Source organism: Pseudomonadota bacterium, assembly GCA_039028155.1.
In the GTDB taxonomy this organism is placed as follows: domain Bacteria; phylum Pseudomonadota; class Alphaproteobacteria; order SP197; family SP197; genus JANQGO01.
Genome location: JBCCIS010000005.1, coordinates 57672 through 115342, shown reverse-complemented (window position 1 = coordinate 115342; position 57671 = coordinate 57672). Strand labels below are relative to the sequence as shown.

The window sequence follows — 57671 nt, the reverse complement described above, 5'->3', positions numbered from 1 at the left end:
GATGGCCAGCGCACCGCCTGGCCCTGCGATCAGCCACCAGGCGTCCGGCTGATAGGTCAGCGCATCGAAGATCATGGTGCCCCATTCCGGCGTCGGCGGCGCCGCGCCCAGGCCAAGGAAGGCGAGGCCGGCCGCCGAGAGCATGACGAAACCGGCATCCAGCGTCATCTGAACCAGGGTGTAGGGCAGCACGACCGGCAGCAAGGTACGCACCATCATCCGCGTCCGCGTCGCGCCCAACGCTTCGGCCGCCTTAACGAAGTCCAGTTCACGCGCCTCCATCACCACGCCACGCGCCAGCCTGGCGTACCAGGGCCAGAACACGGTAGCGAGCGCGATGGTCGTGGTCGCGATGTTGCCGCCCAAGGCGATCGAGATCGCCGCCGCCAGGATGATGAAGGGAAAGGCGAGGAAGAGGTCGGTCAGCCGCATCAGGATCTCATCGACAAGACCGCCAAAATACCCGGCGACGACACCGGCTGTGAGCCCGACCAGGGATGCGACAGCCAGAACCAGGAGCGCGACTTGCAGGGTGACCCGGCTGCCCTCGACAACCCGTGAAAACGTGTCGCGGCCCAGATGATCGGTGCCCAGGGGATGCAGCAAGCTCGGCGCTTCCATGCGGCTTTGCAGGTTGGGCGCATAGGGATCCCAGGGTGTCACCTGGATATCGAGCTGGTGTCCCAGCGTGGCCACAGCCGCGATCAGGATTGCGGTGACGATAATCACCACGGACGCGAAGTTAAGCGGCGAGCCCTTCATGAAACGCCAGACGCCCGACAACACACTGGCGCCGCGCTTAGGCCGTGCTATCGCGCCGTCGCTCATGTCAGGCGTATCCGGGGATCGAGTTTGGTGTAAAGCAGGTCGATGATCAGGTTGACCATGGTATAGGCGGACGCCGCCAGGATCGTCACGGCCATGATCGCGTTGTAGTCGGAGCTGGCGATCGCCTCGGCGGTGAAACGGCCGATACCCGGCCAAGCGAACACGTACTCGACCAGGACGGCGCCCGACATCATGAAAGCAAGGCTGAGTCCCGTGATCGTCAACGCCGGGATCATCGCGTTGCGCAGCGCATGGTGCACATAGATACGGCTCGGCGACAGACCTTTCGCGCGCGCCGTGCGGATGAAGTCCTGGGACAACACATTCAGCATGGCCATGCGGACGTAGCGAATCAGAAAACCGACAAGCGGCAGCATCAAGATTGCCGCCGGCATCACCAAGTGCGCGAGCGCGTCGATGAAGACACCGAACTGGCCCGCAATAAGCGCATCGACTGTGTAGAGACCGGTCACCGAGGGTGGCGGCGTCACGCCGAGCGACAAGCGGTCGCCGAAGGGCAGAATGCCCAGCATCGAGAAAAAGACGATCTGGGCCAGAATGCCGAGCCAGAAATCGGGTACCGACAGGCAGCCGCTGGCAAACAGCCGACTGCCGACATCCGTCGCCTTGCCGCGGCGAATGGCCGATATCAGACCGACTGCGATACCGATGATCGCGCCTATGATCAGCGAGGCGAGCACCAGCTCCAAGGTCGCCGGCAACAGGCGCCCCAAGTCGTCAGCGACGGCGCGCTGCGAGACGATGGAGACGCCCAGGTCGCCCTGCAGCAGATTGCCCATGTAGTGGATGTACTGTTCAAAGATGTTGCCGTTAAGACCGTAGAATTCGCGGATGTTCTCGACCGCTTCGTCGCTTGCCCGTTGGCCGGCAATCATGCGCCCGGGATCGCCTGGCAAGACGCGCGCAAGGAAGAACGTCAGGACGGAGATGCCGAAGAGCAGAATGACGGTGAACGTCACCCTGCGAAGGATGTAGCGTCTCACGCCTCGCTATAGCCTTCGCGGTAGGCGCGGTAGTTGTCCCAGGCGGCGTAGTAGACGGGGTTGAGCTCCAGGCCTTTGATATCCTTGCGCACGACGAGGTTCGTGTCGAAGTGGCTGAGTGGCACCCAAGGCGGATCTTCACGCGCAAGAATGTCCTGCAGCCGGTGGGACATCGCCGTCAGCTTTTCACCGAACGGATGTTGGAACATGTCCCAAAGCAGCTGGTCGACTTCGGCATTCGAGTAGAGCCCCGCATTACCAGCACCTTCGACCAGCTCTGTCGTGAAGAACAAGCCGGACGCGTAGTTCTCGGGGTGGTTCCAGCCCGGCCACCATGAGGAATAGTACATGTTGGGCCGCTGCTCCGGCGGCGCGGAGGTGAAGAAATCGGCCAACCATGCACTCAGCGACACCTCTTTCAGCTCGAGAATGATGCCGATCTCCGCAAGCCAGATCTGCAACAGCTCGCCGGCGATATTGCCGCCGCCGGTCCAGAACTCGTAAGTCAGGACGGTGCCTTCCTCGACTCCGGCGGCATCGAAGAGTTCCTTGGCCTTACCCAGGTCGAACTGCAACCCCTCGATATCCGGATTGGCCGTTGCCAGCTCGCTTGGGAAGACGCCGTGCGCGGGCCGCGCCGTGTTAAGCAACGCGTCTTCGATATAGGTCTTCTTGTCGAAGGCATGGTTCATTGCCTGGCGCGCACGCGGATCGGCCAGCGGGCCGTAGCAGCCCAGGCAGATGTAATCGATGACCATGGTCGGCGCATCGGTCACGATGAAACGCGGGTCTTCGCGATAGCTGTAGATGTCGTCGGCCGACCCCGGAAAGATGATGTCGGCGGCACCCTGCTCGATGAGCTGACGGCGCGTGCTGGCAATCGGCACGGTCCGCGTGACGACACGCTCGAAGCCGCCATGATCCCAACCGCGCCAGTACTCGTTGTTGCGCTTGTAAGTCAGGGTCTGGCCGGGATCGTGCGACTCGAAGATGTACGGCCCCGTGCCGACCGGCCGCGCCGCCGGTGGAATGATCTCGGCCGCTGTCGGACTTTGGATCCAAAAGCCGTACTGGCTGGCCAGCTCAAGCGGAAAGAACGGCCGCTGAAAGGTGAACTCGAAACGCAGCCGATAGTCGTCCAGCACGGTGATCTGCTCAGCACCGTTCTCCATCCACCAGACGATGCCCAAGCCGAACGGGTGATCGACCGTGCGCAGAATGGCCTGCTTGACCGATTCGGCGTTGCATGCGGTGCCGTCATGAAAGTTGACACCCTCGCGAAGTGTCATCTCCCAGATCTGATACTCGTAGCCGCGCTTCTGGTGCGGCCACACGGCGGTCGCCAGGGCCGGCTCCACCTCGCTCGGCGATGTCCCCTTCAGACGCATCAGGGTCTCGTAGACCGGCGCCAGGCCATAGGCCCACTCGACATTCGTCGCGGGATCGAGATTGGGCACTTCCGTGTCGATCGCGATCACCAGGGTCCTGGGGTCGCGGCCGCTGATGGCTGGCAGGTCGACACTGGCCTGGGTCGCGCGCCACGGCATCAGGGCGACGCCGGCCGCCGCGGCGCTGGTCATCAACTGGCGCCGATCCAGCGAGAACGGGGGGTTTTTCTGCGACGGTCGGATCATGGCCAGAGTTCCTTAATGCCCTAAGGAAGACAAAAGTATCTCATTATGGGCAGAAATGTCTAAGATAAGCGCATGGCGATGACGAATCTGTGCGATGAGCCGGCTGGGGCTTGACGATCTGCGCATGTCTTACCGCGCGGAGAACGGCGTCGTTCATGCGGTCAACGGCGTTTCGTGCCCGGAGGCGACCTGCCCAGTGCGATCAAGTCGCTGTCGGATTGCCGCTTTCGCGCGCTGCTGGCCCAAGGAGAGGATCGGCAACTCCGCCCGTTGCGGCGTTGAGGATCGCGCCCTGAAACCTGTTCGTGACAAGCACCGCAGCGCTTGTCATTTTCTCGGTGATTTCGACGCGAACGTCGAGAGGAAAGAGGCCTGACATGTGGCTCGGTATCGTGATCGCCGTGATCTTTTTTGCCGCCGGCGTCGTCGTGGCGTTGGCCGGTATCTACCGGATCGTGCGTCGCGACAATTGGCCCGTCGGCGTCACCATGCTGGTGCCCGCCTTGATCTATCTCTACTTCCTCGGCTGGTTCGCCGGGCCGGGACTGCTGGTCGAGTTGTTCGGCGACCCAAGCGTCTCAGAGATTAGCGCCGACGCCCAATTGGTCGAGGGCGACGAGTTGCTGGCCCTGTTCGAAGGTCAGGTGCATGCCGGCAAGTTCTATGACGACACGTCGAACGCCTGGCTGCATTACAAGGAGAACTATCTGGCCAGCGGTGGCATTCGCGGCAAGATGGGACCGGAGAACAATCCAGAGCAGTGGTCCTATTCCGGCGTATGGAAGTTTGAGGACGGCAAGATCTGCACCCGGTACGACGGCGACTACGAATGCTCGGACGTATACGCCACCGGCGACACCTACAGTTATCTCGACGAAGACAACCAAGTGACGTCGTGGTTTGTGCCTTCGGCACCCTCGGCGGAATTGGATCCCACGGCGACGCGCCTGCTTGACGAGCAGTTGCGTCTCGCCATCGACGGCATGGCCCATGCCGGAAAACTTGCCGACACCGACAGCGCGGCGAACTTTCAGATGGTGTTTTTCTCTAACAACCATGCCGTCTACACAAAGCGCGGCGATAGTCCCGATCAACTGGGTGATGTGGAGTACGGCTGGTATCGCTTTGACGACAACCGTGTCTGCCTGACCGGCACGCTTGGCCTTTATCACGACTGCTTCGCCGTCTACGTCAAGGAGGGCACCTTCAGTTTTGTGCGCGAGGGCGTGCAGGTCGACCTGACGACAAACCCAGTCTTCTGATCGACGTTTATCCGCCGCCGGCGAGAACGCCCCACGTTCCAACCGATGAAGATTTCGTTTCATTGCCCAAGCTATCGGCTAATGTCATTTACCCCAAATTGGCGCGCGGGTACGTGCCTCAGCACGGTGGCGCGACCGCAGCGGCGCTGGCGACGGAGAGAACGCTATGATCGAGAACGGCATTACATGGCCGAACGGCGCGCGATGCGCGGTCGCTTTCACCTTCGACATGGATGCCGACAGCATCCTGCACCTTGCCCACCCTAATGACGCGCACCGGCGGGTCTCCGCGCTGTCGCAGTTGCGCTATGGACCGTCGATCGCTGTCCCGCGCATTCTCGATCTCTACCGCCGCCACGACATGAAGCAGACCTTCTATGTGCCCGCATGGTGTATCGAGCGTTATCCCGATGCCGTCGCTGCCATGGTCAAGGACGGTCACGAGGTCGCCCATCACGGTTACATCCACGAACATCCCAACGAGCTGTCGCGCGAGGAAGAACGCCACTGGCTGCGCCGCGGCATCGAGATCATCGAGCGCCACACGGGCCAACGCCCTCGCGGTTTTCGGGCGCCGCTCTACAACTTCTCCGACCACACGCTCGACCTTCTGCTGGAAGAAGGCTTCATGTATGACGCCTCGTTGATGGGCGATGATATTCCCTATCTCATCCAGTCGGACCAAGGCGATCTCGTCGAACTTCCGACCCATTGGGGTCTCGATGACTGGCCGCCTTATGTGCACATGATCGATATTGACTACATGATGTCGATCAAGTCGCCGAGCGAGGCCATCGCCGGCTTTCGCGAAGAGTTTGACGCCGCCTGGGAGTATGGCGGTCTTTGGATCGCGGTATGGCATCCCTTCGTCTCCGGCCGGTTGGCCAGGCTTCGCGCGGTCGAGGGCCTGATCAATTACATGCAGGACAAGGGCGGTGTCTGGTTCGCGCGCATGGAGGACATCGCCGCTCACGTAAGGGCCGAGATCGAGGCCGGCCGCCACACACCGCGGATCGACCGTCTGCCCTATTATGATGGGCCGGTCGCGGTCGAAGCCGCCGCGCAGTAAGGGGAAGAGGCTCTAGCGGCCTCGCAGGACCTCCGCAAAGAAGCGTCTCACCGGTCCCATTACCGCGTCGGGATCATGGGCGGTACCGGGCACGGTATCCAGTCTGACGGCGATGCCCTCGGCCTCGTAGCTCTCGCGCAGTGCGTTGATGCGGTCGATGCGGGTCTCGCCCGCCATGTTGGCATCCTCCATCCACCACGAACTGCCGGGACGGATGGTGATCTCCCAGGTCTCGGTGTCTTCTTCACCGATCACCATCTGAACCGCGACCTCGCGCATGTGCTGGATGTCCAACGCTTTGCCGAACACCGCCTCGATGTTTCTGACGCCGACCCACCAGTCGCGGGTTTGATCCAGAAGTGTCACGACGCCCGGCGCACCGATCGACGCGGCCAGCAGGCGTTCGGGATGGAGGGTGAAGAATCGATGCGTGAAGTGCCCGCCCCCGGAAAAGCCATAAAGCAGAAAACGGTCGGCCTTGACGCGGTACTTTTCCGCGACCTCATCAACCATCGACAAGAGGACGTGGTCGTAACGAATTCCGTGAGAACTGATCAGCTTGTAACCGGACAGATCACCGGGTTTGACAATGCCGGCGGGGAAAAGCGGCGCCAGGATGATGCAGTCGCTGGCATCGGCGAAGTCCGCCAGGTTGTCGCGATAGCCCGTGGCGTTGCGCCCTGTTCCGTGAACGGTAATGGCCAAATGATAGGTCTTGCTGCCGTTCTCTTCGTAGTCGCGCGGCACATAGAGGCAGTACGCAAATCGCTGATCGAACCGTGACGCATAAAACGTCGTGCGACCGAAATCGTAGATTGTCAGCCCGGCTCTAGACACCTGTTGTTTGCTCCTAAATAAACCTGAAACCGGCGACCAATCGGATCACGCCAACCGTGGGGACGGAAGACTACCCTGGTGGTGTCGGCTACGCGACGCGAAGTTCGTCGCCCAGTTGCGAGGCTTCCGTCAGATCCGCCAGGAACGCCTTCAGGATCATCGATCTCCTCGGCGCCTTGCGCGTCACGATCGAGAAGACGGATTTATAGACGTATTCCTGGGGCAGCACTGTCTTCATCTCGTCGCGCGATATCCACAACTGGGCGAGATGACGCGGCAGAAAGCCAATGTGACCGCCGCCCAGGATAAGGATGGCGGCGGCCTCCAGATGCTGCACGACCGCCGACGGCGCCCCTTCGTCTTCGCCCAGCGACGTGATGTCGTGCTTGTCGAGGTAGGAGCGCGTCACCTTGCGCGCCATGCGCACGGCCTCGTGAATCTCGGCGTCGTCGGTCATCGAGAAGATCGGATTCTGGTACCCGCAAAGAAGTGAGTTTTCCTCGATATAGATGTCGCGATAGTCGAGGCCGGGCACGCGATGATGAAACGTGCCGATCGCCACGTCGATATCCAGGTCCAGCACCGCGCGCTCGATGTCGCCTGGCGGCATGATCTCCATGCGCACGCTGACCTCGTGATCGCGGCTGTTGAAGAGATTGAGGGCGCGCACGATCGGGCATTCCGGATCGGTCGCCACGTTGTCGATCAGCGCGATGTTCAGATAGCCGCTCAAGCGGCCTTTCAACTCGGCGGTGATGTTCTGGAAATCTTCATGGGCCCGGAACAGCTTGAGCGTCTCCTCGTAAACCCGCCGCCCCTTGGGCGTCAGTTCGAATCCGGTCCGGCCACGCTCGCACAGGCGGACGCCCAGACGGGTTTCGAGCTGGGCCATCTGGTTGCTGATGGTCGATTGGCCGATGTTCAGCACCGACTGGGCGCTGGTGAAGCCGCGGCACTCGACGACGGCGCAGAACACGTGCAACTGGCGGATATCGACATCGCTGATGCGAATGGTCAAGGCGTCTCTCCTTCGGCTTGTCGCAACGGCATGACACGAACGATCGCGCCGCTTTAGCCCTAATGCCATCAATGCAAATACGTTTTACATTGATACAGTCACAATGATCCAACGCTACAAGCCGGCTTCCGTCAAGGCGCTTGCCGGCCCAACGCAGTCTCTGAGCACCATTTCGTTCGGGTTACCCCGGCTCTGGACCACGGTAGCGATGGTCACGCGCGGACTGGCTGCCGTGCCGATACCGAACCCATACATTCTTCTAGTTCAATGAATAGGTGCGTACTCAGCGATTCGATAGACCTTATCGGCAGTGCAGTCTTACGCCAAGGCATCCCACAAAAAGGAAGGATGCCGGAGCGCAAAGGGGCAAGGGACAGATGGTCGACGCGGCAAAGGTCGCTAAGGCGGAATCCGCCACCAACACACAACCCAAAAACAACGTCGCGGGAGGGCGGCGCCGGCAGGTGCTACGGCTGCTGACGCCGGTCAACTCGCGTCAGACGGCGATCTACGGTCTGACCGGCGGCGTCGCGTTTTTTCTGCTGTGGGAAGCCGGCCATTACCTGACGCCGGAAGAAAGTCGGCGGTTTTTGCCGTCACCGCAGCACGTCATCTCAACGCTCGTCATGCTGGTCACTGAGAAAGACTACATGTCCGATGTTGGCATCTCGGTCGCGCGCGTCTTCGCCAGTTTCTTCGCGGCCTGCCTCATCGCCGTGCCGCTGGGCGTCTTTATGGGCTGCTTCTCGAACATGCGCGCGCTGATCAATCCGATCTTCTCCGGCGCGCGCTATCTGCCGGCGGCTTCGTTCATCCCGCTGCTGCTGGTCTGGTTTGGCCCGACCGACACGCAAAAACTCGCGTTGCTGTTCCTGGGTGTCATCTTCTTCCTGGTCGCGCTGATACTCGACAACACCGAGGCGATCGAGAAAGCCCTGGTTGAAGCGGCGCTGACCATGGGCGCGACGCGGCGTCAGATCGTCATGGGCGTCGTGGTCCGCGCGGCGTCGCCGGCAATCGTCGATTCCATGCGCAACATGATCGCGGTGAGCTGGACCTATCTGGTCATTGCCGAGATCGTCGCTGCCCAGGACGGCATTGGCGCGGTGATGATGCGCGCGGGACGATTCTTGAAAGTCGATATCATCATGGCGGGCATCTTGACCATCGGCATTCTGGGCGTGCTGACGGATATCAGCTTCCGCATCGCCGCCCATTATCTGTTCCCCTGGAACCGCAAGCGGCGGGGTTGAGCGATGGCGCAAACGGCAACCATGACCCAGACGTCGGACAACATCGCCATTCGCGCCGCCGGCGTCACCCGGCGCTATTTGGGCGGCAGCTTCACGGCGGTCGACGACATCACGCTCGATCTGCCGGAGGGCCAGGTGACCGCCTTCATCGGACCGTCGGGCTGCGGCAAGACAACCATGCTGCGCATGATCGCGGGCCTCGAATTGCCGACCGAAGGCACGATCACCGTCTACGACAAGCCGATCGTCGGGCCCGGTCCCGATCGCGGCATGGTGTTCCAGGCCTATACGTCGTTCCCCTGGCTCACCGCGCTCGGCAACATCGAATACGGCATGAAGATCCTGGGCATGCCGAAAAAAGAGCGCGAAGCCAAGGCCACGCAACTCCTTGAAGAGGTGCATCTGAGCCACGCCGCCAAGTCCTATCCCAGCGAACTCTCCGGCGGCATGAAACAGCGCGTGGCGATCGCCCGCACGCTGGCGCAAAACCCCACGGTCCTGCTGATGGACGAACCGTTTGGTGCTCTCGACGCCCAGGTGCGCTGGGAAATGCAGGAGATGATGATCGAGATCATCGAGGCGGAAAAGAAGACCGTCATCGCGGTGACGCACGACATCCAAGAGGCGATCTACCTGGCCGACCGCATCGTCTTCTTCACCCGCAACCCCGGCCGGATCAAGCAGGACATCCTGCTGGAGTTCAAGAACGGACGGCGCTTCGCCAAGAAGGAAGAGCTTCTGGCGGAGCCTGGCTACATCGAGACCGAACGTCAGTTGTTCGCCTGGATGCGCGAAGAAATCCAGGCCCAGTGACGGGCATGCGCCGGCAACGTCTTTGCGTGCCGGCCAACAACAAAGAACGACCACAAGGAGGAGGACCCATGAGAACATTGCTTTCGCTGCCAACCGCAGCGCTTGTGTTTTGCCTTGCCCTTGCAGGCAGCACGATCCCCACGGCGTCACCTCACGCCGAGGAGGACTTCACCGTCTCCATCATCTCCGTCTCGGTCTATGGACCCTGGTTCATCGTCAAGGAGAAGGGTCTGGCCGACGGCATCAATGTCGACGTCAAGATCATCGAGGACACGACCGCGCGTAACGCCGGCCTCTCGAACAATTCCATCCAGTGCATCATGACGACCATGGACAACACGGTCGTCACCGCATCGTCAGCCGTGCCGGTCAAGCATGTCGCGGTGCCGCTGATGTCCTATGGCCTCGACCAGATGGTCGTTTCCAACGACATTCAGACCGAAGCGGATCTGCGCGGCCGCACCTTCGCCGCCGATTACGGTTTCTTGAACCACATGTGGATGCTGCTGACCCTGAAACGGGCGGGTATTCCGTTCGATGAGGTCAACCACACCATCATGCTGCCGCAGGAATCGACGGCGGCGTTCGCCAGCGGTGCGCTGGATGTCGACGTCACGTGGATACCCTTTTCGACCCAGTCCTTGGAGCGCGAGGACTCCCACATGTTGAAGTCCAGCTTCACCGACAAGACCTGGGAACGCGGTCTGATCTCCGATTCGATCGCGTGCAATCAGGAATGGCTGGACGCCAATCCCGACACCGCACGCGAGGTCATCCGAGCGTGGTTCGAAGCGGTCAACTGGTGGAAGGAAAACCCGGACGAAGGCAACGAGATCGTCGCCGCCGGCCTCGACTGGCCGGTCGAGGACGTGAGCCTGACCCAGTACGGCGCGGTGATGCTGAACATCAACCAGAACATGGGCGCCGTCGGCCTTGAAGGCGGTGAGCCGCTTTGCGCGAGCATTCCCGAGGGCGCGCCGGAACCGCCGGCCGCTGCCAGCGGCTGGGGCCAGATGGTCGGCGACAAGGCCGACTGCGAGGCCGGCTATCTCGCCGATACCTGGGAACTGTTCGCCGATGTCTACTCCGAAGCCGGTGTCATGGACGAACGTGTCTCGGCCGCCGATGGTATCGACAACAGCATCATCGAATGGCTGAACGCCGAGGGATACGACCAGGAGTACGGTTCCAACAAGTGGATCGGCCGCGTCGGTCCATGAGTTGATGACCCTGTGCGGGCAAGAGACCCAGCTCTTGTCCGCACCTTTTTTCTCCGTCTCACGCCAGAGGCAAAGTTGGAGAACCGATATGCGATCACAGTTTGACTATTCACGCCCGACCTCGCCGCAAGAGGCCGTCGCCATGCGGGCCAACCTTGGCGACGGCGCGCGCTTCTGGGCGGGCGGCACGGATATGACCCTTATGTGGCAACGCGAGGAGGTGTCGCTTGATCATTGCATCGACCTCACCTACCTCGATGAGCTCCGGTTCATGGACGTCGCCGACGACCGCATTCGTATCGGTGCCATGGCGACGCTGGCGGCGCTGGAACGTTCGGCCGACCGCCACGCGCACCTCAAGACGCTAAGCGACATCACCAAGCTGATGTGCACACCGCAGACCCGGTCCATCGCAACCGTCGGCGGCAACCTGTGCAACGCGTCGCCAGCGGCCGACCTGTCGCCGGCCTTTGTCGCCCTGGACGCCGAAGCCGTTATCCTGCGTCCCGATGGCGAGCGCCGCATCGCCATGGAAGATTTCTTCGAAGGCGTGAACCACACGGTCGTCTCGAACGGCGACCTGTTGTCGGAGATCGACATTCCCCTACCGTCAGACCACCGTGTTGGGGCGTCCTATCGGCGTATCGATCGCACGGTTGTCGATATCGCCCTGGTCAACGCGTCAGTCTCGGTGTCGGTCGATGCGGCCTCGCGCGTTGCCGGCACGCGGATCGCGCTTGGCGCCGTGGCGCCCGTCATCATTCGATCGTCCGCGGCGGAAGCGGTGCTGATCGGCGCTGACCTCAACGGCATCGACGGCGGCTTGCTGGTCAAGGCGGGCGAGTTGGCCGCAGCCGATGCCAGACCAATTTCCGACGTCCGTGCCAGCGCTGACTATCGCCGCGCCATGATCAAGGTGATGGTCAAGCGCGCCCTTAACGACGCAATCACCAAACTTGGAGGGACGGTCACATGACAACGCTCAAGGTCAACGGCCAGACCCATACCCTGGATGTCGCGCCGAACCGCACGCTTGCCGACGTCCTGCGCAACGAACTCGGCCTGATTGGTGTTCGGGTGTCCTGTTCCGAGGGCGAGTGCGGCTCGTGCACGGTCCTGGTCGACGGCGAACCGGTGACCTCGTGCATGATGCTGGTCGACCAGGGTGAACAGCATGAACTTCAGACAATCGAAGGATTGGGCACCTCCGACGATCTGCACCCGATCCAGCAGGCATTCGTCGAGCAACAGGGTTTTCAGTGCGCCTTTTGCACGCCTGGCTTCGTTATGAGCGCCAAGGCGTTCTTGGCCGAGAACCCGAACCCAACACGTGAGGAAACGGCGTTTGCCATGAGCGGCAACATCTGCCGCTGCGGCGCCTACCCCTATATCGTCGACGCGGTCATGAATGCGGCAGAAAAGTTGCGCGCCCGTGACGGCGCCGATCGTCGCGCCGCGGACTAGGAGGAACTGAGATGGGATACGAAGACAGAAACTTCTCCGTCGTCGGCAAGGGCGTTCACGTCAAGGATGCCAGCGAAAAGGTGACGGGCGCGCTCAAATACGCGGTCGATCTTAAGGTCCAGAACATGGCCTATGGCAAGATCCTGCGCTGCCCGCACCCGCACGCGCGCATTACCCGCATCGATACCAGCAAGGCCGAGGCGTTGGCCGGCGTCTATGGCGTCCTGACCCACCTGGACACACCGGGCCTGGACTGGGAAGCCGCCTGGTTCAACTACCGCGGCAAGGTGCTTGATGGCATAGGCCGCTTTGTCGGCGACGACATGGCGGCGGTCGCCGCGGTAAGCGAGGAAATTGCCGAACAGGCGGTGCGCCTGATCGAGGTTGAATACGAAGTCCTGCCCCACGTCTTCGACATGGAAGAAGCGCGAAAGATGGACGCGCCGCAGATCCGCGACGAGGGCAATGAACGCGACCCCTACATCGTCGAGTGGGGCGATGTGGCGGAAGGCGAAAAGGACGCCGAGGTCACCGTCGACTGCGACATCTTCTACGAGAGCCAGCAATACGCGCCGCTTGGTCGCAACGCGGCCATCGCTGAATGGATGGGCGACAAGGTGACCTTGTGGACGTCGTCACAGACGCCGTCGGAATTGCGTGACGGCGTGCACGAAGCGCTCGGCATTCCGCTCAGCAAGATCCGCGTCATGGCGCTTCCGTGCGGCAGTTCCTTCGGCCAGTGGTGGAGCAACAATTTCATGATCATCACTGTGCTGCTGGCCAAGAAGGCCCGCCGGGCGGTGAAGATCGAGCTGACCAATGAGGAGTGCATGGCGACGGTCAAGCGTCGCCACCTGGAACGCACGCGCGGTCGTATGGGCTGCACCAAGGACGGCCAGATCACGCTGGCTCAGTTCGACCATCTCATCGACAACGGCGGCTATGGCTTCAAGGACGACGTCGGCTTCTTCTGCGTCGACATGTGGGGCCGCGCCCGACACGGCCACTATGCCGTTCACGGCATCAACACGAACCTTCTGACCGCCGGCTGCATGCGCGGCGTCGGTGACTGTACGCTTGGCGCCAGCGTCGAGCGGGTCGCCGACCAGCTGGCCGAGAAGGTCGGCATGGATCCCGTCGATTTTCGCATCAAAAACCAGATCAAGCCCGGCGAAGAGCTGCGCATGCAGCACAGCAAGCACAACATGAAGGGCAACATCAAAGAGTACATCGACGGCATTCGCGAGGACCTGAAGGAGGACTGGCCGGAGCTGTTCCACCTCTCCAGCGGCTCGACCGAGGACATCCTGACCATGGGTGCCGACGCGTTCGGCTGGAAGGAGCGATGGAAGGGCTGGGGCAAGCCGCATACGGTTGACGGCCCCCTGCGCCGCGCGGTCGGTGTCGGCACCGGCGCCCATGTTTGCGGCGTCGAGTTCGAGGGCAGCACTTCGGCGGTCGTGCGCATCAACCCCGACGGTAGCCTGAAGGTGCATTGCAGCGTTGGCCGCCAGGGACAAGGCAGTGAAACCACCCAATCACAGGTCGCCGCCGAGGCCATGGGCGTCTCGCTCGATATGGTCGAGATAGAGACCGGCGACACCGATTCCTGTCCCTGGAGCCACGGTTCGCTCGCCAGCAACACCATGTACCGGGTCGGCTGGGCGACCCGCGCGGCAACCATGGATGCGCGCCGCCAGCTTCTGGAGATCGCCGCGCGCGAGCTGTTCGACGGCGCCGACCCCGCCGAACTCGACATCACCGACGGCGTGGTCCATCCCAAAGGACAGCCCGATTCCAACCGGCGCTTTCCCATCACCCAGGTCCTGCACGAGATCCGATCCGATACGCTGGGCCAGACCTCGTCGATCACCGGACGTCCATCGGTGCCGATGCCGCCCGCGACCACGTTCGCGCGTCAGTTCGCCGCCCAGTTCGTCGAGGTCGAGGTCGATATCGAAACCGGCCAGATCAAACTTTTGGACTTTCTGGCGGCTCAGGACAGCGGGACCGTGGTCAACCCCCAAGTCCTGAAGAACCAGGTCATCGGCGGCGCTATCTGCGGCGCCGGCTTCGCCATCTATGAACACTTGGTGTTCGACGAAGAGACCGGTGCCATAAAGAACGCCAATCTCTTGGACTACAAGCTGCTGCGCGCGGCCGATTTCCCACACCAGGCCAAGGTCATGTTCAGCGAATCCTATGACCCCGTCGGACCGTTCGGCGCGCGTGGTGCGGGCGAATCGCCGATCGCCGCCTCGATCGCGGCCGTGGCCCAGGCGGTCTATAACGCGACCGGTGTCTGGGTCGATCTGCCCATGACGCCGGAGCGTGTCGTGCGCGCGCTGGGCGGCGTTTGAACCCGGGCTTTCGTCGTAGACGCTTGATCTGGGCGGGGTGTTGCCACTAAACGTGTCCTCCTCGCCCACGCGCGCTGCGCGGCAACCATGACACAACAAAAGGGAGGTGTTCGTGACCTCGAACACGTATGAAACCGGACGCCTGAATCTGCCATTTGTCGGCCACTGTACCTTCGGCAAGCAGCCGCCGTGCCTGGACTGGTCGGCAATAGACGCCCATGTCGCCGTGCTCGGCGCGCCGTTCGATATGGGTACCCAGTACCGCGCCGGCGCCCGCTTCGGCCCGCGCGCCATCCGCGAAGCCTCGACGCTGTTCTCGTTCGGTCATGGCGGCGCGTACGACTTCGAAGACGACATCAGCTACATGCCGGTCGACCAGGTGCGCATGGTCGATATCGGCGATGCCGACATGATTCATACCGACACGATCAAGAGTCACGACAACATCGAACTGGGCGTCCGGGCGATCCTGGACGCCGGCGCGCTGCCGGTCGTGCTGGGCGGCGATCACTCCGTGCATGCTCCCTGCATTCGCGCCTTCTCCGATCAGGAGCCCGTGCACATCATCCAAATCGACGCCCACCTGGACTTTGTCGACGAGCGACACGGCGTGCGCTACGGCCACGGCAATCCATTGCGGCGAGCATCCGAAATGGAGCATGTCACCGGTTTCAGCCAACTCGGCATCCGCAATGTCTCATCGTCAAACCGCGACGACTACGCGGCCGCGCGCAAGGCGGGCTCCGACATTCTGTCAGTCCGCGATGTCCGACGGCTGGGAACGCAAGGGGTGCTCGACCGCATCCCCGACGGCGTGCGCTACTACGCGACCATCGACGTCGACGGCTTCGATCCCTCGATCGCGCCGGGGACGGGCACGCCGAGCCATGGCGGGTTCCTCTACTACGAAGTCTTGGAGATCTTCCAAGGGCTGGTGAAGAAAGGCGACATTGTCGGCATCGACTTCGTCGAGGTCGCGCCCGACTACGATCACACCGGATCGACCGCCTTCCTGGCCGCCCAGTTTCTGATGAATGTGCTGGGCTTCATCTTCCACGAAAAAGGCATGAGCGCCTGATCGCCGTCAGCTTTGAGCGCGATCCAGCATGTTGAGATGGCGCAGCGCGGCGCAGGCTGCGCCATAGCCGTTGTCGATGTTGACGACGGTGATGCCCGGCGCGCATGACGTCAGTGCGGCGAACATCGCCGTCCGCCCGCCCTCCGCCGCGCCGTAGCCGACCGAGGTCGGCAGCGCGATGACGACACCGGGCACCAGGCCGGCGACGACGCTGACCAAGGCGCCTTCCATCCCGGCGGTAACGATCACCACCGGCATGGCGCGGATGTCGTCCAGACACGCCTCCAAACGCCACAGGCCCGCGACACCGACATCGTGGTGGGTCTGGCTGGACTCGCCGTGAAACGCCAGGGTTCTCACCGCCTCCTGCGCGACCGGCAGGTCTGACGTTCCCCCGCTCAGGACAGCGACGCGCGCGGTATCACGCAGCGGGTGTCGGACTCGCAGATAGGCCGTCCGCGACAATTCGTCGACATCCAGGCGCTGCCGCAGCACAGCCGGCAACGCATCGGCTTTATCAGAATCAAGTCTGGTCAGCAGAATCGGCGTGTCCTCACCGACCTCATGCAGGATCGCGGCGATCTGGTCGGCCGATTTGCTTTCGCAGAACACCGCCTCACCAAAGCCGATCCGCGCTTCGCGATCGCGGTCGAACCGGAATGCAGACGTCTCAGTCATCGCCCGGCTTGCCGAGGAACGCGCTGCCTCGCCTGTAGGCGGCAAAGGTCACGGTATCGGCTGCGTCCGTCGCGCTGAAAACATTTCGTACCTTGTTGGAAAGCATGGTGCGGCGCGACGTGCTCAACCGTGCGAGCGCGTCATCGTCGAGTTCAATGCGAATGCCGTCATGGGCGACCCGACAGCGCACCGTATCAGCGGTCACCGCGGCACCAACCAGTCTCTCGGCAGCGTGCACGCCGCGCACCAGGTCGGGCGAGACGGCGATGCCGGTCTCGATACGGCTCGCCAGGCATGGCATGGCCGGCAGCGCCTTGATGTCATCGAGGCCGAGCGCCGCCGCCGCTGCGCGGACATCGACCTTGGCAAAGCCCGCCTCGACAAATGGGTGCACCACCCCGTGCGCGGCCGCCGCCTTGAGACCGGGCCGGAAATCCCCGAGGTCGTCCAGATTGGTCCCCGACATCAGCGTACCCGCCCGCCGCGTGGCGATGGCACCATAAAGATCGGTCTTGCAGTAGAAGCACCGGTCAAGTGGGTTGGCGAGATAACGCTGGTCGTCGAACTCGCCTGCATCGATCACGACGAGCTTCCAGCCTTCGCGGACAGCGTATTGGCGCACGCGATCCGTCGCCTCCGGCGGCACCGCCGGCGACACCGCGTGGCAGACCGTCGTTCGTTCCGGGTCGGCCCGATGGGCGACGACGGCAAGGGTCATGCTGTCGACGCCACCGCTGACCGCGATCGCCTTGTCGCCGATGCCGGTCAGCACGTTCACCAGCGCAGCGCCCTTGGGCAAGGCGATAAGCGCCAGCAATCCGGCCTGGGTCTCAGCCATCGCCGGCCTCTCCGCGGTCACGGGCCGCCGCTTCAGCACGGGCGCGTGCGACGCGGCGTCCGTCGTGGCCACCCGACACGTCGGCCAGATCGGCCATCTCCGCCTTCGCGGTCGTCGTGCCGCCGGGACGGTTCGCGAGCTTGACGTCAACCGTCGCATCACCGTCGCCTATCCGGACCGTCTCGCGCGCCAGCGTGCGCCGGGCAACACGCTGCCAGCGCAGACCAAGCGTCGTCGTCTCCCGAAAGATCGTCTCGACGACCGGCTCCAGTCGCCCCGGCGTGGCCAATACCTGGATGTGGGTGCACATCCGCCCCCGCTTGCCGATGGCGGGCACTTGCAGCACATCGATAACGCCGGCCAGGGATCGCATCCGGTCGAGGGCAAGCGCCAAGTCCTCCGGCGTTTGATCATCGACCTCGAACGTGCAGACGAGGATGTTGTCGTGTCCGCAGACGCTGATCTCGTCGAAGACGACGACGCGCAGCAGGTTGGCCATACCGTCCAATGACCGACTGCCCAGGCCGTGCCCGGTCGCGGCGAGTGTCATCACCTGTTCCGGTGGCTCAAAGGACGGATCCAGGCTGCGCAGCAGCGCAGCGCCTGTCGGGGTGACGCGCTCGCCAGCAAGGCCATCGGTGAAGGTCGGCATACCTTCAAGCAGGAGGGCGGTGGCCGGCGCGGGCACCGGAAGGGGACCGTGATCGGTCTTGACCCGGCCGCTGCCCAGTGGGATCGGCGAGCATGACCACGCCGCATCCCCGACCGCTTCAATCAGCCAGGCGCCGGCGATGATGTCGAAGATCGAATCGACCGCGCCGACCTCGTGAAACACCACGCTCGCGCGATCGACGCCGTGGATCCCGGCCTCGGCATCGGCCAGCAGCGTGAAGACCGCTTCTGCCCGGGCGCGAACCGCGTGATCCAGCGGCAGACCGGCCAGAATCCCCATAATGTCGCGGTAGGACCGGTGATGCTGTTCGGCCGCCGGCCGGGTTGGCACGACAGAAACCTGAAGGCCTGCGATGCCGGCGCTTGTCGATGTCTTCCACGTCAACCGGGCGAGCGATGTCAGCCCATCAATGTCCAGCGCCTTTGCCAGTCCCGGGCGCAATGACGGCACCGCATCCAACATTGCAGCGGCAAACATGTCGCCGGCGATACCACCGAGCAGGTCGAGATGAATATGGCGCGCTGTGGTCATGCGGTGTTGCCGAACAGGTACCGCACGAGCTTAACCATCAAATGGCAGGAGTTCATCATCGGCGCCGAAATCGAGCGCGCCCGGCTCACCCATCACCGTGACATCGGGCTTACCGGCGAGGTCCGTCAGGCACGCCGTCGACACGTCGATCTCCTCCAGACGCAAGGTGTTGCGGATGCGCACCAGCCTGAGGTCGTCGGTAGCGACTAGGCCGACCGACCCGGCCGCCGCTGCCGTCGCTTCACGCGCCGTTTCCATGACCATGGGAATGCGCGCGTGCTCCGGTTCGGAGCCGGCAATAGCGTTCACGTAGAGCGCCTTGATATCGATCTTGTCGTAGAGGCGTTTGGTGATGAAGTCGGCGCTGCCGACGCCATCCGCGTTACCGGCCGAGGCCGCAGTCAGATCGCAGACGACGATACGTTTGATGCGCGGCGTTTCCGGGTCCTCCGTCACCAGCGGCATATTGATGCGCCCGACCACCTTGGTATCGAAACCGGAGCCGGAGATATCCTTGCCCATCTCGTCGATCAGCAGCACGTCGATGTCGTCGAGTGGCAGGCGCGGCTCGAACGCCTTGGACTGGCGCAACAGCGCCTCCTCGCCGGCGACCAGCTCGTCGGCCGCCAACACGTCGATCGCGGCGGTCTGCGCACGCCCGTCCTCGACGATGCCGACACCGAACAGAATCTTGCCGCTGTCGAGGATGGTGTCGGCGATGGCGCGGATGACCGGCGCATAACCATGCACCATGAAGGCCTTGTGATAGAGGGTGGCGCCCTCTTCCTTGCCCATACCAATCGCCATCATCTTCATCAGGCCGCTTTCGAAGCTGTGGGTGAACTCCGTGTGCGACTTCACGCGGTTGATCAGGACGATGTGGTCGGCGCCGTTGGCATGGCGGTCGATCAGGACGGGAATACCGAGGTCGTCGAGGTCGGCGATCTGGTCAAAGTCCAGCGACGACTCGATGGTGACATCCAGCGCGCCCGGCTCGATCCCCTGTCCAATCAGGACCTGACGCTGACCTTCGGCCGTCGCCGCGCCGTGGCTGCCCATGGCCGGGAACAGAAAGGGTTTGAGGCCGGCTTCTTTAAGCGCGATCACCGTGCTGGCGACGACCTGCCCGTAATTGGCGATCCCGCGGCTGCTGCAGCCGACCGCGACCGTGTCGCCGGGTTTCGTGCGCGATGCAAGATCGAGCTTGGCAACGCCCCCGCTGACGGCAGCGTCGATATCACCGAGCGGGTCGGCTTTGATGGCTTGGCGAACACGCACGACCGTGGGCAGCATGGTTGTTTCCTCGACCTAGTGTCAGCCGGATGCGCCGCGCAGCTTCAAGCCGCCGGCGTCATGATTGTGCCAGCGGTACGCAGACCCCTGAATAGGGCGTTCACGATCCATACATCGGGCACCGCCGACCTAACCCGCCTTGGCCAGCGACTTGTCCGAACCGTTGCCGGGCAGCAGTTCGCGCAGATCCGACAGGAAGGTCTCGATCAGCATGGACTGTGGTCCGCCGACCCGCACGGCAACCTCGAACAGCGTGTAATAGCGTGACTTCTTCGCCAGGACTGGCGTCAGTTCGCCTTGTGTGACGTACTCGTTCGCCCACGCCGTCGGCAGGTGGCCGATATAGTGGCCGGACATCAGCAGCACCAGCAGCGCTTCCATGTTGTCGGCCGAGGCGGCGATGTTGGCTGGTTTGAAAGGTCCGGTCGAGAGCGCGCCACCGTAATAGGAGCGCTGCACGTAGTCGAACTTCTGGACGTCGTCCAGACTGACCCGGCCCTTGTTGGCACGCTCGAACAACGGATGTTTGCGCCCGCAGTAAAGCGTCTGCTCCTCGGTGAAGGCGGGGTAATAGCGCAGGCCCGGCACGTGACTGGGATAGGTGTGGATCCCCAGATGGTAGCGCTCGCCGAGCACACCATGTTCGATATCGAGCGGGTTGGCGGTACTCAGGTCGAAACGCACATCAGCGCCGCGTTCCAGAAAGACGGCGATCGCCTGGGCAAGACGGAAGTCCGGGTTGCGATAGAGCACGTCGGCAAAGGCGATGCGCAGCTCGCCGCTAAGGCCACCGCGCGCGCCATTCACCGCAGAGGTGAACTGGTCGATCGAGCGGAACAACGACTTCGCGGACTCATAGACGAATTTGCCGTCCTCGGTCAGCGCGAAACCGCTGCGTCCGCGCCGGCACAGCCGCATGCCGAGCCGGCTTTCCAGATCACTCATCTGCGTGCTAATCGTCGACTGGCCGACATTGAGCGCGATCTGGGCGGCGGAGAACCCACCGCATTCCACGACGGTCATGAACACCCGCAGCAAGCGGATGTCCGGGGTATGAAGCGAATGAAGCATCGTCAACAGCCTCGTTTCGCAGTTCGAAGGATATTGAATTAATTATGCGTTAAATCAGATTTTATCAACACATTGTCAATGCCACCATCGTCCCGTCAAATCTGAATTTTGGGGAGTTTCAAGCCGGTGACGTCGAACAGCGACCAACGCCGCGATCCGATGACCGCGCCGCGCTATACCGAGATCCCGACCTTCATGCGTGCGCCGCTGGCAACCGATTTCGACGATGTCGACATCGCCATGATCGGTGTGCCCTATGACGGCGCCCTGACCAACCGGCCGGGCGCGCGCCATGGTCCGCGGGAAATCCGCAACCAGTCGAGCCTGATGCGCGCGATCCATCATGTCACGCGGGTCAACCCTTACGATTTATGCAAGGTCGTCGACGCCGGTGACATACCGCTTAGCCGGGTGTTCGAGATTGAAGCGGTGATTGCCGATATCCGCGACTTCTATGGCCACCTGCACGCAAAGGGCGTGGTGCCGCTGTCGGCAGGCGGCGATCACTCGATCACCTATCCGATTTTCGGCGGCATTGCCGCCGAGCAGCCGGTCGGCATGATCCATATCGACGCCCACACCGATACGTGGGACGAGTTCCTAGGCTCCAAGTTCACCCATGGCGCACCCTTCCGACGCTCCGTCGAGGACGGTCTGCTTGACCCCAAGCGTACGGTGCAGATCGGCATTCGCGGTGCCCAAAATACCGCCGAGGGCTGGCAGTACTCGATCGACAGCGGCATGCGCGTGATCTTCATGGAGGAGTTTGCCGAGATCGGCGTCGACAACGTGATCGCCGAGGCGCGCCGCGTTGTCGGCGACGGACCAACCTATATCTCGTTCGATATCGACGCCTTGGATCCCGCTTTCGCGCCGGGCACCGGCACGCCTGAGGTCGGCGGTATCATGCCGATCGAAGCCCAGAAACTGCTGCGCGGCCTGCGCGGCCTCGACCTGCGCGGCGCCGACCTCGTCGAGGTCTCGCCGCCGTTCGACCCCAGCGGCAATACCGCTCTGGTCGGCGCCACCATGATGTATGAACTCTTATGCTTGCTCGCCGAGTCGATTGACCAGCGGCGCTAGATTAACCACCGTCCGGGCTCTGGCCCAACAGTTCTGCGAACCGCCTTTGTTGCTGGTTCGCCATCACCGAATGCGAAAGACACAGCCATGAACGAAATCACCGACGTCAAAGCACGCGAAATCATCGATTGCCGAGGCTGGCCGACCGTCCAGGTCGATGTCTCGGTTGACGGGATGCTGGCCGGGCGAGCCGACGTGCCCCAGGGCCGCTCAACCGGCACCCACGAAGCTCGCGTCCTGCACGATGGCGGCAACCGCTATTTCGGCCAGGGCGTCCGCCAGGCCGTCGCCAACGTCATGGGTGAGATTGCCGAAGCCATCCTGGGCATGGATGTTACCGAGCAGCGCCGGATCGATCAGGTGATGTGTGAACTGGACGGCACGCCCAACAAGAACCGATTGGGCGCCAACGCCATTCTGGGCGTGTCCCTGGCGGTCGCGCGCGCCGGCGCCGAGGTCAGTGGCGTGCCGCTTTATCGCTACATCAACCCGATCAGCCGTATCTTGCCGGTACCGCTGATGAACTGCCTCAACGGCGGCAAGCTGACCGCCAACGACCTGGAGATCCAGGAGTTCATCATCATGCCCGTCGGCGCGGAGAGCTACGCCCACGCGCTGCAGGTCACCACCGAGATCAACGAGGCGCTGCGCGATATCGTCATCGAAAAGTACGGTATCCTCGCCACCAATACCGGCGATGAAGGCGGCTTTGCCACACCCATGCGCGGCATCTGGGAACCTTTCGAGTTCATGCAGCGCGCCTGCGATGCAGCCGGTTATCGCGCGGGCTTCGGCGAAGACATTGTCTACGGTATGGATTGCGCGTCGACCCACTGGTTCGACAAAGAGCGCGATGTTTATGTGCTCGACAATACCGACTACGACCGCGACGCCCTGATCGATCTCTACAAGCAGGTCGCCGCCAAGTATCCCCTTGGTTCCATGGAAGACCCGTTGGACGAAGACGACCTGGAGGGTTTCGTCAAGGTGACCGCCGAGCTGCCGCAGACGCAGATCGTCGGCGACGATTTGTTCGTCACCAATGTGGAGCGGCTGAAGCTGGGCGTGGATATCGGCGCCGCCAATGCCATGCTGTTTAAGGTCAACCAGATCGGCTCGCTGAGCGAGGCGCTTGATGCCGCCGGTTTCGCCTACCGCCACGGCTACGGCGTGCAGGTCTCCGAGCGATCCGGCGAGACCGAGGATCCGTTGATCTCCGATCTCGTGGTCGCGCTCGACAGCGGCCAGATCAAGACCGGCATGCCGGTGCGCGGCGAACGCACAGCCAAGCACAATCGCCTGCTGTTGATCGAAGAAGAGCTCGGCACGACATCGGTGTACGCCGGGCACGGCTTTCATCGGCCTGGCTAAGGCCCGGCCGACCGCACGACGTGCTGTTCGATCATGAGGTCGTTTATCAGCAACCGCGATACGCTGGATGATGCAGCCAATCCGGCGCGCCAGGCCGTGCTGGATCTTGTCGATCACGCATTAGCAGCATCGGATCCCGGCGTCGCAGCCGCGAACCTGCTGTCTCTTCAAGGCAGCACGCTTATCGTCGGCGATCGCGCCATCGATCTCGATGGACGCCAAGTCTTCGTCATCGGCACGGGCAAGGCGACCTATCCCATTGCCAAGGTCCTTGACGACCTGCTGGGCGAGCGCATCGACGCCAGCCTGGTCGTTTGCAAGGCCGGTCAAGAGGGCAGCCTGACGCACATCGATCTCGCGCTTGCCGCCCATCCCGTCCCGGATGAGATGTCCCTGGAAGGCGCCAAGCGTACGGTCGAGCTGCTGCAGGCCGTGCGGCCGGGCGACGTGGTCATTGCGGCCGTAACGGGCGGCAGCTCCGCCTTGTTCGTCTCCCCCGTTCCCGGCGTCTCCCTCGACGACAAGAAGGCGCTTAGTCGCAAACTGCTGACATGCGGTGCCAACATTCGTGAGATCAACGCGGTGCGCAAACATGTCAGCACGGTCAAAGGCGGTCGTCTGGCCGCCGCGTTACCGGCCGGAACGATCTTGATCAATCTGACCGTCTCCGACGTCATCGGCGATGCGCTCGACTACATCACCGACCCGACGGTCCCGGATACGGCGACCCTCGACGACGCGCGGCTTACGCTCGACAAGTACGGGCTGTGGCAGTCCATTCCGGCCTCGATCGCCGACTATCTAAAAAACGCCGGGCCGTCGGACGAAACGCCGAAGGAAGCCGATTTGGCCCATCTCGACCGGATCGACCATATTCTCGTCGCCGCCGATGCCGCCTGCCACGCTGCGGCCCGTCGTGCCGAGTCGCTCGGATTCAACTCACTCCTGCTGTCGACGGCGTTCGAGGGGGAAAGCCGGGAACTCGGACGAACCCTCTCAGCCATCGCGCGCGAGGTCCGGCTGAGCGGTCATCCGCTTCCCGCACCCTGCGTTCTGATCGGCGGCGGCGAAACCACGGTGACCATCGATAGCGAACACGGTATCGGTGGTCCCAACCAGGAGTTCGCCGTGGCCGGCGCGCTTTATCTGGACGGTCTTGAGAACGTCGCGTTGCTGGGCATCGACACGGACGGTACGGACGGCCCGTCCGACGCAGCGGGCGGCCTGGTCGACGGCGCCAGCCTGACACGCGCTAGAGCCGCGGGCTTGGACCTTGATGACGTCCTGCGCCGCCACGACGCGACCGCGGCGTTGGCCACCATGGGGTCGCTGATCGTTACCGGCGCGACCGGCACCAATGTCAACGATCTGAAACTGGTCGTGATCGGCGTCTGAACCCTAGAGCGGATACCGTTTGATGGATTCGCTTCGCGATGACATCAGGACAGGTGAATCCGCTCTACTCATAGATTGGGAGCAGGTCAGATCAGCAGGTCGCCGCGGTCGACGGTAATCGCCTGGCCGGTGATGTTGCGCGCGGCGTCCGACGCCAGGAACAGATAGGTATCCGCCATCTCGTGCGGTTCCATCAGACCAGGAAACGCCTGGGCGCCAACAATCTCGTCCAACAGCTCGCTTTCGGCCTGGTCGGCGCGGCGCGCCATGGCGGCCAGCGAGCGCATGCTGGCGATGGTGCGGACCCAGCCCGGGCAGACCGCGTTGACGCTGATGCCGCGCGGCCCCAGTTCCTTGGCCAGGCTGCGCATGAAACCCAGATTGGCGTGTTTCGATGCGCTATAGGCACTGAACTCGCCGACCGCCGACTTGGCCCACTGTGATGCGGTCATGATGATGCGCCCGCCGTCCGGTATTTTCGGCAGGCAGCGCCGCGTGACGTAGTAGGTCCCCATGACATTGATGTCGACGATACGCCGGAAGGTCTCCTCGATCTCCGGATCATCATCCTCGATCGGCGTGATCAATTCCAAGCCGGCATTGTTGACCAGGACATCGACCCGGTCGATCTGCTGGGTCACGGCATCCAGGCTGCTCCGGTCGGTGATGTCACACAAAAAGCCGCATGCGGGGCAGCCGTACTTGTCGGCCAACTGCTGGGCAACCTCCTCGACCTCATCATCCAGAGCGATCAGGGTTAGATCGCAGCCGGCGCCGGCGAACCCCTCAGCGATGCCCAAACCGATCCCGCGGCTACCGCCGGTGATCACAACCTTCTTGCCTTTGAGTCCCATCGTCGCCATGTCAGTTACCTAGACATCCACCGCATCGTCATCCGTCTCCAAGTGGCGCATTGTGTCGCGTACATGATTGCGCAGGTGAAAGAAGTCTTCGGTCTCCTTGGTCGTCATATCGCGGTGAACCGGCAGTTTCTGCATCACGTCGATTTCCTCGACGATCGTTGCCGGGCGCGCGGAGAAGATCACGATTCGATCGGCCAGGAAGATCGCCTCCTCGACGTCGTGGGTCACGAAGATCACGGTCTTGTTCTCGATCCGCGAAATCTCGCGCATCTGGACCTGCAGATGTTCGCGCGTCTGTGCGTCAAGCGCGCCGAACGGCTCGTCCATCAACAGAATATCGGGCTCGGCCGCCAGTGTGCGCGCGATGGCGACGCGCTGACGCATGCCGCCGGAGATCCGATTGACGTGAAAGTCGGCGAACTTATTGAGACCGACGAGATCAAGGTAGTGGTCGGCAATCTCCTGCTTCTGCTTCGGTGGAATATCGGTGCGGTACTTGGTGCCGAACTGGATGTTCTCGGACACGGTCAACCAGGGAAACGACGTGTAGGTCTGGAACACCATGCCTTTGCGCCGATCGGGACCGGTGACCTTTTCGCCGGCCAGCAGGACCTCGCCTGACGTCGCGGTCTCCAGCCCGCCGACAACGCGCATCAATGTCGTCTTGCCGCAGCCGGAAGGCCCCAGATAGACGACAAACTCGCCCTCCGCCAAGGTCATTGAAACGTTGTTGATGACGGCAATGGGTTCTGTATTGCGGCCGCCCGTCTCGAAGGTCTTCGAGACGCCGCGCACATCAACAAATGTGGAAGAGTCGACCATCACGCGCTCCTACAAGTATCGGAAGTAACGGCGATGGGCGACGCGGATCAGCTGATCGGTCACCAAGCCGATAATGCCGATGGTCAGGATGCCGGCCATCACCTCCGGCGTCTTGAGGAACCGGCGCATCGACCAGATGGCGTGGCCGATGCCGCTGTTGGCCGCAACGATCTCGGCGACGATGATCCAGGTCCAACACCAGCCCAGTGTGATCCGGAGGTTGTCGACCAGGTTCGGCATCATCGAGCGAAACACGATGTCCTTGGTGATGTTGCGCGGCTTGCCGCCGAGCGTATAGCCGATCTCGATGAACTCCTTGGGCACGCGCTTGGCATCATCGGCGACGAGCAGGACGAGCTGGAAGAACGTGCCCATGAACAGAACCGCGATCTTCGACGCCTCGCCGATGCCGAACCAGATGATCAAGAGCGGCACAAGTGCTGGTACCGGCAGGTAGCGGATGAAGTCGACAACCGGTTCGATCAGCGTGCCGACGATGCGATAGCTGCTCATCCAGATGCCAATCGGCACGGCGAACACGACGGAAAGTGCGAACGCGCCCCAGACACGCGCCACCGAGATCCAGATATCCTCGATGAAGTTGTTGACCGTCAGCATAGTCCACAACGCCGCAACGACATCGATCGGGGTCGGCAGGAACCGCTGCGGCACGATTTCGAAGGCCGAAATCAGGTACCAGATGACGAAGAAGCCGGCCAAGGCAACGACCGCCAAGATGAGGTCGGTGCGGGGCGAGGATTCGCCACGATAGGCGAACAGCGCCGATCTGAGGGCCATCAGGTCAGTCCTCCTGGATGGAACGCGCGGTGCGCCGGGACCGGACACACGAGGAGGCACCCATCACCGGCCCTGCAGGCTAGGCCCGCAAAGCCGGTGTGGGATACCAAAAAAACAGACGCTAGACGTTTAGCGCGTTTTGCCGTCGAACAGGCCGTCGGTCAGGCTCGGATCTGACATGGCCTCCATCGGAATCGCTTCGTCCATCAGGTCCAGTTCGACCTGAATGTCGTTCAGCGCGTTGATCACCTCTTCGAGCTTGGCCGGCTGGCCGCCAGTGCCGAAGTACTCCACCGCATCCTCATAGGAGGTGTAGTAGACGCCCTCGATGTCGATCTTCATCTGCTCCGGCGTCACTTCATAGGCCGGGGCCGCGACCTCGAGGAACTTTTCGGGGTCGTTGTTGTAGAGGTCGACGGCGCGATAGATGCCACGCATGAACGCCGCGTACTTCTCGCGGTCGGCCTCGTAGTCTTCCTTGTTGACGATGACGACGTCGGTGATAAGGCCATCAAAGTCCGCTGACGACAGCAGGATCTTCGACCCCTCGCGCGACGTGTTGTCGACGATCTCACTCATCATCGGTTCCCAGGTCGCGACGGCTGCCACGTCGTCGTCTTCAAACACGGCCTGGCTGTCATCGGTGTTGATGAGCCGAATGTTGACATCGGAGAAACTGTGACCGGCCTCCTTCAAGGCGTGGGCCGTCATCAAGGTGCCCGGATGGTTGATCTCGCCGGCGAAGGTGCGACCGATGAGGTCGGTAACCTCGTTAACGTCGGGCGCGGCGACAACGCCGTCGGCGCCAACCGAAATGTCGATCAGGCCAATGACGACGAAGTTCGAGTCGGCGGCAAGCGGACGCGACATGTGTTCGCCGATCGTGCGCATGGTGCAGTCGAGGTCGCCGATTTCGAGGCCGGGGTAGACGTTCGCGCGGTCGTTGTCGAAGACGGTCGTGACCTCAAGACCCTCTTCCTCGAAGTAACCCATGGCGCTCGCCACCGGCACCGGCGCGAAACCGAACCAATAGGGATAGGCGCAACGGATCACGCCTTCTTCCGCCTGAGCCGGCGCCGCGACCATGGTAGCCAATCCGATGGCCGCGCTGACCGCGACGCCCGCCACCATGGCGCTAATCCGGCCGGCACAATGCCGCCCGCTAAAACCTTTGCCCTCAAAATCCTTAGACATACTCCCGCCTCCCTGGGTTCTTTCGGAGTCTGCAGCAACGACCGCGACCGACCCGGGCCTGCCCTTGGCCACCCATACGGTCTGGTCCGGTCGGATACTGCCATTCACGGTATCATCGTCGCCAAGGCGCTTAGTTTGATAAATCTTAAGGTCTGATATCTTACATTGATACTTATCGATGATAGTGGACTCCCCGGCCTCGTTCAGGCCGACCGAAGTGCCGCTAATCGACCAACGCGTAGGCGCGCACCGGACTGCCATCGCCATGAACGATCTTCAGCGGCGCACCGTGGAAAAAGAAGGTTTTGGGCAGCTGGTCGGTGTTGATCAGGCGTTCGAACGAGACGACATCGCGCTCCAGGAGCCAGCGCTCGATGGCGATGTCGAATTCGAACCGTGCCGGCAGCCCGATAAAGCGCGGGCCGATGTCCACGATCGCTTGGGCCGTTGGCCATGAGATATCCGTCGCATGAAAGATAAGACCCATGTCGGGCGTGATGTCGTCATCGGACTCGTAGAGAACCGCCTCGCCAACGAAGGCTGAGAGATCATAGTCGTCCAGGTTCTTGCCATCGGCGGTGGCGTGCAGGGGCACGTTGACGTGGGTCCCGTCATGGCCGTTCATCTCCAGGCGCTTCATGTTCCAGCCGGTCTCCGCGAACACTTCGATCAGGTCGTAGCGCGGCGGCGGATCGCCGGGATAGACATCCATGTCCGCGTGCATCGGCAAGGTTAGATCGATGACCCTCATGATGTTCAGCCCCCTAGATCAAGGTCGCGGTTGGTCTCCGCCACACACCGCTATGGATAAATCAGCTCGAAGCTCTCGCACACGATGGGCTGGCGGTCGTGCCACAAGCGGTTCCATCGCGCGCATTGGCGCTTGAAATAATTGATGTGCGCGCCGCGCCAGTGGTCGACACTCAGATCACCCTCGCCTTCCGACGCGGCGAAGGCCTCGCCGACCTCCTCGAACGGTGTGATGGCAACGCCGGTGATCTGGACGACACAGACCGGCCGACCCTGTGTCGTCGTGACGATCCAGCAATCGCCGGGCTCGCGGATACGGATTTCCTCGGTCACGAACTGCAGCAACATATGCGCGGTGCCGCGTTTCGTCCCATCGCGCGCCATGACGGCGAGCGCGTCGATGAAGGCGGCGCGGTCTTCGCTAACCGGCTCGGCGAACGTGCCCGCGTGATGGGGCGTGTTAACGTCCAAGCCTATGGTCAGACAGGCTTTTTCCCAAAAGGCGCGTGTTTCGCCGGTGTCGAACTGCAACATCGCATCATGCCTGATTGGCTGTCGCGCCCCACCGATTGGGTCGCGCCATCAGGTTTCCTTCAACAGCGCATCGAAATAATCGATGGTCGCCGCCAAACCGTCCTTTAAGGGCGTCGTCGGCCGCCAGTCCAATTCGTCGGCGGCCAACGAGATGTCGGGACAACGTCGCTGCGGGTCGTCGTCTGGCCGCGGCCTGAAATCGAAAGTCGACGATGAACCCGTCATGTCGATGATTGTCTCCGCGAGTTCGCGGATCGTGACCTCGTGCGGGTTACCCAGATTGACGGGCCCGATAAAATCGCGCGACCCCTCCATCATCCTGAGGCATCCGTCGATCAGGTCGTCGACATAACAGAACGACCGTGTCTGCTCGCCGTCGCCATAAAGCGTGATCGGCTCACCCTTAAGCGCCTGAACCACGAAGTTCGACACCACGCGCCCGTCAGAGACGTGCATGCGCGGACCATAGGTGTTGAAGATACGAACCACCTTGATCGGCAGTTCGTGCTGACGGTGGTAGTCGAAGAAAAGAGTCTCGGCGCAGCGCTTGCCTTCATCGTAGCAGGATCGCGGTCCAATCGGGTTGACGTGGCCCCAGTAGTCTTCGGCCTGCGGATGCACGGCCGGATCGCCATAGACCTCCGACGTCGAGGCCTGCAGGATCGGCGCCTTCAGCCGCTTGGCCAGACCAAGCATGTTGATGGCGCCGTGCACGCTGGTCTTGGTCGTCTGGACGGGATCGTGCTGATAATGGATGGGCGAGGCCGGGCAGGCGAAGTTGAAGATAGCGTCAACCTCGATATGCAGCGGATGCGTGACGTCATGACGGATCAGCTCGAAATCCGGGTGGTCCATCAGGCCGCGGACCTTCCGCCTGTCGCCGGTAAAGAAATTGTCCACGGCGAGAACAGCGTGTCCTTCTTCAAGCAGCCGTTCGCACAGATGCGAGCCCAGAAATCCCGCGCCGCCCGTAACCAGCATCGTCATTTGCTTAAGCATGGGCGTTCATAACCCAAAACCCGCTGGGAGCGCGCCCGGAATTTTGAGCATTTTTCGTTCGTACGGCATCACCAGTCCACTCCCCTCCCGGCCACCCCGAGGATGCTGCCATGGGTGGCCGGGAGGGGAGTGGGCTGGCACCACGCCGATCCGTCAAAAACCGGAAAAGCGATAGCCGTAGGCCTCCTGTCTTAAGAAACACGGATAGGGACGTCACGATCAGACGGTTCCACCGAAACGCCGGCGATGCCAAGCCCAGGCATGGCTGATTTGAGCTTCGAGATCGAACGTTGTCGACCAACCGAGCTCACGCCGGGCGCGCTGCGGCGAACAGACTAGCGACGGCGGGTCACCGGGCCGGCGATCGCCGATCACCGAAGCGATCGTTGCCCCCGTCACCTGACGCGCCGTCTCGATGATTTCCAGGACCGATGCCCCCTGTCCCGAACCGAGGTTGACGGCGAGACTCGATCCACCGTCTTCAAGGCGTTCGAGCGCCAAGACATGCGCTGCCGCCAGATCAGTGACATGCACGAAGTCACGCAAGCACGATCCATCCGGCGTGGGATAGTCGGTGCCATAAACAGAGATCGTATCGCGCCGACCCAACGCCGTATCCAGAACCAGCGGTATCAGGTGGCTTTCAGGCTCATGATGTTCGCCGGCTTCGCCGTCCGGGTCCGCGCCGGCCGCGTTGAAGTACCGAAGGGCCATCCAACCGACGCCATGATCACGGCCGGCATCCACGAGCGCGTCCTCAATCGCCGTCTTGGTTTCCCCATAAGGGTTGATTGGCCGGCGTGGTGCATCCTCCGGGATCGGGACGGAGGCCGGCAGACCGTAAACCGCGGCGGTGCTGGAGAAAACGATCCGCGCAATCCGGTGCCGCACCATGGCGCTCAGGACGCTCTGCGAACCCTCGACATTGTTGCGGCGGTAGCGATCGGGGTGGCGCACCGATTCGGCGACCTCGGAGAGCGCCGCGAAGTGCACGACGGCACGCGGGCCGTGGCGCTCGATCACCTCGTCGAGGCGATCGCCGTCCAGGATGTCACCTTCCTCCAAAGGCCCCCAGCGCACGAGGTCGCGGTGCCCGGTGGAAAGGTTGTCGTAGGTAACCGGAAGGTAGCCGGCGCCAGCCAGCGCCTTGCAGGCATGGCTGCCGACATAGCCGGCGCCACCCGTCACCAGAACCACCCTATCGGACATGAACATCCCTTCTCGCCGTCATAGGCGCTGTCCGGCCCTGTATGGTCGAGTTCGGCCTTGAGGAAAAGCGCAGAATAGCGCAAGCCATGACCCGACGATCATGACCAATGCCGGGAGTTTCCACCGATGACCTTTGCCGTGCCCCCGCTGGAGCCTGTCTGCCTGACCATTGCCGGCGGCGACAGCCTGTTCCCGGTCGCCAGAGTGTTTTGCATCGGCCGCAACTACGCGGACCACGCGATCGAAATGGGTGGCAATCCCGACCGCGAAGAGCCGTTTTTCTTCGCCAAGCCAGCGACCGCCATCGTTCCCGGCGGTGGCGCCATCCCCTATCCGCCGGCGAGCCACGATCTGCACCACGAGGTCGAGATGGTGGCCGCGCTCGAAAAGGGCGGGCGCGACATCGCCGAAAGCGACGCCCTTGCCTGCGTCTTCGGCTATGCGGTCGGCATCGACCTGACGCGCCGCGATCTGCAGGCCACCGCCAAGAAGGCGGGCAGGCCATGGGACATGGCCAAGGGGTTTGACGCCTCAGGTCCGGTCGGCACGCTGGTGCCGGCAGCCAACTGCACGGGGATCGACCACGCGGCGATCACGCTCACGGTTAACGGCGAGACCCGCCAGTCGGGCCACCTCAACCAGATGATCTGGAAGACCGGCGAGGCGATCGCCTATCTGTCGCGGTTGATCGAGTTGAAGCCAGGCGACCTCATCTTTACGGGCACGCCGGCGGGAGTCGGCGCGCTACAGCGCGGCGACAGTCTGGTCGCCGAAATCACCGGCCTGCCGAAACTGACCTGCACGATCGCCTGATCGCGTCAGCTCTCTGAACGCGGCACGATCAGCGCGTCAACCACCAGGCAACCCTTGCCCTCGGGATAAACAAGCAGCGGGTTGATGTCGATGCCTTCAATGGCATCGGCATGGGCTGTCGCAAAGCCGGCGAGCGCGTTGAGCGCGTCGCACAGCGCGCCGGTGTCGGCCGGCCCTGAACCTCGGAATCCTGCCAACAGGTGCGCCAGCCGACCGCCGGTGAGCATACCCTCGATGTCGCCTTGACGCGGTGGCAGGCAGCACATTGCGACGTCGTCGAACAGTTCGGCGAGCACACCGCCCGCCCCAACCGCCATCACCAGGCCAAAGGCCGGGTCGCGCGCGATACCGGCAATCACCTCGACTCCGGACGGCGCCATGGCCTGGACGACGAACTGCACCGGCAGCGATGCGACCGGCATCGCCACGAGACGCTCCTGCAGTCGTGCCCAAGCGGCGGCCACGTCGTCAGCGTCGGAAAGGCGCAGTTCGATCAAGCCATGTTCGCTGCGGTGGGGAATGGCGTCGCCAACGACCTTCAGAACCACCGGGTAGCCGATGTCGCTTGCGGCCTCGAGCGCCGCCGGCAGGTCATCGACCAGACGTTCGTTCACGGTCGGAAGCCCGGCCCCGGCCAGAAGCCGCTTGGCATCGAACTCGTGGACCGAGGCGCGGGATGCCCAGTCGGGGCGTTCGCCGCCGCCGTCGTCCGGCGCCGCATGGGCCGCCGACGACGCCTCGGCCCAGCGCGCAACACGCATAATCGCGCCCAACGCCTGCTTCATGCCGCCCAAGGAGGGGATCCCCTCATCACGCATGGCGTTGATCTGCGCCGTCTTGTGCACGCCGTGACGTGTCGACATAAGATAGAGCGGCAGGTCGTGATCGGCCCGTGCACCACGCATGACGCCATTGATCGCCTCATCCTGGTCGGCATAGTCGACGGCCTGTCCGTCATTGGCGTCGAGCGACAAGACGATGGCGTCGTAGTCGCCGGATGCCGCGATCTCGCGCAAAGCGACCGTGAAGTTTGCCGCGAAATCACCCTGTCCCCAGGCATCCGCCGGATTGCCGTCGCCGGTCAGTGACCCGATTTCCGATTCGATCGCCTGGCGCGTCGCCTGACCCAGCGGCGGCACGTTGAGATCGGCCTCGGTTGCCGCGTCCAGGAGCAGCTCGGCATGTCCGCCCGAACCGGTCACGATGGCGATCCGGTCACCCTTCGGCCAGCGGCGGCCCTGGAGTGCCGCCAGCACTTCGGTCATTTCTTCCAGATCGTTCACCTCAATCGCCCGGTGCGCGCGCAAGACCGCCGAGAGCACCCGCGATTCACCCGCCATGCCGCCGGTATGGGTCTGAATGGCGGCCGCCGCTCGCGCCGACTTGCCGGCCTTGAGGACAACAACCGGCTTGCCCGCCGCGCTGGCGCGATCGAGTGCCGCGATGAACCGTTCGGGTTCGTTGATCGACTCCGCGAAGATCGCGATGACCTCCGTGGCGGGGTCGTCGATCAGGTGTTCCATGTAGGCGGCGGTTGTTGTCATGGCCTCGTTGCCGGACGAGATGACATGGCTGAACCCGAAGCGCCGCGTATCCGTCAGAAGGCCGATCGAAATCGAGCCGCTCTGCGAGATCAGGCCGACATTGCCGGCAAGCGCCTTGGGATCGAACACATCCATCATGTAGGCGTGGCTCTTGTTCTGAACGCTCATGACGCCCATGCAGTTGGGCCCGCACAAAGCGATGTCATGGTCGCGGCAGATCGCGATCAGGCGGGCCTGCGCGGCGCGTCCCTCTTCGCCGGCCTCGGCAAACCCGCCGCTGAAGATGACCAGTGCGCCAACACCCTTGGCGGCCGCCTTCTCGACCTCCGGCATCAGGCGTTCGTAGCCCAGGCACAGCGCAGCCAGATCGACATCGCCCGGAACATCCTCCAGGCTCTTGTGACAGGGATGGCCCAGCACCGTCTCGTAGCGTGGGTGAACCGGGTGAACCGCGCCTTCGAACCCCAAGACACCCAGGGAATCGATGATGGTTCGCCCAATGGATGGGCGCTCGGATGCCCCGACGACGGCGATCGATCGTGGTGCAAGCAGGCGGTCGAGTGCCATTGTGCGGTCTCCGGTCAAGGGCTTCTGGTGGCCACGGTCGCGGCTTCGGGATCCCGTGCGCGTGAAACCTAGACGCCTTGGGGTCAGTCGGGCAACGCCCGATACCGCGTCGGGAGAGCATCCAGGTATTGTGGTTGAGAACGTGGGGCGCGCGACATAGTTTGACGCCCCGGCGGCGCGTGCCGCTCGACGCCAGGGAGAGACCCAGATTGAACATCGACTTCGACGATGACATCGAGCGCTTCCGCGACGAGGTCCGCTCGTTTGTTCGCGCCAACCTGCCCGATGACCTCCGCGACAAGGTACGCCGGGAGAGGAGCGGTCTGACGCCCTTCGACACGAAGCGCTGGACCCGCATCCTGCACGATCACGGCGGATGGAGCTGTCCAAGCTGGCCGACGGAGTACGGCGGTCCGGGCTGGAGCTACGAGCAGCAGTATGTCTTCGAACGCGAACTCCGGGAGAATGACGCACCACCGCTCGATCTCTTTTCTGCTGGCATGGTGGGGCCAGCGCTTATCGAGTTCGGCACCGCCGACCTGAGACAGCGGTTTCTGCCAGGCCTCGCCAATGGCGACATCATCCTCTGTCAGGGTTACTCCGAACCCAACGCGGGGTCGGACCTGGCGTCGTTGCAGTGCCGCGCGGTGCGCGAGGGCGATGAGTACGTCATTAACGGCATCAAAACATGGACCAGCGGTGCGCCCTACGCAGACTATCTGTTCGGCCTGTTCCGCACGGACTCGTCCGGCAAGAAGCAGCACGGCATCACCGTGCTGTTCGTCGACATGAAGTCGCCGGGCCTTTCGATCAGCCCGATCCTGTCGTTTGAAGGTGGCGACGAGCTCAATCAGACCTATTTCGACAACGTCCGCGTGCCCGTCGCCAACCGGCTGGGCGATGAACACAAGGGCTGGTCGATCGGAAAATACATTCTGGGCATGGAGCGATTCGGCTCGGCGGAGGTCGGCTTGAGCACCGGCACGCTCAGGCGTCTCAAGGAGATCGCATCCGGGGAACCGGCGGACGGCGAGCGGTTGATTGACGATCCGGAGTTCGCCCGTGAGATCGCCGCGGTCGAAGCCGCCTTGCGCCAGCTGGAGCTGACCGAGCAACGGTTCCTGTTCGGCCCCGGCGGCCCGGACGCCATGGGGTTCGAGGCCTCGTTGCTGAAGGTCAAGGGAACGGAGCTGCATCAGAAGATCCTGACCCTGATGGTCGAGGCCATCGGTGCTTACGGCCATGTCGAGCCCGATAGTGAGCGTGACGAAAAAGACAACGCCCTGCCGCCCGGACCGGAAGCGACAGAGTTCGCCGCCCACACCTATTTCAACATGCGCAAGGCGACCATCTGGGGCGGCTCGTCGGAAATCCAAAAGAACATCATCGCCAAGGCCGTGCTGGGCCTTTGAGGATCTGATCCATGGATTTTTCCCTGACCGAAGACCAGCGCATCTTTCGTGAGTCCATCGAGAGGGTCGTCACCGACCTCTATCCCTTCGACAAACGTCAGGCCGCGGTCGCCACACCAAAGGGTTATCTCGACGAACACTGGCAACAGCTCGCGGAACTCGGCTGCATGGCCGCGCCGTTCCCCGAGGCCTGTGGCGGCCTGGACGGCGGCCCGATCGAACTGATGCTGATCGCCGAACAGTTCGGTCGCGGCCTCGTAACGTCACCCTACATGGCGACGGTCGTGCTGGGCGGCCACGCCGTCCTGTTCGCCGGCAACGAGGCACAACGTCACGATATTCTGCCTCAGGTTGCGGATGGGTCGCTGAAACTGGCGTTGGCCTATGGCGAGCGGCAGGCGCGCTACACTTTGGACGACGTCGTGACGACCGCCAAACCGGATGGCGACGGCTACGTGCTGGCCGGCCAGAAGGACGTCGTCTTCTATGCCCAGGACGCCGACATCATCGTGGTCGTCGCGCGAACCAGCGGTGGGCAGCGCAGCAGGGACGGCCTCAGTTTGTTTCTGGTGCCGGCGTCAGTGTCCGGTCTGACCATGACCGGCTATGGCACCCAGGACGGCAGCCGTGCCGCGAACATCTTGCTCGATGGCGTGAAGGTCGGCGCCGACGCCTTGCTGGGCGAAGCTGGCCAGGCTTGCCCTGTTCTGGAACGGGTTATCGATCACGCCATCGCGTTCGCCTGCGCCGATGCCGTGGGATCGATGTGGGAGGTTTACAGCACCACCCTTGAATACCTGAAAACCCGTGAGCAGTTCGGTCAGACACTCGGCTCGTTCCAGGCGCTTCAGCACCGCATGGTCGATGTCTACACCGAGTGTGAACTCGCCCAGTCGACGGTCTACGAGGTGACCTTGAGTCTGGACAAGGACGATACCGTGCGCCGGCAAGCGGCCAGCTCGGCCAAGTTCCTGATCGGTCAGGCCGCGCGCCATGTCGGCGAGGAGGGCGTCCAGCTGCACGGCGGTATGGGCATGACCATGGATGTGCCGCTCGGCCACCACCTGAAACGCGCGATGATGATGAACGCATCCTTCGGCGACATGCGCCATCACCTCAACCTGCTCGCCCAGACGGTACGTGCGGCCGCTGCCTAGCGCGGACTGACATGGATATGGGTTGTCAACCGGCATGAGGACTCAATAGCCTGACGCCGCATAGTGCTGATGCCTAGCAAGCGATCGGCGGCGTAGTGCGCGCTGGTTTCGCAACCGACGGCAGCGCTACCCGGCGGGAGGGAAACGATGTCACAAACCGATAGCGTCACGACAACACGCCGAGGCAAGGTCCTGGAGGTCACGCTCAATAGGCCACCGGTCAACGCGATTGATGCCGCGACGTCGATGGAGCTTTACCAGGCCTTTCGGACCCTGCAGGACGATGACGGCCTCCTGATCGGCATCATCACCGGCACCGGCGACCGTGCCTTCTCCGCCGGCTGGGACCTGAAGGCTGTCGCCGCGGCGGAATCCCGTGAAGACGTCGAAGTCGAGGAATCGCCCGGCGGTTTCGCCGGTCTGACCGAGTTCTGGGATCTGCACAAGCCGGTCATCGCGGCGGTCAACGGCTTCGCGATCGGTGGCGGTTTCGAGCTTGCGCTATGCGGCGACATTATCCTGGCCGCCGAACACGCGGAGTTCTGGCTGCCAGAGATGGAGCGCGGTTTTCTGGCCAGCGCCGGCGCCATCCAGCGCCTGCCGCGCCGTATTCCCTACAACGTCGCCATGGACCTGTTCTTTACCGGCCGTCACATGACAGCCGAGGAAGCCAAACACTGGGGCCTGATCAAAGAGGTCCTGCCCGCCGACCAGCTGATGAACCGCACGCGCGAACTGGCCGATCAGCTAAGCGAGGGTGCATCACTGGCCCTGCAGGCGATGAAAGCCATCATGCCGGCGATCATGAACCTGCCCATCGACGAAGCCATGCGCGCGACCAAACGCGGCAACAGCGGTGTCCCGGTGTTTGAGGCCATGACCGATTCCGAAGACGCCATCGAAGGCCCACGGGCCTTTGCCGAAAAGCGCAAGCCCAACTGGAAGGGTCGCTAGGACATGAGTGAGCAGAACGGGCGCGGCCCGGGACAACTGGATGTTCTTGTCGTCGGCGCTGGTTTCTCTGGCCTTTATCTGCTCCATCGCCTGCGCGGTATGGGCTTTTCGGTTCGCGTTCTTGAGAAAGGCTCGGACGTCGGCGGCACCTGGTACTGGAACCGCTACCCGGGCGCGCGCTGCGATATCGAGAGCCTCGACTATTCCTATTCGTTCGACGAGGACCTGCAGCAGGAATGGTCGTGGCCTGATCGTTACTCGGTTCAGCCGGACATCCTGCGCTATGCTAGTCATGTCACCGAGCGCTTCGACTTGCGTCGCGACATCACCTTCGACACGACGGTGACGGCCGCGTCCTGGGATCAAGAGGCCGGGCGTTGGACTATTGAAACCGACACCGGCGAGCCTATCACCGCTGCCTGGTTCATTATGGCGACCGGCTGCCTTTCGGCCTCGCGCCTGCCCGATATCCTCGGCATCGAGAGCTACGAAGGCGATACCTATCACACCGGTCTTTGGCCCCATGAACCCGTTGACTTCAGCGGTCTCAACGTCGGCATCATCGGCACCGGCTCGTCGGCCATTCAGTCGATCCCCATCATTGCCCAGGACGCCAAGCATCTGACCGTCTTCCAGCGCACGCCGAACTTCTCGGTCCCCGCATGGAACGGCCCGCTCGATCCGGATGACGAGCGCGAGCGCAAGGAGAACTACGCCGAAGTTCGCGAATTCAGCCGCTGGTCAAGCGGCGGGTTTTACTCCGCGGCAAAAGACGAGGCCCTGATCGAACAGCCGGACCACGCCGTTCAACAGGAGATTGAGCGACGCTGGGCTGAAGGCGGCTTCTACGTCATGGATGTCTACGGCGACATCATGATCGACGCGAACGCCAACGATGCCGTCGCCGAGTTCGTGCGCAACAACATTCGCTCGCGCGTCAACGATCCCGAAATCGCGGAACTCTTGTGTCCGAAATCCCACCCGTTCGGTTCCAAGCGCCTGTGCGTCGATACCGACTACTACGAGACCTATAACCGCAACAACGTGACCCTGGTCGATTTGCAGACGACACCGATCGAGGCGATCACCGAAACGGGCGTACGCACGACCCACGGAGACTACACGTTCGACGTGATTGTCTTTGCCACCGGCTTCGATGCCATGACCGGCGCGCTCACCAATGTCGACATCCGCGGCCGCGACGGCCAGTCGCTGCGTGAGAAGTGGCAGGAAGGACCGCGCACTTATCTGGGGCTGACGGTCGCCGGTTTCCCCAACCTCTTCATGATCACAGGGCCCGGCAGTCCGTCCGTGCTGTCGAACATGATGACCTCCATCGAACAGCATGTGGAGTGGGTCACCGATTGCATGGCCCATGTGCGCGATGGGCAGATGGCGCGGATTGAGGCGACGGTTGAGGCCGAGAACCGCTGGGTCGACCATGTTCGCGAAACCGCCGACGAAACCCTCTATCCCCAAGCGAACTCCTGGTACATCGGCGCCAACGTGCCCGGCAAGCCACACGTATTCCTGCCCTATGTCGGCGGCGTCGGCACCTACCGCAAGATCTGCGAGGATATCCGCGTCAACGATTACGAGGGCTTTGAAATCAGCCGCTGATATCAGGCTGCCGCAGCGCCTGGCACCACACCGCGCTCGCTGCCGATAACCCGGGTCTGGCGCATGCGGCGGCGCCATCGGTCGGCGTCATAGCCGGTGCCACGGTGCAAGAGACAACGGTTATCCCAGATGACGAAATCGCCAGCCTGCCATTGGTGGGTCACGACATGCTGCGGCTGTGTCGCGCGCTCCAGCAAGTCGTCGAGCAACCGGCGGCTTTCGATGCCGGACCAGCCGGGAATCGATCGGGCGTGTGATCCCACATAGTAGTTCTTCAGGCCGTTGGACGGATTCTCACGGACCAGGCGATGCATGACCGGCGGCAGCGATGCCGCATGGTTCGGATCGACCGGCGCGACCTGGCTTCTCGAGAAGACGTAGTCGTGGACGACTTGGAGCGGATCGATCGTCTCGCGCAGCGCGTCCGGTAACGCGGCATAAGCCGAACGCATGCTGGCGAAGGCCGTTGCGCCGCCCTCGCCCGGTACCTCATAGGCATGAACGATCGAGACCAAGGATGGGACTTCGCGAAACGACGAGTCCGAGTGCCATAGCTGGTTGCCGGTCTGATAGTGGGTACTGGCGTCGGCGTTGCCACGTTTGGTGCCGTCATCCTCGACGTTGCCGACGGTGCCGAAATAGGTGACTTCGCCGGTCTTGCCGTATGTCACGTGCTCAGGCTCGGGATCGCCAATCAGCCTGGTGAACGCAAGCTGCTTGTCGTCGGACATGTCTTGGTCGGGGAAACAAAGCAGCGCGTAACGGTCGATGGCATCGCGGATTTCGGCCATCGCAGACGGCGCCACATCACCCGACAGCGCAGTACCGGTGACGCGCGCACCGAAGGCGTCGTGCAGCGGTTCAATATTGAGCTGGCTCATTGTCCTGCCATCCGGTCTTCAGCGTGCGGCCAGCAAGTGTAGAAGCACCAGCCCAAGCCGTGAAGCCTATCGGATCGACGCGTTGTTTCTGAGGTGTTCGACCAGGTGATCGACGACCGCACGCACGCGCGCGGAGGTCTGGCCCGCTTCTTTGTGCACCACGTGGATCGGCACCGCCGGCGGTGCGACGTCATCAAGCACCAACTCCAACCGTCCGGACGCCAGATAGGGCGCGATCATATAGGAGAGCACCCGGGTGATGCCGCGCCCAGCCATGGCGGCAGCAATCGCGGGGTCCGCGTTGTTGACCTGAAGCCGAGCTTGGGGCCTGAAGGCCTGTCGCTTGCCTCCCCTATGGAACACCCACTCGCCGCCAGGCGTCATATGGGCGAAGTCGATGAGGTCGTGTTCTTGCAGGTCGGATGGTTCGACCGGGCGGCCGCGGCGATCGAGATAGTCGGGGGCTGCGCATAAGACGCGCCGCACCTGGCCGACACGCACCGCGCTGAGCGATGAGTCCGGCAGTTCGGCGATCCGCACCGCGACGTCGATGCCTTCCTCGACAAGATGAACGACCCGATCGACATAGACCGAGCGGACGGCGATCTCGGGATAACGGTCCAAGAGGTTCAACAGCGCCGGCGCCATGATCATTCGGCCGAACAGGGCCGAGGCCGTCACCGAGACGACGCCGCGCGGCGCCGCGTAGGTGCCGGCGGCATGCCGATCGGCCTCGTCGACTTCCGCCAGAATACGCCGGCAGTCGTCGAGATAGCGCTCACCCGCGTCGCTCAGCCGGACCGTTCGGGTCGTGCGATGGAAGAGGCGCGCGCCAAGCCGGTCCTCCAGCGATGATACGGCGCGCGTCACGGAAGCGGCCGACAGGTTCAGCCGGCGTGCCGCTGGGGAAAAACCGGACTCCTCCGCGACCGCGACAAACACGGCCATGGTTTGTAGGCGATCCATCTATTATTCCGTTCAACGCAATAATCTTTTGAATCCTATATCTATTCTATCTGACGAACAAAAATATAAATTTCCCCTTCAAGGCGCCTCACACGGTCAGCACCGCGCGGACGCCGAACACCATTCAGCAAGGGGAATGAGACCATGTCAGATACCGCACGCACCCGGGGCGCCCACCATGTCGGTTTGACCGTCCCCGACCTCGCCAAGACACGCGCGTTCTTCGTCGACACGCTGGGCTACCAACAGGTTGGCGAGGTTCCAACCTATCCCGCCGTCTTCCTTTCCGACGGCGCGACGATGATTACCCTTTGGCAGGCGGCCGATCCTGAGACCGCCGTGCCGTTCGACCGCAAGAACATCATCGGCCTTCACCATCTGGCGCTTGGCGTCGACAATACCGACGCGCTGGACGATCTTTATGGCGCGCTCAAAGCCAATAACGATGTCACCGTGGAGTTCGCGCCCGAACCGCTAGGCGACGGTCCCGCCAGCCACATGATGTGCGCCATTCCCGGCGGCATCCGCGTCGAATTCATCGCCGCCTAACGCAAGCAACGGGGAAAGTCGATGTCCGAGGGATGGCCGCATGCGGGTTCACCGTTCCACGAAGGCGAGTTGGCGGCGCAGGAGCGCGTCGGCGTGCGCGACAAGATCGAGCCATTCGCGCGCCAGTTCGTACGCGATCACATGCCCGACCAACATCGGGAGTTTTACTCGCAGTTACCCTTCGTGCTGCTCGGCACCGTCGACGACAAGGGGCGCCCGTGGGCGTCCCTTGTCGCCGGCCGGCCAGGCTTCATGACGTCACCCGATGAACGATCCCTGCACATCGGCGCCCTGCCGCTCGCCGGCGACCCGTTGAACAACACGCTGAAAGAAGGCGCGCCTATCGGCCTGCTGGGCATTGAGCCCATGACCCGGCGGCGCAACCGCATGACCGGCAAGATCGCCGCTATCCAGAAGGGCGGCTTCGCCATCGCCGTAACCCAGTCGTTCGGCAATTGCCCCCAATACATCCAAAGCCGCGCCATCACGCTTCTGCCGGAAATCGACAGCCCCTCACAGGATCGGCCCATCCACCGCGGCAACCGCTTCGACAAGGGGACGCGCGATCTGATCGAACGGTCGGACACCCTCTTCATCGCGACGGCCTATGCGGCTGACGCTGATGCGCCATCACAAGGCGCGGATGTCTCACACCGCGGCGGCAAGCCGGGTTTCGTACGGGTCGACGATGACCGCACATTCGTCGTTCCGGATTTCTCCGGCAACTTCCATTTCAACACGATCGGCAACATCGTGCAGAACCCCAGGGCCGGTTTCCTTTTCGTAGACTTCGAGACACGAGATGTCGTCACCATGACCGGCAAGGCCGACATCATCTGGGATGGCGACGAGGTCAATGCATTCGCCGGCGCCGAACGGCTGATCCGCTTCCGCCTTGACGAGATGATCCGTATCGAAGCGAGCCTGCCGCTTGCCTTCGATTTCGACACCTATTCACCGGTGCTCGACCACACCGGCAGCTGGGAAAAGGCGGCCGAGTCGATCGCCGCCGAAAAGGAGCGCAACACCTATATCCCCTATGAGGTCTGCGATGTCAGACCGGAAAGCGACGTCATCACGTCGTTCTACCTGCGCCGCGCCGACGGCAAGGCCCCAGCACGCCATCAACCCGGCCAGTTCCTGCCGGTCCGCCTGATCATTCCCGGCCAGGACGAACCGGCCCTGCGCACCTACACGCTGTCCGACATACCCAATGACGTGACCTATCGCCTTTCAATCAAGAAAGAGGGCGGCACGGCACTAGTCTCCAACTACCTGCACGACAACGCTGCGAAAGGCTTCCGGCTGGAGGCGATGGCGCCGCGCGGAAAGTTCATCCTGGACCAAGAGAGCGAGCGTCCGGTGGTGTTGGTCTCCGGTGGTGTCGGCATCACGCCCATGATGGCGATGGCGAACTTCATCATCGCCAAAGGCAAGCGAAGCCGGCAGTTTCGGCCGACCTACTTCGTCCATGGCGCCCAAAACGGTCGGCTGCACGCGTTCGGCGGCCACATTCGGCAACTCGCTGCCGAGCATGAGACGTTCAACGCCCACATCCGATACAGCGACCCCGACGACGACGACAGAATCGGCGAGACTCACGACAGCGAGGGGTTTGTCGATGTCGATCTGCTGAAGTCTCTGCTGCCGTTCGACGACTACGATTTCTATCTCTGCGGGCCCGGGCCGTTCATGCAGTCGCTCTATGACGGCCTGACCGGGCTTGGCGTACGTGACGAACGCATTCACTACGAATCCTTCGGGCCGGCAACGGTGCTCAAGCACGACAAGCGGCCGAACCGGCCCCCGACACCTGGAGAGGCGGTCGATGGTCCGGTCAGCGTCAACTTCGCCCAGTCCAATGTCACCGCGACGTGGTCACCGGACAGCGGCACATTGCTTGAGTTGGCGGAAGCCGCCGGCCTTAGCCCCAACTACGCCTGCCGATCCGGCGTCTGCGGCACCTGCGCCACGCGCCTCACGTGCGGCAGTGTGGATTATGTCGAAGAGCCGAGCGCGCCGCGCGCCGACGACGAGGTGCTCATCTGCTGCGCGACGCCCCGGTCGGAAACCGGCGAAGCGAGCTGCGGCAACGATCTGGGCGTCGTGCTTGATCTCTAGGCGCGACGATCACCCGGGGCTTTCCGACCTCGGCCTGTAACGCGAACACCGTTCCGCGCATCCCGCTTGGGAACACATTGGAGATCTGCCATGACCGAGAAATTCGACGTTGTCATCCTGGGCGCCGGTAACGCCGGGTTTGGCGTATCCAGCATCGTGCACAGCGCCGGCAAGAGCCTGGCCCTGATCGAGGACCGCGACTTCGGCGGCACCTGTCCCAACCGCGGCTGCACGCCCAAAAAGGTGCTTGTCGCCGCCGCCCACAGCCTTCACGAGATCGAGCGGGCCAGCGTTCACGGCATCACCGTCGGCGAGCCGCGCCTGGATTGGTCGGCCATGATCGACCGCGAGAAAGATCTGATCGCGGCCATCCCCGGCAATATGCGCGGTCTCGCCGAACAACGCGGCACCGCGATCACCGGCAACGCCCGGTTCACGGGGCCCAATACGATCGAGGTCGACGGCCGAGTGATCGAGGGCGAGAACATCGTGATCGCCACCGGATCGAAACCGAGATCCCTTCCGATACCCGGCGGCGAAAACATGATTACGTCGGATGAGGTTTTGTCAGAACGCACCATGCCCAAGTCGGTCATCTTCATCGGCGGCGGTGTCATCGCCATGGAGTTCAGCCATGTCTACGCCCGCGCCGGCGCGGAGGTGACAATCCTGGAAGCCCTGCCAAGGCTTCTGCCGCGCCTGGATCACGATGCCGTGGACGCGATCCGTACCGAGACCGAACGGTTGGGCGTCACAGTCAAGACCGGCGTCACCGTGACGGCGATCTCCGAAACTGCGGACGGCCTTCGTGTCGACTACGAACACGACGGCAAGGCACAGCACCAGGTGACCGCGCGGGTCGTGAACGGCGCGGGCCGGGTCGCCAATGTCGATACGCTGGATCTGGAAGCAGCCGGCATCGCCCATGACGGCATCCGGGTCGAGGTTGACGACTACCTGCGCTCGATCTCCAATCCCGCCGTGTGGGTGGCGGGCGACGCCCTCGTGCACTCCGCCCAACTGTCACCCGTCGCGACTTACGAAGGGCGGATCGTTGGCCACAACATCGTCAACGGGCCATCCGAGAAACCCAGTTACGACGCGATCCCGAGCAGCGTCTATACGGTGCCGGCCCTGAGCAGCGTCGGCCTGACCGAGGAGCAAGCCCGGGAACGCGATATCAACGTCAAGGTGGTGACGTCCGACATGACCGAGTGGTTCTCGGGCCGCACCTATGGCGAGACGGTCGCTTTCGCCAAGACCCTGGTCGATCCGGACAGCGACTGCATTGTCGGTGCGCACATGGTTGGCCATCAGGCCGAAGAGTTGATCCACCTCTTCGCGCTTGCCATGCGCCACGGCATTCCGGCCGCCGACCTGCGCGACCAGATCTACGCCTTCCCGACCTTCTCCGCCGACGTCAAAAGCATGGTCTAGAGTGCATTCACGCCGTAAGCCGCTCGATCAACCCGGGCATCCACGGCCAATCTGCGGCCGCCTCATCGTTGGTGATCAGGAAGGCAGTTCGGGTGAACACCGGCGCGCCGTCGATAGCGTGAAGCGCGCCGGAACCAAGATGTTGCTCGGCGAGGCTTTCCGGCAAATAGGCCGACCCGCCGTGTGCCAGCAGATGATCGAGCGCCCAGACCGCGCACCCGAAACTGATCGTGGCGGTGTCGGCATCGGCATAGGCGGCAGCGTGCCGGCGTCCGAAATCTTCGCCGGCATCGACGTAGATGTAGCCGGGATCAAAACGGATCGGGCTATCCGGTCGTGTCGAGATTAGGATCATGCGCTCGGTGCGCAGCGCCGTCATCGTCTGATTTTCGTGCGCGGTCGGCTGGTAGGTGAAGGCGGCATTGATCAGACCACTGCCAAGCCAACGGTCAAGGTCTGCTGGGGCCCCGGGCAGAACCGAGACCGCGATATCCGGATGATCCTTCACAAGCGCGCCGAAAAACCGGCTGCCCAGCACAGGCCATAGATCGATGTCGCAGCCGATGTTGCAAACCGTCTGAATACCGGCCGGCAACGACGTTTCCTGCCGCGCCTGACGCCAGAGTTCCGTCATCACCTCCGCATAGCGTTTGAACTTGACGCCCGGGGCAGTCAGCGCGGCACCCGATTTCTGGCGGCGCAGGAGTGTCTGACCAAGGTCGTCCTCCAAAGCGTTCAAACGAGCCGTTACAGTCGATTGGGCGACGTTCAACTGCTCTGAAGCGCGAACCAGGCTCCCGGTTTCAACGATCGCCAGAAAAGTCTGCAGCGTGGTGACGTTCATTCGCTTCTCAATGGTTCGGGTAAATCGAACTAAATATACAATATAATTCGTTTAACAAATAATTGTCGTGCAGTCACATTGCGCTCGTAGGCAGCTTGTGGCGGAGGACGGTCCCATGACTGGGGTTCAGGCCTATCAAATGCTCATTGATGGCGCGTGGGTCGACGCGTCAGACGGTGGGTCGTTCGACAGCATCAATCCAGCGTCCGGCGAGGTTTGGTCGCGTCTTCCCGAGGCGACTGCCGATGATGTCGACCGCGCGGTGCAGGCCGCCGATCGCGCCTTCAACGACGGACCCTGGTCGATGATGACGCCGACCGAGCGCGGCCACTGCCTGCGCCGTCTGGCCGATCTGCTGGCCGAACGGTCAGAAGAGCTCGGCAGGATCGAAGCGCTCGATACCGGCAAGCTGTTCGAGGAGACGCGATGGCAGGCCCGATACATCGCCGAGTTCTTCCATTTCTATGCAGGCTGCGCCGACAAGGTGAGCGGCGAAACGCTGCCGATCGACAAGCCGGACATGTTCGTCTTTACCGATCGCGAACCGCTCGGCGTTGTCGCCGCGGTGGTACCGTGGAATTCGCAGCTCTTTTTGAGCGCGGTCAAGATCGGCCCCGCCCTCGCAGCCGGCAACACCATTGTGCTGAAGGCGTCCGAACATGCCTCGGCTGCGATGCTGGAGTTCGGGCGCTTGATCGATCAGGCAGGCATCCCACCCGGCGTCGTCAACATCGTCACCGGACACGGCGATCCTTGTGGCCGGGCCCTGACCTCCCATCCTTTGGTTGCGCGTATCTCGTTCACCGGCGGCCCGGTGGCCGCGCAGCACGTGCTGCAAAACTCCACCAACAACTTCGCGGAGGTCTCGCTGGAGCTCGGCGGCAAGTCACCCTTCATCGTTTTCGATGACGTGAACCTGGAGAGTGCCGTCAACGGCGCCGTTTCCGGAATTTTCGGCGCGGCAGGCCAGAGCTGCGTGGCGGGTTCGCGACTTTATCTGCAGGACGGAATCGCCGATGCCTTTCTTGAGCATATGGTCGAGCAGGCCGGTCGGATTGTGATAGGCGATCCGCTCGCCGACGACACGCAGATGGGACCTCTTTGCACCCAAGCCCAGCTCGACCACATTGAACGCGAAGTCGCCCATGCGCAGAGCGAAGGTGGTCAACTGCTTTGTGGTGGTAGGCGTCCGGAACACCTTGAAGGGCTCTACTACGAACCTACGATCATTGCCTGTCCCCGCCAGGATCTCCGGATCGTCGATACCGAACTCTTCGGGCCAGTCCTGAGTGTCCTTCGGTTCAAGGACGAGGCCGATGCCGTTCGCCTTGCCAATGACACCAAACACGGCCTCGCTGCCGGCATCTTCACACGTGACAGCGCGCGATCGCTCCGCATGGCGCGTGCGGTGAAGGCCGGTATCGTATGGGTCAACACCTATCGCGCGGTCTCGCCAATCGCCGAGTTCGGCGGCGTCAAAGGCTCCGGCTATGGCCGCGAGAGTGGCCTACAGGCCATGCACGACTACACGCGCCCCAAGACCGTCTGGATGAACACGTCGGACGAACCGCTGGGCAGCCAGTTCGTCGCACGATGACGTTCGACTCCGACAAGGCGCATGCGGAATGACTGGCCAAAGGACGCGCATGAGGCTAGAGCGGACCGACGCCAAATGGAGCCTTGCGAAGGAAAAGGGATCGCCATGAAATTTCAGCTCGCCATCAACATGGAACGCATGGACGGCAGCCAGGATATGGCCGAGGTCGCGCGCCACACGCTCGAGATGGTGCAGATGGCCGATCAGGGCGGTTTCAATATCGTCTGGGCCGCCGAGCATCATGCGCTGGAAATGACCATCGCGCCCAACCCGTTCTCGATCCTGACCTGGTGGGCCGATCACACGGACCGCATTCGACTGGGTACCGCCGTTGTCGTCGCGCCTTACTGGCACCCTATCGAACTGGCGGGCGAAGCGGCCTTTGTCGATCTGATCAGCGGTGGCCGGCTGGAGTTCGGCATCGGCTCCGGCGCCTACCAGCGTGAGTTCGACCGCATGCAGCCGGGCCTCAAGCAGACCGACGGCTGGCGCTACATGCACGAAATGCTGCCGGCGTTGAAGGCGCTGTGGGCCGGCGACTATGAGCACGATGGCGAGTTCTGGTCGTTCCCGACATCGACCTCGGTACCGAAGCCGGTCCAGAAACCGCATCCGCCAATCTGGGTCGCTGCGCGCGCGCCGATTACCTATGACTACGCGGTCAAGCATGGCTGCCACATCGTGTCGTGGCCGCTGACCCGTCCGTTTTCGGAAGCCGAACTCTACAAGTCGCGTCTGGACGAGGCGATGGATGCCCATCCCGGCGCCGAGCGGCCGATCTTCGCCATGATGCGGCACACCGCCGTCTACGACAGTGCGGACGAGTGGGAGATCCCGGTCAAGGCGGCGCAACGTCAGCTCAGCCAGTTCGAGAACCTGTTCAAGAACCTGGGCGATGTCGAAGACGGTTTCCCGAGGTCGATCCCGTTCGACGAGCTGGGTAACCGCGACGAGTACGATCCCAAGATGCTCAGCGAGAACCTGATGTTCGGCACGCCCGACGAGGTGATCGCCAAGCTGAAGCGGTATGACGACCTGGGCGTCGACGAGTTCGTCTACTACGCCAGCATGGGTCTGGGCCTCAAAGAACAGAAACGTTCGCTCGAACTGTTCTGTTCCGAGGTCATTCCGGCGTTCTCCTGACCGACCGGCCGTCATGGCGGATCGCACCAGCGACGGCACAGCCTTCGAGATCAATGGGCCGGACAATGCGCCGGTCATCGTTCTGATCCACGGTCTGGGCATGAGCCGGAAGATGTGGCAGTGGCATGTGCCAGCGCTGGCGGAACGTTATCACGTGGTCAGCTACGACCTCTGTGGCCACGGCGAGAGCACGCGACCTGACGCCCGGCTGTCCTTGCCGGTGTTTGCCGATCAATTACGCGCGTTGCTCGATCACGCGGACATCGCCAAGGCTGCCATCGTCGGGTACTCGCTGGGCGGCATGATCAATCGGCGCTTCACCATGGATCATCCTGACCGGGTCGCGGCGCTTGTGATTCTTAACTCGCCCCATGAACGCGGGCCCGAAGCCCAGAAGCTGGTCGAGGAGCGCGCCGCCGACACGGCCGCAGGCGGGCCGGCGGCCAATATCGACACCTCGATCGCGCGCTGGTTCACGCCCGACTTTCGCGAAACTCGGCCCGATATCATCGCACTCGCCCGCCAGTGGATCCTGGCCAACGATCCTGAGGTCTATGCCCAGGCCCGTCAGGTGCTGGCCCAAGGCGTGGTCGAACTGGTCCACCCACAGCCGCCGATCGCAGCACCCTCGCTCGTTATCACGACCGAGAACGACAGCGGCAGCACACCGGCCATGTCACACGGGATCGCGCGCGAAATTGCTGGCGCCGAGATCGTGATCATACCGAGCCTCCAGCACATGGGCCTCGTGGAAGAGCCTGAACTTTTTACCAATCCCGTGCTGCGGTTTCTGGACGAGACCTTACCGTAAGGGGCCGCGCACGTTCGCGATAAAGGAAGACCACGATGCAGAAACTGTCTGGCGGGCAGGCCGCCGTCGAAGCGCTGAAGGTTGAAAGGGTCGAGCACGTGTTCGGCTTGATCGGCTCGGCGACGATGGAGATGTTCGATGCGCTTTATGACGCACCCGAGATCAACTTCATCGGCGTACACGACGAACGCACGGGCACGCACATGGCCGATGGCTACGCGCGCGCGACCGGCAAGGCGGGCGTGATCCTGGCCGGGCAGAACGGCCCCGGCGCGACCAACCTGGTGACCGGTTTGAGCCAGGCAGCAGCCGCCTTCTCACCGGTCGTCTCGATTGCCGGATCGCTCTCCACAGGACATGTCTATCGCGATGCCTTTCAGGAGGTCGATCAGCAGGCGCTCTTCACCCCGGTCACCAAGAAGACCTGGACCGCCACCCAGGTCGAGCGGGTGCCGGAAATGTTTCGCGAGGCCTTTCGCGTTGCCATGACGCCACGGCGCGGACCGGTGCAGCTCAACCTGCCACGCGACGTGTTGTCAGCAACGGCGAACTATCCTGCCTTCCAGGATCCCGCGACCTACCGTTCGCAGCACGCTCCCGCCGGTGCAACGGAAGCCATCATGCAGGCCGCGGACCTGTTGCGCGACGCGGAGCGGCCGGTCATCGTCGCCGGCGGCGGCATCAAGAACACCGGCGGCCACCCGGAGGCTCTGGAGCTCGCCGAGGCGCTCAATGCGCCCGTCGTCACCGCGCCCGGTCATGGCGACGCCATTCCCTTCGGCCATCCGCTGAATGCGGGCCAGATGGGGCCGCGCGGCAATCCCGTCGCGTCGCGCCTGGCCAAGGAAGCCGATGTCATCCTGGCGCTCGGCACACGGCTCGGCTTCAACTCGACGTTTTACTCCTACGACAACATCAACGAACAAGCGGCGATCATCCAGGTCGAGCTGGAGCCGACCGCCATTGGCCGCTACTTCCCGGTCGCCGTCGGCATCTGGGCGGACGCACCAACGGCTGCGCGACAGCTGCGCGACGCTGTTGCCAATCGGGAAAGGCGCGACGAAGTCGAGGCGTGGACCGACCAGTTCTCGACAGAGCGCACTGCTTACTTGGACAAACGGGACGCTGATGCGGCCACCGACACCCACCCGATCCAGCCATCCGGGCTCTTTAAGGTCCTACGCGACGTGTTGCCGCGCGATGCCGCGATTACGCTGGATGCCGGCACACTGTGTCTGCAGGCGACCGACGCGTTGAACTATTGGGAACCGCCCAGCCTCTTCACACCTCTCGACTTCGGCCTGGTAGGTTTCTCGTTCGCCTGTGGTCTCGGCATCAAGCTCGGTCGTCCAGAGCGCCCGGTCGTCAGCCTGATGGGCGATGGCGGCTTCGGCATGACCATCTCCGAACTCAGCACTGCCGTCGACCACGGCATCAACACCGTCACCGTGGTCATGAACAACACGTGCTGGGGCGCGGAAAAGGCCTATCAGCGCGACTTCTTTGGCGAGCGCTATATCGGCGCCGATGTCAGCAGCCCGCCCTTCGACAAGGCTGCCGAGCTCTACGGTGCCGCCGGTTTCCGTGTCGAGCGCATCGGCGAGGTCGGTGACGCGGTCGAGGCGGCACTTCGATGCGGCAAACCGGCCGTGGTCGATGTCGCCGTCGATCCGGCGGCGCTCTACAGCTTTCGCCGCGACAGCTTCAAGCATAGAGGTGGATGAAGGCCACGGAGCCCATTGAGGCTAGGCGTTTTCCTCAAGAAACCGGCGACTGAAGTCGACGGCCTCGCGCACGAAGAGCGCGCATCGGTCGTGCCCTTCGGGTTCATCGATCCGTGGCACGATCCAGCCGAGATACGTGAAGGTACGCAGCACCATGAAGAGCGGCAGGTACGTCGTATCGAGAGGCCGCACCGTCCGATAGCCTTCCAACAGTGCCTTTGTGAGGTCGGCGACATCCGGCTCATCATTGTTGCGCAACAATGTCGTCGCGATCTCGAACAGGCGGTAGCCGTATCCACTGTCATCAAAGTCGATCAGGATGACGTCGGTGCCATCCACCAGGATGTTCTCGCGCAGCGCATCGGCGTGGATAAGGCCATAGTCGAGCGACGGACCGATATCCTCGAGCATAGCTCGGGTAACGGCACGCGCATGCGTGATCACGCTGAGATCGTCGTCGCTCAGAAAGGGATTCTCCCAGAACCGGCCCCAGACCGGTGCCTCGCCCAACAGACCTTCGAGGTCCCACGAGCGCCGCACGAACGTTGCCGGCGGCGACCAACCGTCGGACGTCGAATGCAATTGCGCCAACGCGATACCGATGTTCCGAAAGACAGTCTGGCGGTCTCTCAGCGCCAGCGGCTTGCCGCCCTCGCCCATCGGCCTACCCGGCATCCACGTGAGCGCACTGAACAACCGCCCGTCGATACACTCGACGAGCCGCCCCTCTGCCGATGCCAAGGGTGACGGCACCGCGACACCATCGGCGCTTAACACATCCGCCCAGGCGAGTTCGGAGAGGATCTCCTGCTCGGTGACATAGCCATCGCGGTGAAGCCGGAGCGCGAACCGCCGACCCTTCGCATCGAGCGCGCTGTAGATCTTGTTCTCGCGCTCCGCGACCAAATCCAGCGTGTCTTCGGCAAACTCCCAGCGCGCCGCGGCCAACTGAATCAGGTCCATCGTCATGAGATTACAGGCACATTTGTCAAGGCGTCGTCGAGCGCTTCCAAGAGGATACCGGCGTCTTCCTTGGTAAACGGCAGCGGTGGGCGGATCTTGAGCGTGTTGTAGTGAATGCCGAGGACATTGAGCAGAACGCCCCGGTCCCTCATTGCGTTGGCAATTGTCGTCGCATAGGCCGTCGCCGGTTCCTTGGTCGCGCGATCAAGCACCAGCTCGGCGCCGAAGAAGAGACCGGAGCCACGGACGTTGCCGATGACCTCGTGGCGTCCGGCCAGAGCGGCGAGCCCCTCGCGGGCATAATCGCCGACAACACGCGCGTTCTCCATCAGGCCTTCGTCCTGGACGACTTCCAGCGTGGCGAGCGCAGCGGCGGCGCACACGGGGTTCCCGCCGAAGGTGTTGAAATAGCGAAACGACGTGCGGAACGCCGCCATGATGTCGGGCGTCGTGACGACACCGGCCACTGGGTGCCCGTTCGCCATGGGCTTGCCCAGGGTGATGATATCGGGCGTCAGGCCGATCTTATGGTGCCCCCACATATGCGTTCCGATGCGGCCGAACCCCGGTTGCACCTCGTCGGCGATGATGATGCCACCGGCCTTGCGCACGATCGCCTCAGTCTCGGCCAGAAACCCTTCCATCAAGGTCGGGAAACCCTCGTTGGCGAAGAAAGGGCATATGATGAGCGACGAGAAGCCATGCCCTGACGCCTCAAGCTCCTGGATCGCCGCATCGACGGCGGCCGCGAAGGCGCGGGCATGGGCGGCGCCTTCCTCCCCGCCCAGGGGTCGATAGCTGTCCGGTGCCGGGACGTGGCGGATGTGGGATCCATCGCCTGTCTTGGGCGGGTTGGTGCGGCTTAACTGCGCCACCGCCGTGGTGTTGCCGTGATAGGTGTGATCGGTCGCGATGACGCCGCGCTTGCCGGTCACCGCCTCGCCCATCCGGAGCGCGATGTCGTTTGCTTCCGATCCCGTACAGGTCATGATCATGGTCGAGAACGGCTTGCTGAAGGTCGCGCATAGCCGCTCGACATAGTCCAGGATTGTCTCGTGCAGATAACGGGTGTGGGTGTTCAGCGTCCCCGCCTGTTGGCAAATGGCCTCGACCACCCTTGGATGACAGTGTCCGACATGGGGCACGTTGTTGTAGCAATCTAGGTACTTGCGGCCGTCGGCATCCCACACCCAAACACCCTCGCCCTTCACCAGATGGACCGGCTCCTCATAAAACGTCGAGACGTTTGGTCCGAGCAGACGGCGCCGCCGGTCCAACAGATCCTGTGATCGCGCGCTTACCGCCATACCTTCATCCACTTCCCCATAACCGAACCGCCAAGCGGCCGTCCGTTCTGTCGATGTGTTGATGTCGCCAATGTTGACTGTCTTTCGTGTCTGATACGTGAAGTCAAGCCGCCGGCGACGAAAAGCGTCGCGAGCCCCGCAAGAATCTCACCTTCCTCCGGTTAGACATTTGACCGCCTGCGAGGCAAGGTGCCTTTGCCATGGCCAGTATCTATGACGTCGCCGCCGCGGCCGGCGTATCGATTACCACGGTGTCCCATGTCTATTCGGGCAATCGACATGTGGCAGCCGATACCGTCGCGCGCGTGATGGAGGCCGCCAGAGATCTGGACTATAGCCCTCGTCTCAGCGCCCGCGCCCTGGCGACCGGGCGGTCGATGATTCTGGGCGTCTGTTTTCCTGCCGGATGCAGTCTGCTTCATCGCAATCCCTACTTTCCGGCCTTGCTGGAGGGCTTATCAGCGGCAGCGGGCAAGCTGGGTTACGGGTTTCTTTTGATTCCCAACGCGCTCGGCGAAAACGGCGTCAACCAGGGTGAGCTTCTCGGACAGCTTGACGGCGTCATCATCGCCGATCCGGCGGAGAACGATGTCCGCCTCGCCGCGTTTCTCGATCGCGACCTGCCAGTCATCACCGTCGGACGCTGGATGAGCCGCCAAGACGTTCCCTGGGTCGATAACGATCATTCCAGGGCGATCAAGGACCTCTTTGTCCACCTCGATGAGCAGGGTTACGAGCGGCCGCTTCTGTTGAACAAACGACCGACCATTTCCTATGAGTCCGATGTCGAACATGCGTTCCAGAAGGAGACCGCAGCACGCGGCCAGTCGGGTCGTACCGTCTGGTGCGACGACTTCTTCAGCCAGAAGACCTATGACGTCGCGCGCGAGATCCTGACCGCGGCCGACCGGCCCGATGTCATCATCGCCAGTACCGACAGCCAAGCCTTGTCGGTGCTCCAGGCCGCCAGTGATCTGGGTATCGCCATTCCCGACGAACTTGGCGTCGTCGGCGAGGGCGAGACGGTCCTTGCCGCCAGCTCGATCCCACCCTTGACCAGCATACGCGTCTTTCCCGACAAGCTCGGCGACCTCGCCGTCGCCTTGATGCTCGATCTGCTGAATGGCGGCAACGGTGATCGAACCAAGCTCGTCCCCGTGGAGTTGGTGGTACGCGCGAGTACCGACCGCAAGTCCGGCGTCAACGTGCGATCGTGATGCGAGCCAGGTCCTGACACCGTCTGCCCCGTGGCGGCAACCCGGATCGCAAGCCGGAGAACAGCGCACAAAAGCCGAGGCTTCGGTCCGGCGCACTGCCAGACCGAAGCCCCCGCTGATACAATACTGGCGAGAACGTTAGTTCTGCGCGGTCGGCGCCTCAACGAAGGACAGAGTGCGGTGGCCGCCCGGGCCGTCCTTGGTCTCGATGCCGTTGCGGATGCTGCCGACAAGGCGTTCCTTGCCCGAATCCATCTGCACGGTGACCAATCCGCCATCGGTTGTGATGGCGCCGGCGTGAACCGCCGCGCGGCAGATCATGCTGTCAAAGGCGTAGGAGTCGGTGCCGACAACACGGCGCGAGTTCATGTTGTTCGGCGCTTCCGGGCAACTGAACACGAAGTGCTGGCCCAGCAGCTGTTCATAGGCAAGGCCGGTACGCGTGAACTTGGTGTCCCAATCGATCCGCTGCACGTTGTCGAGCAGAATCTGATCGACGTTATTGGTCTCGGCACCAGTGACAAAGACCATGCTGCGCTGTGTCCCCGGCAGGCTCTGCGTATCAATGCCGTTGCGGCTGCTGCCGACATACTCGCTGGCGCCCGGATTGAGCTGAACGGTAATGACGCCACCGTCCCGATCAACCAGACCGGCGTGCACGGCAGCGACGCAGATCGAATTGTTGCTGGGGTAAACATCGGTGCCATAGACGGCCTCGTCCATGTCATCGACATTGGCCGGCTTGCACTTGGCGGTGAAGCGCTGGCCGAGGAACTTGTCGTTGTCGAACTGGAACGTAACCAAGCTCGTGTCCCATTCGATGAGCGGGATTTCGTCCGACGTGTTTTCGGCCGCCTGAGCGGTTGACATGCTACCGAGCGAAAGTCCTGCTGCGGCGGCAAGAACGATAAGAGCTGATGTGCAACGGGTCATGGCAATCTCCATCCGTAAGAAGGTGCGGCATGCGCACGGAAACGTGTCCTACGGTAGGGAAGATTGTGATCGCGGTTTTCAGTTCGGTGTCAGCGCCCGAGGTTTATTGTTTCATTTGTATGCGCGGACGCCAGCATTGGGAAACAGCCGTTTCAGGCCGTACCCGCACTATCTCGACTTCAGGTAGAGGCCCTATCGTACCACAGCAGAACATCGTCGAGGCGCGCCGGCAACACATGACCGGCGCCACCGACGAAACTCTCGAACGTCTGCCGTTCGGCCTCGTTGATGCCAACCAGAACCGGAATGTTCAGATCGATCGCGCGTGCGATCGTTTGCCGAAAACCAGCGCCCTCGCCTTCGCGTTTGCCAAATTTGTTGATGATCAGGACATCGGTCGTTGACTCGATAGCGCGATCGACCAAACCGACAACATCTTCAAGGGCTTCGTGGTCCAGACGACAGCCCCTGGCATGTTGCCCGAGCTCCTGCCAGATCGGCAGTTCGGGTCCGTCCGGCAGTACACTGAGCGTCATAACGCAGGTGCCTTGACGTGCTTCTTGCGGATCGGTGGTTTGCACCGCGCCCGCCAGACGGCATCCCTTTCGTTGCAGATGTCGAGCAACTTTGGTCAAGACGAGGCCGGCCGAGGTGGAGGCGTCGGATAGAACCGCGGCAATCGGCATTCTATCGTCCATCGCCGTGGTCTCGTCACCATTCGTCATCATTACGGCGAACCCTCATGGCCCTTCGGCTTGAATGCGCAGCGCCAATGATTGGCGGCGAGCTCTTTCACACCGGATTCATAGCCCCGCCGGGCCAGAAGACGCCGCAGCGGCGCCGGACAAAACGGTGCGTCGACAATGAGGATATCATCGCGATCAGCCACAGCCACCATCTGAAGAATGACGGCCAGAGGCTCCTTGCCGTTCTCGAAGATCGGTCGGGTGTCGACCAGGCAGGCCTCGTTCACATCGACGTCGTCAAACCACGAAACGGGAGCCATATCGGAAATCATTGGTTTCGATGGGTTGGGCTTGACCTCTTTTCCGTTGGCCAGGCTGACCAGTTCGTCTTCGGGACTTGCGACCATGCTGGCGATATCGGCCAGCGACAGTTCGCGCGCCACATCCTCATCGCCCAACACGCGGAGAAACTCCCTGAAGGCC

At 62.7% G+C, this 57671-nt stretch carries 52 protein-coding genes (2 of these 52 cut by a window edge); 25 read left to right on the top strand and 27 right to left on the bottom strand.

The window, feature by feature from the left end; translation table 11 throughout:
• The 3 genes in view from AAF563_04325 to AAF563_04315 are tightly spaced (each overlapping or abutting the next) and all read right to left on the bottom strand, a layout consistent with a single transcriptional unit that may run on beyond the window.
• A protein-coding gene (locus AAF563_04325; GenBank protein MEM7120479.1) for an ABC transporter permease crosses the window boundary here: on the bottom strand, positions 1–828 show its 5' portion. The gene continues 93 nt to the left of window position 1, outside the view; the window shows 828 of its 921 coding nt (coding positions 1–828); its start codon is at positions 826–828; the stop codon falls past the left edge of the window.
• Positions 825–1832 (bottom strand): ABC transporter permease, encoded by a 1008-nt coding sequence (locus tag AAF563_04320; GenBank protein MEM7120478.1) that lies wholly within the window; start codon positions 1830–1832, stop codon positions 825–827. Before AAF563_04320 ends, AAF563_04325 begins: the two co-directional genes overlap by 4 nt.
• Complete coding sequence (locus AAF563_04315; protein ID MEM7120477.1) at positions 1829–3466, bottom strand: ABC transporter substrate-binding protein; 1638 nt, start codon at positions 3464–3466, stop codon at positions 1829–1831. Before AAF563_04315 ends, AAF563_04320 begins: the two co-directional genes overlap by 4 nt.
• Positions 3467–3843: 377 nt before the next feature.
• Between AAF563_04315 and AAF563_04310 the strand changes: the two genes are divergently transcribed.
• Both AAF563_04310 and AAF563_04305 read left to right on the top strand, forming a co-directional pair.
• Positions 3844–4728: a hypothetical protein gene (locus AAF563_04310; GenBank protein MEM7120476.1), complete on the top strand. Its 885-nt coding sequence runs from the start codon at positions 3844–3846 to the stop codon at positions 4726–4728.
• Between the two features lie 166 nt (positions 4729–4894).
• Positions 4895–5797, top strand: coding sequence for a polysaccharide deacetylase (locus AAF563_04305; protein ID MEM7120475.1), 903 nt, complete (start codon positions 4895–4897; stop codon positions 5795–5797).
• A gap of 12 nt (positions 5798–5809) precedes the next feature.
• Here AAF563_04305 and AAF563_04300 read toward each other — a convergent pair whose 3' ends face one another.
• The gene (locus tag AAF563_04300) at positions 5810–6634 is read right to left on the bottom strand and encodes an alpha/beta hydrolase (GenBank protein ID MEM7120474.1); all 825 of its coding nucleotides are present in this window, start codon (positions 6632–6634) and stop codon (positions 5810–5812) included.
• An 88-nt stretch (positions 6635–6722) separates the two neighbouring features.
• Positions 6723–7652: a LysR family transcriptional regulator gene (locus tag AAF563_04295; GenBank protein MEM7120473.1), complete on the bottom strand. Its 930-nt coding sequence runs from the start codon at positions 7650–7652 to the stop codon at positions 6723–6725.
• 464 nt (positions 7653–8116) lie between these two features.
• On the opposite strand from AAF563_04295, the gene AAF563_04290 reads away from it, so the two are divergent.
• The 7 genes from AAF563_04290 to speB (AAF563_04260) all read left to right on the top strand — a co-directional run bounded on the left by AAF563_04290 (position 8117) and on the right by speB (AAF563_04260) (position 15840).
• Positions 8117–8905: an ABC transporter permease gene (locus AAF563_04290; GenBank protein ID MEM7120472.1), complete on the top strand. Its 789-nt coding sequence runs from the start codon at positions 8117–8119 to the stop codon at positions 8903–8905.
• Positions 8906–8908: 3 nt separating this feature from the next.
• Complete coding sequence (locus AAF563_04285; protein MEM7120471.1) at positions 8909–9718, top strand: ABC transporter ATP-binding protein; 810 nt, start codon at positions 8909–8911, stop codon at positions 9716–9718.
• A gap of 68 nt (positions 9719–9786) precedes the next feature.
• On the top strand, positions 9787–10938 hold the full coding sequence (locus AAF563_04280; protein MEM7120470.1) for an ABC transporter substrate-binding protein: 1152 nt from the start codon (positions 9787–9789) through the stop codon (positions 10936–10938).
• An 88-nt stretch (positions 10939–11026) separates the two neighbouring features.
• On the top strand, positions 11027–11914 hold the full coding sequence (locus AAF563_04275; GenBank protein MEM7120469.1) for a xanthine dehydrogenase family protein subunit M: 888 nt from the start codon (positions 11027–11029) through the stop codon (positions 11912–11914).
• Positions 11911–12402, top strand: coding sequence for a (2Fe-2S)-binding protein (locus tag AAF563_04270; GenBank protein MEM7120468.1), 492 nt, complete (start codon positions 11911–11913; stop codon positions 12400–12402). Before AAF563_04275 ends, AAF563_04270 begins: the two co-directional genes overlap by 4 nt.
• 11 nt (positions 12403–12413) lie before the next feature.
• The gene (locus AAF563_04265; GenBank protein MEM7120467.1) at positions 12414–14762 is read left to right on the top strand and encodes a xanthine dehydrogenase family protein molybdopterin-binding subunit; all 2349 of its coding nucleotides are present in this window, start codon (positions 12414–12416) and stop codon (positions 14760–14762) included.
• Positions 14763–14874: 112 nt separating this feature from the next.
• Positions 14875–15840: an agmatinase gene (speB, locus tag AAF563_04260; protein ID MEM7120466.1), complete on the top strand. Its 966-nt coding sequence runs from the start codon at positions 14875–14877 to the stop codon at positions 15838–15840.
• 6 nt (positions 15841–15846) lie between these two features.
• On the opposite strand, the gene larB is transcribed toward speB (AAF563_04260), so the two are convergent.
• The 5 genes from larB to AAF563_04235 all read right to left on the bottom strand — a co-directional run bounded on the left by larB (position 15847) and on the right by AAF563_04235 (position 20924).
• Positions 15847–16518, bottom strand: a complete 672-nt coding sequence (gene larB, locus AAF563_04255; protein ID MEM7120465.1) for a nickel pincer cofactor biosynthesis protein LarB — start codon at positions 16516–16518, stop codon at positions 15847–15849.
• The gene (locus AAF563_04250) at positions 16511–17356 is read right to left on the bottom strand and encodes an adenine nucleotide alpha hydrolase (protein MEM7120464.1); all 846 of its coding nucleotides are present in this window, start codon (positions 17354–17356) and stop codon (positions 16511–16513) included. Before AAF563_04250 ends, larB begins: the two co-directional genes overlap by 8 nt.
• Positions 17349–18560 carry a LarC family nickel insertion protein gene (locus AAF563_04245; GenBank protein MEM7120463.1) on the bottom strand — a complete coding sequence of 404 codons (1212 nt, stop codon included), beginning with the start codon at positions 18558–18560 and terminating at the stop codon, positions 17349–17351. Before AAF563_04245 ends, AAF563_04250 begins: the two co-directional genes overlap by 8 nt.
• 30 nt (positions 18561–18590) lie before the next feature.
• On the bottom strand, positions 18591–19853 hold the full coding sequence (locus AAF563_04240) for a lactate racemase domain-containing protein (protein ID MEM7120462.1): 1263 nt from the start codon (positions 19851–19853) through the stop codon (positions 18591–18593).
• Positions 19854–19982: 129 nt separating this feature from the next.
• Complete coding sequence (locus AAF563_04235) at positions 19983–20924, bottom strand: LysR family transcriptional regulator (GenBank protein MEM7120461.1); 942 nt, start codon at positions 20922–20924, stop codon at positions 19983–19985.
• Positions 20925–21083: 159 nt separating this feature from the next.
• Here AAF563_04235 and speB (AAF563_04230) point away from each other — a divergent pair, with 159 nt between their 5' ends.
• From speB (AAF563_04230) to AAF563_04220, 3 genes are all read left to right on the top strand, one after another.
• Positions 21084–22007, top strand: a complete 924-nt coding sequence (gene speB / locus AAF563_04230) for an agmatinase (protein MEM7120460.1) — start codon at positions 21084–21086, stop codon at positions 22005–22007.
• Between the two features lie 87 nt (positions 22008–22094).
• Entirely contained in the window at positions 22095–23378 is a 1284-nt protein-coding gene (eno, locus tag AAF563_04225) for a phosphopyruvate hydratase (protein ID MEM7120459.1), read from the top strand.
• Positions 23379–23411: 33 nt separating this feature from the next.
• Positions 23412–24773 carry a DUF4147 domain-containing protein gene (locus AAF563_04220; GenBank protein ID MEM7120458.1) on the top strand — a complete coding sequence of 454 codons (1362 nt, stop codon included), beginning with the start codon at positions 23412–23414 and terminating at the stop codon, positions 24771–24773.
• A gap of 86 nt (positions 24774–24859) precedes the next feature.
• Here the strand turns inward: AAF563_04220 and AAF563_04215 are convergent, their stop codons facing one another.
• The 8 genes from AAF563_04215 to galE form a co-directional block, all read right to left on the bottom strand.
• Positions 24860–25636, bottom strand: a complete 777-nt coding sequence (locus tag AAF563_04215) for an SDR family oxidoreductase (protein MEM7120457.1) — start codon at positions 25634–25636, stop codon at positions 24860–24862.
• A 9-nt stretch (positions 25637–25645) separates the two neighbouring features.
• Positions 25646–26458, bottom strand: coding sequence for an ABC transporter ATP-binding protein (locus AAF563_04210; protein ID MEM7120456.1), 813 nt, complete (start codon positions 26456–26458; stop codon positions 25646–25648).
• A gap of 9 nt (positions 26459–26467) precedes the next feature.
• Complete coding sequence (locus AAF563_04205) at positions 26468–27256, bottom strand: ABC transporter permease (protein ID MEM7120455.1); 789 nt, start codon at positions 27254–27256, stop codon at positions 26468–26470.
• 129 nt (positions 27257–27385) lie between these two features.
• Positions 27386–28450: an ABC transporter substrate-binding protein gene (locus AAF563_04200; protein ID MEM7120454.1), complete on the bottom strand. Its 1065-nt coding sequence runs from the start codon at positions 28448–28450 to the stop codon at positions 27386–27388.
• A 223-nt stretch (positions 28451–28673) separates the two neighbouring features.
• Positions 28674–29201: a cyclase family protein gene (locus tag AAF563_04195; GenBank protein MEM7120453.1), complete on the bottom strand. Its 528-nt coding sequence runs from the start codon at positions 29199–29201 to the stop codon at positions 28674–28676.
• A gap of 50 nt (positions 29202–29251) precedes the next feature.
• Positions 29252–29734, bottom strand: coding sequence for an ASCH domain-containing protein (locus AAF563_04190; GenBank protein MEM7120452.1), 483 nt, complete (start codon positions 29732–29734; stop codon positions 29252–29254).
• Positions 29735–29782: 48 nt separating this feature from the next.
• On the bottom strand, positions 29783–30733 hold the full coding sequence (locus AAF563_04185; GenBank protein ID MEM7120451.1) for a UDP-glucuronic acid decarboxylase family protein: 951 nt from the start codon (positions 30731–30733) through the stop codon (positions 29783–29785).
• A gap of 219 nt (positions 30734–30952) precedes the next feature.
• Entirely contained in the window at positions 30953–31942 is a 990-nt protein-coding gene (gene galE, locus AAF563_04180; GenBank protein MEM7120450.1) for a UDP-glucose 4-epimerase GalE, read from the bottom strand.
• A 126-nt stretch (positions 31943–32068) separates the two neighbouring features.
• On the opposite strand from galE, the gene AAF563_04175 reads away from it, so the two are divergent.
• Entirely contained in the window at positions 32069–32755 is a 687-nt protein-coding gene (locus AAF563_04175) for a fumarylacetoacetate hydrolase family protein (GenBank protein MEM7120449.1), read from the top strand.
• Positions 32756–32760: 5 nt separating this feature from the next.
• On the opposite strand, the gene AAF563_04170 is transcribed toward AAF563_04175, so the two are convergent.
• Positions 32761–34866 carry an acetate--CoA ligase family protein gene (locus AAF563_04170; GenBank protein ID MEM7120448.1) on the bottom strand — a complete coding sequence of 702 codons (2106 nt, stop codon included), beginning with the start codon at positions 34864–34866 and terminating at the stop codon, positions 32761–32763.
• 209 nt (positions 34867–35075) lie between these two features.
• On the opposite strand from AAF563_04170, the gene AAF563_04165 reads away from it, so the two are divergent.
• The 4 genes from AAF563_04165 to AAF563_04150 all read left to right on the top strand — a co-directional run bounded on the left by AAF563_04165 (position 35076) and on the right by AAF563_04150 (position 40009).
• On the top strand, positions 35076–36278 hold the full coding sequence (locus AAF563_04165; protein MEM7120447.1) for an acyl-CoA dehydrogenase family protein: 1203 nt from the start codon (positions 35076–35078) through the stop codon (positions 36276–36278).
• Between the two features lie 11 nt (positions 36279–36289).
• A complete protein-coding gene (locus AAF563_04160) occupies positions 36290–37435 on the top strand; it encodes an acyl-CoA dehydrogenase family protein (protein ID MEM7120446.1) in 1146 nt (381 codons plus the stop codon).
• Between the two features lie 147 nt (positions 37436–37582).
• Positions 37583–38389 (top strand): enoyl-CoA hydratase-related protein, encoded by an 807-nt coding sequence (locus tag AAF563_04155; GenBank protein ID MEM7120445.1) that lies wholly within the window; start codon positions 37583–37585, stop codon positions 38387–38389.
• A gap of 3 nt (positions 38390–38392) precedes the next feature.
• The gene (locus AAF563_04150; protein ID MEM7120444.1) at positions 38393–40009 is read left to right on the top strand and encodes an NAD(P)/FAD-dependent oxidoreductase; all 1617 of its coding nucleotides are present in this window, start codon (positions 38393–38395) and stop codon (positions 40007–40009) included.
• Positions 40010–40011: 2 nt separating this feature from the next.
• On the opposite strand, the gene AAF563_04145 is transcribed toward AAF563_04150, so the two are convergent.
• Together AAF563_04145 and AAF563_04140 are read right to left on the bottom strand one after the other, a co-directional pair.
• Positions 40012–40890 carry a TauD/TfdA family dioxygenase gene (locus AAF563_04145; GenBank protein MEM7120443.1) on the bottom strand — a complete coding sequence of 293 codons (879 nt, stop codon included), beginning with the start codon at positions 40888–40890 and terminating at the stop codon, positions 40012–40014.
• Between the two features lie 66 nt (positions 40891–40956).
• Positions 40957–41856: a LysR family transcriptional regulator gene (locus AAF563_04140; GenBank protein MEM7120442.1), complete on the bottom strand. Its 900-nt coding sequence runs from the start codon at positions 41854–41856 to the stop codon at positions 40957–40959.
• A gap of 144 nt (positions 41857–42000) precedes the next feature.
• Between AAF563_04140 and AAF563_04135 the strand changes: the two genes are divergently transcribed.
• From AAF563_04135 to AAF563_04125, 3 genes are all read left to right on the top strand, one after another.
• Positions 42001–42405 carry a VOC family protein gene (locus tag AAF563_04135; GenBank protein MEM7120441.1) on the top strand — a complete coding sequence of 135 codons (405 nt, stop codon included), beginning with the start codon at positions 42001–42003 and terminating at the stop codon, positions 42403–42405.
• Positions 42406–42426: 21 nt separating this feature from the next.
• Positions 42427–44526, top strand: a complete 2100-nt coding sequence (locus tag AAF563_04130; GenBank protein MEM7120440.1) for a pyridoxamine 5'-phosphate oxidase family protein — start codon at positions 42427–42429, stop codon at positions 44524–44526.
• A 90-nt stretch (positions 44527–44616) separates the two neighbouring features.
• Positions 44617–45963 (top strand): NAD(P)/FAD-dependent oxidoreductase, encoded by a 1347-nt coding sequence (locus tag AAF563_04125; GenBank protein ID MEM7120439.1) that lies wholly within the window; start codon positions 44617–44619, stop codon positions 45961–45963.
• A gap of 7 nt (positions 45964–45970) precedes the next feature.
• On the opposite strand, the gene AAF563_04120 is transcribed toward AAF563_04125, so the two are convergent.
• Positions 45971–46807, bottom strand: coding sequence for a LysR family transcriptional regulator (locus tag AAF563_04120; protein MEM7120438.1), 837 nt, complete (start codon positions 46805–46807; stop codon positions 45971–45973).
• A 115-nt stretch (positions 46808–46922) separates the two neighbouring features.
• Here AAF563_04120 and AAF563_04115 point away from each other — a divergent pair, with 115 nt between their 5' ends.
• The 4 genes from AAF563_04115 to AAF563_04100 all read left to right on the top strand — a co-directional run bounded on the left by AAF563_04115 (position 46923) and on the right by AAF563_04100 (position 52082).
• A complete protein-coding gene (locus tag AAF563_04115) occupies positions 46923–48404 on the top strand; it encodes an aldehyde dehydrogenase (GenBank protein MEM7120437.1) in 1482 nt (493 codons plus the stop codon).
• A gap of 105 nt (positions 48405–48509) precedes the next feature.
• Positions 48510–49547 carry an LLM class flavin-dependent oxidoreductase gene (locus AAF563_04110; GenBank protein MEM7120436.1) on the top strand — a complete coding sequence of 346 codons (1038 nt, stop codon included), beginning with the start codon at positions 48510–48512 and terminating at the stop codon, positions 49545–49547.
• Between the two features lie 13 nt (positions 49548–49560).
• Positions 49561–50358 carry an alpha/beta fold hydrolase gene (locus AAF563_04105; GenBank protein MEM7120435.1) on the top strand — a complete coding sequence of 266 codons (798 nt, stop codon included), beginning with the start codon at positions 49561–49563 and terminating at the stop codon, positions 50356–50358.
• Between the two features lie 35 nt (positions 50359–50393).
• Positions 50394–52082 (top strand): thiamine pyrophosphate-binding protein, encoded by a 1689-nt coding sequence (locus AAF563_04100; GenBank protein MEM7120434.1) that lies wholly within the window; start codon positions 50394–50396, stop codon positions 52080–52082.
• Between the two features lie 21 nt (positions 52083–52103).
• Here the strand turns inward: AAF563_04100 and AAF563_04095 are convergent, their stop codons facing one another.
• A complete protein-coding gene (locus tag AAF563_04095) occupies positions 52104–53051 on the bottom strand; it encodes a phosphotransferase (protein ID MEM7120433.1) in 948 nt (315 codons plus the stop codon).
• Entirely contained in the window at positions 53048–54352 is a 1305-nt protein-coding gene (locus tag AAF563_04090) for an aminotransferase class III-fold pyridoxal phosphate-dependent enzyme (GenBank protein MEM7120432.1), read from the bottom strand. The genes AAF563_04095 and AAF563_04090 overlap by 4 nt, the downstream gene beginning before the upstream one ends.
• 200 nt (positions 54353–54552) lie before the next feature.
• On the opposite strand from AAF563_04090, the gene AAF563_04085 reads away from it, so the two are divergent.
• Positions 54553–55569 (top strand): LacI family DNA-binding transcriptional regulator, encoded by a 1017-nt coding sequence (locus tag AAF563_04085; GenBank protein ID MEM7120431.1) that lies wholly within the window; start codon positions 54553–54555, stop codon positions 55567–55569.
• A gap of 138 nt (positions 55570–55707) precedes the next feature.
• On the opposite strand, the gene AAF563_04080 is transcribed toward AAF563_04085, so the two are convergent.
• The 3 genes from AAF563_04080 to AAF563_04070 all read right to left on the bottom strand — a co-directional run.
• Entirely contained in the window at positions 55708–56502 is a 795-nt protein-coding gene (locus tag AAF563_04080; protein ID MEM7120430.1) for an LCCL domain-containing protein, read from the bottom strand.
• Positions 56503–56681: 179 nt separating this feature from the next.
• Positions 56682–57188, bottom strand: coding sequence for a DUF2478 domain-containing protein (locus tag AAF563_04075; protein MEM7120429.1), 507 nt, complete (start codon positions 57186–57188; stop codon positions 56682–56684).
• A gap of 41 nt (positions 57189–57229) precedes the next feature.
• A protein-coding gene (locus AAF563_04070; GenBank protein ID MEM7120428.1) for a hypothetical protein crosses the window boundary here: on the bottom strand, positions 57230–57671 show its 3' portion. 95 nt of this gene lie beyond the right edge of the window; 442 of the gene's 537 nt are visible here — the last part of the coding sequence; its start codon lies beyond the right edge, outside the window; its stop codon occupies positions 57230–57232.

Excerpts from the sequence above, each read along its gene's own strand:
- AAF563_04100 (MEM7120434.1), top strand. The coding sequence starts at position 50,394 with ATGCAGAAACTGTCTGGCGGGCAGGCCGCCGTCGAAGCGCTGAAGGTT.
- larB (MEM7120465.1), bottom strand. The coding sequence starts at position 16,518 with ATGACTGAGACGTCTGCATTCCGGTTCGACCGCGATCGCGAAGCGCGG.
- AAF563_04275 (MEM7120469.1), top strand. The coding sequence starts at position 11,027 with ATGCGATCACAGTTTGACTATTCACGCCCGACCTCGCCGCAAGAGGCC.
- AAF563_04095 (MEM7120433.1), bottom strand. The coding sequence starts at position 53,051 with ATGACGATGGACCTGATTCAGTTGGCCGCGGCGCGCTGGGAGTTTGCC.
- AAF563_04280 (MEM7120470.1), top strand. The coding sequence starts at position 9,787 with ATGAGAACATTGCTTTCGCTGCCAACCGCAGCGCTTGTGTTTTGCCTT.
- AAF563_04105 (MEM7120435.1), top strand. The coding sequence starts at position 49,561 with ATGGCGGATCGCACCAGCGACGGCACAGCCTTCGAGATCAATGGGCCG.
- AAF563_04245 (MEM7120463.1), bottom strand. The coding sequence starts at position 18,560 with ATGACCACAGCGCGCCATATTCATCTCGACCTGCTCGGTGGTATCGCC.
- AAF563_04315 (MEM7120477.1), bottom strand. The coding sequence starts at position 3,466 with ATGATCCGACCGTCGCAGAAAAACCCCCCGTTCTCGCTGGATCGGCGC.
- eno (MEM7120459.1), top strand. The coding sequence starts at position 22,095 with ATGAACGAAATCACCGACGTCAAAGCACGCGAAATCATCGATTGCCGA.
- AAF563_04085 (MEM7120431.1), top strand. The coding sequence starts at position 54,553 with ATGGCCAGTATCTATGACGTCGCCGCCGCGGCCGGCGTATCGATTACC.
- AAF563_04080 (MEM7120430.1), bottom strand. The coding sequence starts at position 56,502 with ATGACCCGTTGCACATCAGCTCTTATCGTTCTTGCCGCCGCAGCAGGA.
- AAF563_04235 (MEM7120461.1), bottom strand. The coding sequence starts at position 20,924 with ATGCTTCATTCGCTTCATACCCCGGACATCCGCTTGCTGCGGGTGTTC.
- AAF563_04190 (MEM7120452.1), bottom strand. The coding sequence starts at position 29,734 with ATGTTGCAGTTCGACACCGGCGAAACACGCGCCTTTTGGGAAAAAGCC.
- AAF563_04075 (MEM7120429.1), bottom strand. The coding sequence starts at position 57,188 with ATGCCGATTGCCGCGGTTCTATCCGACGCCTCCACCTCGGCCGGCCTC.
- AAF563_04185 (MEM7120451.1), bottom strand. The coding sequence starts at position 30,733 with ATGCTTAAGCAAATGACGATGCTGGTTACGGGCGGCGCGGGATTTCTG.
- AAF563_04215 (MEM7120457.1), bottom strand. The coding sequence starts at position 25,636 with ATGGCGACGATGGGACTCAAAGGCAAGAAGGTTGTGATCACCGGCGGT.
- AAF563_04155 (MEM7120445.1), top strand. The coding sequence starts at position 37,583 with ATGTCACAAACCGATAGCGTCACGACAACACGCCGAGGCAAGGTCCTG.
- AAF563_04250 (MEM7120464.1), bottom strand. The coding sequence starts at position 17,356 with ATGGCTGAGACCCAGGCCGGATTGCTGGCGCTTATCGCCTTGCCCAAG.
- AAF563_04120 (MEM7120438.1), bottom strand. The coding sequence starts at position 46,807 with ATGAACGTCACCACGCTGCAGACTTTTCTGGCGATCGTTGAAACCGGG.
- AAF563_04240 (MEM7120462.1), bottom strand. The coding sequence starts at position 19,853 with ATGCTGCCCACGGTCGTGCGTGTTCGCCAAGCCATCAAAGCCGACCCG.
- AAF563_04270 (MEM7120468.1), top strand. The coding sequence starts at position 11,911 with ATGACAACGCTCAAGGTCAACGGCCAGACCCATACCCTGGATGTCGCG.
- AAF563_04125 (MEM7120439.1), top strand. The coding sequence starts at position 44,617 with ATGACCGAGAAATTCGACGTTGTCATCCTGGGCGCCGGTAACGCCGGG.
- AAF563_04265 (MEM7120467.1), top strand. The coding sequence starts at position 12,414 with ATGGGATACGAAGACAGAAACTTCTCCGTCGTCGGCAAGGGCGTTCAC.
- AAF563_04195 (MEM7120453.1), bottom strand. The coding sequence starts at position 29,201 with ATGAGGGTCATCGATCTAACCTTGCCGATGCACGCGGACATGGATGTC.
- AAF563_04200 (MEM7120454.1), bottom strand. The coding sequence starts at position 28,450 with ATGTCTAAGGATTTTGAGGGCAAAGGTTTTAGCGGGCGGCATTGTGCC.
- AAF563_04175 (MEM7120449.1), top strand. The coding sequence starts at position 32,069 with ATGACCTTTGCCGTGCCCCCGCTGGAGCCTGTCTGCCTGACCATTGCC.
- AAF563_04160 (MEM7120446.1), top strand. The coding sequence starts at position 36,290 with ATGGATTTTTCCCTGACCGAAGACCAGCGCATCTTTCGTGAGTCCATC.
- AAF563_04135 (MEM7120441.1), top strand. The coding sequence starts at position 42,001 with ATGTCAGATACCGCACGCACCCGGGGCGCCCACCATGTCGGTTTGACC.
- AAF563_04090 (MEM7120432.1), bottom strand. The coding sequence starts at position 54,352 with ATGGCGGTAAGCGCGCGATCACAGGATCTGTTGGACCGGCGGCGCCGT.
- AAF563_04285 (MEM7120471.1), top strand. The coding sequence starts at position 8,909 with ATGGCGCAAACGGCAACCATGACCCAGACGTCGGACAACATCGCCATT.
- AAF563_04110 (MEM7120436.1), top strand. The coding sequence starts at position 48,510 with ATGAAATTTCAGCTCGCCATCAACATGGAACGCATGGACGGCAGCCAG.
- AAF563_04210 (MEM7120456.1), bottom strand. The coding sequence starts at position 26,458 with ATGGTCGACTCTTCCACATTTGTTGATGTGCGCGGCGTCTCGAAGACC.
- AAF563_04130 (MEM7120440.1), top strand. The coding sequence starts at position 42,427 with ATGTCCGAGGGATGGCCGCATGCGGGTTCACCGTTCCACGAAGGCGAG.
- galE (MEM7120450.1), bottom strand. The coding sequence starts at position 31,942 with ATGTCCGATAGGGTGGTTCTGGTGACGGGTGGCGCCGGCTATGTCGGC.
- AAF563_04140 (MEM7120442.1), bottom strand. The coding sequence starts at position 41,856 with ATGGATCGCCTACAAACCATGGCCGTGTTTGTCGCGGTCGCGGAGGAG.
- AAF563_04205 (MEM7120455.1), bottom strand. The coding sequence starts at position 27,256 with ATGGCCCTCAGATCGGCGCTGTTCGCCTATCGTGGCGAATCCTCGCCC.
- speB (MEM7120460.1), top strand. The coding sequence starts at position 21,084 with ATGACCGCGCCGCGCTATACCGAGATCCCGACCTTCATGCGTGCGCCG.
- AAF563_04170 (MEM7120448.1), bottom strand. The coding sequence starts at position 34,866 with ATGGCACTCGACCGCCTGCTTGCACCACGATCGATCGCCGTCGTCGGG.
- AAF563_04150 (MEM7120444.1), top strand. The coding sequence starts at position 38,393 with ATGAGTGAGCAGAACGGGCGCGGCCCGGGACAACTGGATGTTCTTGTC.
- AAF563_04310 (MEM7120476.1), top strand. The coding sequence starts at position 3,844 with ATGTGGCTCGGTATCGTGATCGCCGTGATCTTTTTTGCCGCCGGCGTC.
- AAF563_04220 (MEM7120458.1), top strand. The coding sequence starts at position 23,412 with ATGAGGTCGTTTATCAGCAACCGCGATACGCTGGATGATGCAGCCAAT.
- AAF563_04115 (MEM7120437.1), top strand. The coding sequence starts at position 46,923 with ATGACTGGGGTTCAGGCCTATCAAATGCTCATTGATGGCGCGTGGGTC.
- AAF563_04145 (MEM7120443.1), bottom strand. The coding sequence starts at position 40,890 with ATGAGCCAGCTCAATATTGAACCGCTGCACGACGCCTTCGGTGCGCGC.
- AAF563_04305 (MEM7120475.1), top strand. The coding sequence starts at position 4,895 with ATGATCGAGAACGGCATTACATGGCCGAACGGCGCGCGATGCGCGGTC.